Source organism: Pseudoalteromonas sp. SG43-1 (genome assembly GCF_014164415.1).
Taxonomy (GTDB): Bacteria; Pseudomonadota; Gammaproteobacteria; order Enterobacterales; family Alteromonadaceae; genus Pseudoalteromonas; species Pseudoalteromonas distincta.
The window spans coordinates 57,672-109,378 of sequence record NZ_JACJFD010000011.1; the positions used below are offsets into that span (position 1 = coordinate 57,672).

Below are 51,707 nucleotides of genomic sequence, written 5' to 3' on the forward strand. Positions count from 1 at the left end.
ACCCTAAAGGACTTTCGACATTGTTCTTCACTGAAATGTGGGAACGAATGAGTTATTACGGTATGCGAGCTATGCTCGTATTATTCATGACAGCAAGCTTACAAGAAGAAGGCCTTGCCTTTACTGTTGCATCAGCTGCTGCAATCTATGGTTTGTACACAGGCGCAGTATACTTTTTAGGCTTACCGGGTGGGTGGCTAGCTGATAGATTGTTTGGTGGTCAAAAAGCAGTTTGGTATGGCGGCATAATTATTATGATTGGCCATATTATTTTGGCTATTCCACATGATTATTCTTTCTTCGTTGGCTTAATATTTGTAGCAACAGGTACTGGTTTACTAAAACCAAATATCAGTGCAATGGTAGGCCAATTATATAGCGATGCTGATGAGCGTCGTGATGGCGGTTACGCTATTTATTACATGGGTATTAACATGGGTTCTTTAATAGGTTACTACGTATGTGGTTACTTTATGGAGAACGTAGGCTGGCACTGGGCATTTGGTGCGGCAGCTGTAGGTATGGCCATTGGTTTAGTACAGTACAAACTCACACTTAATAACTTACCAAAGCACAGTGCTTTACCGGCTAATCCATTAGGCTCTAAAGGTACTTCACGTGCATGGGGCGGTATTGCTGCATTTGTAATTGCAGCTGCTGCAGTTACTACGGCTGCAATGACCGGCGCTATTGTTATTAATCCAACTGTAGTTGCAGGTTACACAGCCATTGTATTTACTATTATCTTTTTTGTTTATTTTGGAGTTATTTACTTTACAGGTAATTTAACAGATGCAGAAAAACAAAGAATGTGGGCACTATTTTTAGTATGTATTGCATCTGCATGTTTTTGGTCTGGCTTTGAACAAGCTGGTTCATCATTAAACTTATTTGCTCGCGACTATACTGACCGTCTTATTGGTACTTTTGAAATCCCTACAACGTGGTTTCAATCATTAAACTCACTGTTTATTATTGCTTTATCGCCATTTTTTGCAGCGCTTTGGATTAACTTATCTAAAAGCTTAGTATCACCTAGCTACAGCGTTAAATGTGCAATTGGCTTAATTATCATGGCATCAGGCTTTTTAGTTATGTTTATGGCGGCTCATTACGCAGCTGAAGGCTTAAAAGTTGCGCCTTACTGGCTTGTTACTACGTACTTTTTACATACAGTGGGTGAGCTTTGTTTAAGCCCTGTAGCATTAAGTGCTGTAAGTAAGTTATCGCCTAAACGTTACACTGGCCAAATGATGGGTGTGTTTGTATTAACTTACTCAATCGGTAACATCATCGCAGGTTTACTTGCTGGTAATTTCGATCCGAATAATGTTGATGAAATTCCTAACTTATACTTACAAATTGCATTATTTAGCATTGGTGTTGGTGTTGTTTTAGTACTAATGACTTTTAAAGCTAAAGTATGGGAAAAACAAGGTTTAGAAGAGAAAGTCTCTTAATTATTGTTTATTTCAAATGTAGCAATATAACCTAAGACAATTCCTCCATAGCTTCTATGGGGGAATTTTTTATTCAACTTTGCCCTTCCCCCGTTAACTGATATTATATCCTGATTGGTTATTGAATAGACTCAGGGACATCCGTAGATGCAATCGTTAACGATATCACGTGTTATTATATTTATATTTCTTAGCTTTATTCTAACTGCCTGTGGTAGCGGTGATGAAGTGACGGTTAATCCAAACGATCCTGTTGAGCCTGAACCTAGCAAATTAACACTATCAAGCGCTAATGGTTTAGAGGCTACATTAGACGAAGGCAATTTTATATTTAATGCACCTTCCAGTGCTATTTCTAGTGATGTAGAGCTTACCTACGAGAAAACATTATTAGATGAGACGAATATACAACAAAATATAATTTCTGATTTACATGCGCTTACGCCCTCCACGCTTACTCTTGAAAAACCTATTACCATTACAATAAAAATCCCTGATGACTATGCATTAGGCGGACAACTGTTTATCGCAAAACTATCGGGCGCTAATTGGGATACTGTTACAAATTCAATAGTTTTAGATGGGTTTGTTAGCGCTCAAGTAACAACACTGGGCACATATGCAATACAAATGCAGCGCAATGAAGCTTTCGCAAATATCGGCCCAACTTGCGACGCTAATGCAACAGAGCAATCGGTAAGGTTTGTTCACGTTGCAGATTTACATGCTCGCTTTGGCTATGAAGAGCAATATTTCAGCCGGATCAAAGCCTACTACAACCAAGTAGCAAGCCAAACCCCGCACACCTTATTTACAAACGGTGGTGACGACTATGAAAAAGGCACCGTTGCTGAGCAATTATCACAAGGTACCGCGACAGAAGAAGCTATAAAAGCAATGCAGTTTGACCTGCGAGTCGTTGGAAATCATGATTATGCTTGGGGCCCTGAAAAATTACTAAGTTATTCCCAAGACGAGAATGCAATTGTACTTGCTAGTAATACTCGTTATGAAGCAGAGCAACTACAAGATTTTGCAGGCGTAGGATTTGCAAAAGTACAAGTAGGGTGTATTACACTTGGTGTCTTTGGCATGACCTCAGTGCCATGGAATGAGCTAGATGAACCAATTCAAGATGATCCGATCCCTGATTTTATTAAACAGTTTAAAATGAGCTGGGAGTGGCAACAAGTCGCACAAAGCATTGTAAACCAATACCGTGATGATGTTGATTACATGGTAATGCTAAGCCATCTAGGAGTAGGCCTAGACACAGATATGGCAACTGACGTTGCAGGTATTGATTTAGTATTAGGGGGCCATACCCATGGCGGCGAAAGCTTTGATACACTAGAAAATGGCGCCATTGTTATTCAACCTGACTTTTATGCAAAAGGGATAACCGACTTAACACTTGAGTTTAATTTAGCTGATAAAACATCACCTGTTGTGAACTATCAAACGATTGCCACTGAAACCATCACTGAACGTGATGAACCGACAAAGCAAGCCATAGATGAAATTATGGGCCGTTACGCGCCTGATGCACAAACCGAAATAGCTATTTCAGAAAACTACCCTAGTGCAATTGAGTTAGCTGAAATAACAGCATTAGCCGCGCAACACGAAAGTTCAATCACAGCTGCACTTTTAAACCCCGAACTGGTTCAAAAGCGTTGGACACCCGGCACGCTCACACAAGAAGATTTTCACGAAGCATTTTACGTAGAAAGACAGCCTTCAAATACACCCGGTTTTAACGCAATATATAAAGTAACAGTAACAGGTACAGACTTAACATCTATGTATGCAAGCCAACCTGACTGGTTTTTACTCACACCCGAAAACATTCAAGCAACCAGCAATTATGATGTCGCTTTATTTAAAGGCGCAGCGCTTAACCCTGAATTATTTTTTAATGGTGTCACATTTTCAAACGTAGAACCCATTGCCGAAGCATGGTGGTTACTAGATCAGTACGCCCGATTTAGAACAAGCCAGTGCTTATACCTAGATACCAACAATCAACTGTTTTCATGTACAAACGAAGAAAACATAACGGTATGGAATTTTGATAATACAGCAAGCCCACTTACAGCAGATTTTGGACCTTCAGTACTCAGTTACTTCGATCCTGAAGAAAAAGACTGGGGCCCAGAAGAAACTCAATATAAAACTACTGCCGAACTGGGCATTAGTGATTTGAGTGATGGGCCGTCAGGTGTAATGGCATTTTCAAGGCATGCACCAACCGAAGGCCTACATATTAACTTAAACACAGCCGCTAACGGCGATTATGCCGCTGATGGCATGGTTTCAGACTACACACTTGTAATGGATTTATACTGGCCAGCAGAAGGCCAAGATATTTACCGTGCGGTTGTTCAAGCGGATACCGTTAACTACTTAACCGACGATGCCGACATATTTATTGACCCAAGTGGTGGTTATGGTAAATCAACCAGCGACAGCGGCTATTTTGGCAATACACAATCCGACTCTTGGCATCGTGTCGCTTTAGTATTTTATACTGCACCTACCAATGGCGTATTTGAAGTGTACATAGATGGCGAACTAGTGGGTGTAAAGGAAGATGGAGAAATAAACAACCGCTGGGCACTCAAAGACGCAGTGCTGCTGTTTAATGATGACAACTTTGAAACCGAGCCAGGCTACTTAAATGCCATGCTTTATGCCGGCCGTGCAATGAGCCGCGACGAAATAAAAAGCTTAGGTAATGCGCAGCAAAAACTCACTTACGAGCAAGCAACACGCGTACTTAATCAAACCATTGAACGCCATTACCAAGCTGCGCCTGAAATAAAACCAAACTTGTGGTTACAACAGCGTAGCAAGTTTTTTGGTGAACGCGCCAAAAATGTAAATAATTAATTACACTTAACCCTATTTCATACCACTTCAAAAAAGAGAGTTTAGCTACTTAAACTCTCTTTTTTATTACTATAATTCATAAACTTAATCAAAAAACCGCCACTAAAACTGTTTACTTTTACAGCGTGAAAATTTTCTACTGTATTGACTCAAAACAACTTGGACACAAGCGTCCTATAAAATTTACACACCACTCAATTACTAAATACCCGGCTGCTCTTCCCCTAAATCTAATTCTGGTTAATTATCTTGCCATTAACACAACAACACATAATCGCAGTGCTTAATTGCGGGAGTAATAATAATGAGTGAAGTAAATAACTATTTGGGTTTAGTCGGTATTGAGTTTACCGAGTACGCAACACCTGATGCTGATTATATGGATAAAGTATTTACTGATTTTGGCTTCTCTAAGCTTAAAAAATTCAAAGGTAAAGACATTGTTTATTACAACCAAAACGATATTCACTTTTTACTGAATAACGAGCGTGAAGGTTTTTCTGCAGAATTTGCTAAAAGCCATGGCCCTGCTATTTGTTCAATGGGTTGGCGTGTTGAGAATGCGCAAAAAGCATTTGAAACAGCTGTAGAACGTGGTGCAAAACCAGCGACCGACTCAACGCATAAAAATATGCCTTACCCTGCGATCTATGGTATTGGCGACAGCCTAATTTACTTTATTGAACAATTTGGCGACAAAGGCACTATTTACGAAAGTGATTTTGAAGACTTAGAAACGCAAAATGTTGTAGAAGATAAAGGCTTTATCCGAATCGATCATTTAACCAATAACGTTTATAAAGGCACCATGGAAAAATGGGCTAACTTTTATAAAGACGTATTTGGTTTTACTGAAGTACGCTACTTTGACATTAAAGGTCAAAAAACAGCGCTTATTTCGTATGCACTTAAATCGCCATGCGGCACCTTCTCTATTCCAATAAACGAAGGTAAAGGTAACGATAACAACCAAATTGATGAATACCTTGGTGAGTACAACGGCCCAGGCGTTCAACATTTAGCGTTTTTAACAGATGACTTAGTAAGCTCTCTTGATAAGCTTGATAAATCAACAATTGCCACTTTAGATATTATCCCAGAGTACTACGATACTATTTTTGACCGTGTACCTTGGGTTGCTGAAGATAAAGAAAAAATTCGTGAGCATCAGATACTCGTAGATAGCCAAAGTGAAAATTGTTATTTATTACAAATTTTCTCTAAAAACTTATTTGGTCCAATTTTTATAGAGATGATCCAACGCGTTGATGATGGTGGCTTTGGTGAAGGTAACTTCCAAGCATTATTTGAATCAATCGAACGTGACCAAGAGCGTCGCGGCGTTTTATAAAATATTTGAGTAAATTGAAAGCAGCGACCTTCGCTGCTTTTTGTCGTTTTAATATTTAAAATGTATGGCTCAAAGTGCAAGTATGCTTAAATAAATACTCCATTGTTGCCATACAGTTAAACCAAAGGAAATGTAATGAGCCTAATTAACGAAACCCATGATATTAATTTAACAAGCTGGGTAGAGTCAGCTAATGTTGCCAATTGCGACTTCCCTATTCAAAACTTACCATTTGCCGAGTTTCGTCGCAAAGGCACTAACGAAGTATTTCGTGGCGGTGTTGCGATAGGTGATCAGGTTATCGACCTTGCAAAACTAAATGAGCTAAATGTATTTACAGGCGACGCTAAAACAGCACTCGATGCAGCGAGCGAGTCAACGCTAAATACATTTATGGGTTTAGGGCAGCAATATTGGTCAGCACTTCGTTTGGCCCTTTCAAAAGCATTACGCGAAGGCGCTGATTGTCAAAAAGATATTGCGAGCGTATTAATATCGCAAGCTGATATTGAATTTTCATTACCATGTCGTATTGGTGACTACACCGATTTTTACACTTCTATTTATCATGCAACAGCAGTAGGTAGTTTATTTCGCCCTGATAACCCATTACTACCTAACTATAAATGGGTACCAATTGGTTATCATGGTCGTTCTTCATCTATTGATGTGTCTGGGCAAACATTTCACCGTCCTAAAGGACAAACTAAAGCACCTGATGCTGATGTACCCTCATTCGGCCCATGTAAACGCCTTGATTACGAGCTAGAGCTTGGCATTTACTTAGGTAAAGGCAATGCGCTTGGCGATGCAATTGCAATCGAAAATGCAGAAAATCATGTATTTGGCTTTTGTGTGTTTAACGACTGGTCGGCCCGTGACTTACAAGCTTGGGAATACCAACCATTAGGTCCGTTTTTAGCGAAAAACTTTGCATCAACAGTGTCTCCTTGGATTGTTACAACAGAAGCACTCGCACCGTACAGAACAAGTTGGACCCGTGATGAAAACGATCCACAGCCAATGGACTATTTAGAATCAAAAGCGAATCGCGACCAAGGTGCTTTTGATATTCAAATGGATGTTAGAATTCAAACGCAAAAAATGCGTAGCGAAGGCCATAACCCAACGCGCGTATCAACATCTAGCTTTAAGCACTCTTACTGGACTGTGGCACAAATGGTTACTCATCACACAGTAAATGGCTGTAACTTTATGCCAGGTGACATGCTAGGTTCGGGCACTCAGTCGGGTCCAACGCACGAAGAAGCAGGTTCATTACTTGAGCTTTCTCGTGGCGGTAAAGAAAAAATCACGCTAAGTAATGGCGAACAACGTAGCTTTTTAGAAGATGGCGATAACGTTATTATGCGTGGCTGGTGTGAAAAAGAAGGCTATGCACGTATAGGTTTTGGCTCTGTAGAGAGTACTGTAATACCGGCAAAATAATACGCATATTAAAAAATTTATTAAAAGGGCTGCTTACTAAAAGCAGCCCTTTTTTATTAATTTTTGAACAGTTACAATTTTTTTCTAGCTTTTTCAACTCAAATTGCTATCTTAATTCGGTTAATAGCCAGTGTTTATATGCCATGTCAGTATTTATAAAGTCTTTTTATCATAAATTTTTCCCTGCTCGTCAGCTACTTATTCGTCAAAATGGCGAAGTTAAGCATGTTGTTTTAGCCTCTTGGTTTCAACTTCTTGTAGCGTTGCTTATTTTAGTCACTTTTACTTGGCTGAGTATTTCAAGCTTTCGTGTTTATACACAAACAAATAAAATCTCTGACATAAAACAAAATCAAATAACCGAGCAAACGCTGTGGCAACAAAAAGTCAGTGAGCAACAAGCCCTTCAAGCAACGCAGTTAGAGCAACTTGCAATTCTTGAGCAAAAGCAGGCGCTACTGCAAAGCATGATAGAATCCCTTCCTGCTTCAATTAGCAAAGACGTTATTAAGCTTGATACAGAACTTGATGTACCTATTAATGAAAATGGCAATGAATTTCATGAGCCATTAGTCGATGAAAATCAAAAAGGTAAACAAGCACAGTTAATCGCTCCAATTACATTCGCAACAAGAGTGGCCAACTTAAATAATCAGTATGAGCAAAGCTTTACCTATTTAGATAACCAAATTAGTGAACGTCACCAAGCCATTTTAGCTATGGTTAAAGGCGCAGGAATTGAGTCTGCGCTTGAGCAACACCTAATATTAAGCGCCCAGACAACTGCACAAGGTGGGCCACTTGATATATTTAACGAAACAAAAATTCCGAGCCACTTTTTAGCCATCGTTGATAAGCTATTAATATTAAATAATTTAGAAAACTTTTTAACTGAGCTACCAAATACCCTGCCTTTAGCTAAAGCTAAATACTATATTTCGAGTAATTTTGGCCTTAGAAAAGATCCCATGAATAGTAATCATGCCTTTCATAAAGGAATTGATTTAGCCGGTTGGCATAAAACCGAAATATTCGCTCCAGCAGACGCTGTAGTGCTTCGTGCCGGTCGTAATGGTGGTTATGGTAACTTTATTGAGCTTGAACATAAAAATGGCTTAGTGACTCGATTTGGACACTTAAATAAAATTAAAGTAAAGAAAGGTCAATCAATCACTAAACATGATGTAATCGGCCTAATGGGCAGCACCGGCCGAAGCACAGGCACGCATTTACACTACGAAGTATTACTTAATGGTAAACAAGTCAATCCTCTAAAAATAACAAAGGCGCTTTCTCGTGTTTGGTAGAAAAAAACAAAAAACAGTTAGCTCTAATTTAAAAAGAGTGAATCACACACCGTCTATTATTTCTGAAGACGTACGCCTTACAGGCACTTTAGTTAGCCAAGGTGAAGTACAGCTTGATGGCCGTATTGATGGTGACATAAAAGTGGAGCATTTAGTTATTGGCTCAGCGGGAGTTGTTGAAGGTATTGTTGAAGCTAAAAGCGTTATTGTTAAAGGTAAAGTTATTGGGTCAATTAATGCCAGTGAAGTAAAAGTACAAAGTGGCGCTCATGTTCATGGCGATGTATTTCACGATACATTGAGTATTGATGCAGGCGCAGTAATTGAAGGCAGTTTAAAGCAACGCTTTGAAAAAGAAGAGCCGGAACTAATTTCGAAAGAACTAAAACCCGCAAAAGAAGTTAAAGCATTATTGAAAGAAGATGGCAGCGACTTATCATTTGTAAATAAACAAGCCGCTGATAAAAGCTAAGTCAAATTAGCTTTACGTAAATTAATTTTTCTCAGTAATGTACATAGTAATATCTGCAGTGAAAACAAGCTCATTGCGGGTATTATACAGTTTAACCGGTACTACTAAGTCTTCTTTATCAATCCACTTATGTGGTAAATCAATTTCAGCGACTGCTCGTACATCTGTATCTACTTTAGCCAAATACCTAACTGTCATCCCTTTTGGGATCCAACGATGCGTTTTAACTGGCACTGTTGCATCAACCATTACACCTGCACACAATTCAGCTAAGTTACACTGCGCAATAGCATGAATAGTTCCAATATGATTATGAACGCTTCGGCGGTTTTTAACCACCGCACTACAATGGCCCTCTCTCAAATCGAGTACGTAAGGTTTCATCGAACCAAAATATGGCGCTTTAAAGCAAACAGCTTTAGTAAAAAGCCAATTCCCAAAAGGTAGGCGCTTAAATTTATGCCATGTTTGTACAAGTGCAGATTTATTACTCATTATTATTTTCCATCAACAGTTACTTTTTTAAAATTAACACATCAGACCAGTTTTAAAAAGTGCATTTATGCTGGCTTTTTCGCTTAATCCAATCAAAAAGTAAGAATGACGACCTATGCAGGGGTCATAAGCCCTTTCTTTTTTATGAGTGCCCACCTAAAATACTCGACAAAAGGAGACTCAATGCAAACACAGCCCGCTAAACCTAATATGACTCTGTTACTTATCTTAGCGTTACTCGTTATATTTTGCCCTATGGCAATCGATATTTACCTACCTGCTTTCCCTACTATTGCAGAACAATTTGCAGTTACTGAACAACAAGTACAGCAAACCGTTGCTATTTTTATGCTTACAGTGGGTTTAGGCCAATTAATTGCGGGCCCTTTGGCTGATAGATTTGGCCGAAAACCAGTGGCAGTAGTGGGCATTAGTTTATATGCAAGCTCTGCATTACTCGCATACTACTCGCCTTCTTTTGAGATATTACTAATAGCACGTGCTTTTCAGGGATTTGGAGCCTGTGCCACATTTGTTGTCGCATTTGCGATAGTGCGTGATAAATATGGTAGTGAACGAAGCGGACAAATGATTACCTACCTTAACGGGATTGTGTGCTTTATTCCGGCAATGGCACCTATTTTAGGGGCTTGGCTTACCGTACAGTTTGGCTGGCGTATGAACTTTATGTTTTTAACCGCGTTTGCTATTTTGGGCCTTATTGTTACCCTATTCTTTTTTAGAGAAACTCGTCCTGCTGATAGCCATTATCAGGGCCATATTTTAGATTTACGTCGCTTTACACCGATTATTAAAACACCGGTATTTTTGTTTAATAGCCTAATTTGTATGGTCTCAATGTCGGCCATATTAGTGTATGTAACGCTCGCACCAGGCTGGCTTATTACACATTTAGGGGGTGCCGTAGCCGACTTTACTTTTTGGTTTACGTTAAATGCCGTAATAAGTATTGTCGCAAGTTTTATTTTACCTACCTACATTAAACGAAATAGCCAACGTGCTTTGCGTGTCGGTGTGAGTGTACTGGTTTTCTCAGGCATTTTAATGCTAGCCTTGAGTCATATAGAAACGGCATTTGCGCTTATGCTACCTATCTTAATTGCTGCATTAGGGTTTGCTTTAAGTTTAGGCTCTGCTGCAGGAATGTCTCTGTCTAGCTTTCCTAAACAAGCAGGCACAGCTTCTGCATTACTCGGTGCTATGCAAATGAGTGGCGCGAGTATACTTGTTGTTTTAACCCAATATTTAGGGCTAAGCACACCGTGGTTGATTGCTTTTCACTTATTATTGCTAGTTCCGCTTTGGCTTATTTTAATGAGCAAAAAAGCACATAGTTTACACCCGGCTAAAAGTACTCAATGATCAATCCTGACTTTCTAGTCTCATTTTTATTAGCCAGTTTTTTAATGGCAGTAGCGCCTGGGCCATCAAATGCATTTTTGATGGCGCAAACATTTGCTAATGGTCGAAGTGCTGGTATGCAAAGTGCTTTTGGTTTTGCATTAGGTGGGGTTGTTCATACGCTATTTGCTGTTGTAGGCCTAAGCGCAGTACTGAAAGCTTCCCCTAGTGCCTATGCCGCAGTGCAATATGCAGGCGCAGCATACTTATGCTATTTAGGGTTTATGATGATTAAAGGCACGCTAAAGCAGCCAGAGCCGACATCTGATGACAAGCAAACCGATAAACCGCATATAAGTACCAGTAAAAAAAGTAATGTCATGTTTCAGGCCATGATGACTGAAGTACTAAACCCTAAAGTAGCATTATTCTTTATTGCATTTATTCCACAATTTGTAGATCCAACGCTTTCATCGGCTACTTTTCAGCTCGCATTTTTTGGCTTACTTTACCCTCTTTTTGCTTTTCCGATTGACTGCACGTATATTTATTTTGGCGACAAAATTGCACAGTTTTTTAGACGTAACCCAAATAGCCAACTTTGGATTGATAGGATCACTGGCATTGTATTTATTGCCCTTGCTATCAATCTATTATTTTAACTAACCTGCACTTTGGTTAAGAGATTTATTCTTCCGAGTTTAGGTTCATCAATAAAAAGAATTAGCATGGAACAAAAAACACAATCTCTTCCCGCACAAAAAAATATTGCTTTAGTGGCACACGATGGTAAAAAAGCAGCACTAAAATTATGGTGTGAAAAGCACAAAGAAATACTAAGTAAGCACACTTTATATGGCACAGGTACTACGGGGCATTTAATTCAAAAAACTACGGGGCTTGATGTAGTTCAGCTTTTAAGTGGTCCTATGGGCGGCGATCAACAACTTGGCGCTAAAATAGCAGAACATGAGATACATGTTTTAATATTTTTTTGGGACCCATTAGCATCACAGCCTCATGACCCTGATGTTAAAGCGCTGCTGCGTTTAGCCGCTGTTTGGAATATTCCGGTGGCGTGTAATGAAGTGAGTGCAGATATGTTATTAAGCTCACCGCTTATGGACGTAGAGCTTGAACGCACATTGCCAGATTACGAAAAATACCTCGCAACCCGACAAATAGATCTTTAAACCTCAATTGTAATCTAGGTTATTTATAAAGCATGCTGGCCCATTTAGTCAGGCCAGCGGTTACACTACCAAAGTGATCCCCGTTAACCATCTTTATATCGCCTAAGTGCTCACTTAAAGCCGCTTTAATCAATGGTGACTGTGCACTACCGCCTGTTAAGTAAATAATGTCTGGCGTGGTCGCAGCGTCGCTGATTGCTTGTTTTGCTAAAGTAACTATTTGGCTAATACTACTCTCAACGGCAACAGCTAAATCTCTTACAGATACATTTTTATTCAGCCCACTATCTAAAAAACTTAAATCACAATCAAACACACTAGCAGACGAAAGTGCTATTTTAGCCGCTTCACCTTGTTGCACTAACTGATGGCCTTGCTTGTTTTGCTGTAAATGTATTAAACGTTTATAAAGCTCAGGTGCACTTACATCACGTAATTGTGCGTTTAGCTCTCGGGTATGGCTTTCACTATAAAATTGGCTTTGTAAGTTTACATCGTTAATTTTACACGCTTGCCAAAACGCTTGATTAGGCAAAGGCAAACCCGATTTAAACGTACTACCTAAACCCAATAACGGCATTAAACCATGAAAGCTCAAAGCAATATCTAAATCGTTTCCGCCAACACGTTTACCACTGTGAGATAAAAAATCGCTATCGCGCTGGCTATTTCCTCTAAAGCTTGGGCCCATTTGTACAAATGAGCAGTCACTTGTACCACCACCAATATCAATAACGAGTACTTTTTGATCCTGAGTTAAATCACTCTCGTAATCGATACCCGCAGCAAGTGGCTCATATAAAAACTCTACGTCTTTAAAACCAGCACGTTTAGCAGCACGCTCTAAAATACCGACCGCTTGTTGATTTGATTGCTCACCACCCACAGCTTGAAAGTTTACTGGGCGACCAATCACTGTTTGTGTAAGTGTTTTACCTAAAGAGAGCTCAGCACGTTGCTTAATTTTTAAGATCATCGCGGTTGCGATATCTTCAAAAAAGTTAATTTGACCTTGCTTTAAACCTGTTGCACCAAAAAATGATTTAGGAGACTTAACAAAATAGCCTTCTTCAGGAAACTGCACGTACTCGCTAATCGCTTCACGACCAATAAATAGGGTTTCATCTGAAGGTTGTAAATCAAGGTCTGACTTAATACGAGGTAAGGTATTTAATAATGCTTGGCGCTGCGTTAAAAAGTCATGCTCATGGGCTGTGCCATGTAAATGCTTAGCAACAAAATCAACAACCAACGCGCTGTGATGAGTGTAAAGTGTAGACGGTAAGTAATGTTTTCCTTGCTCTAGCGGTACTAATTGAACATTACCCTCGCTCATTACACCCATAGCACAATTAGAACTACCGTAATCAAAACCTACAAACATACTTCACCACACATTACCAAAAAGGCCGCGCAATTTAGCACACTTTGTAAAATTTATAAATGTTATAAACTATCTCTGACCCGTAAAAAACTGGCAAAACGCGGTAACCCATTTTTTGTTAAGCCATGAAATCGGTACGTTACAGTACTACCAATCTCCGGTGGTATGGAGCGCTGTGCATCATTAAACCCAGTACCAATAGAAAATACCTGCCCCTGCGCTGTTTTTACCCTTAATGCCCCTAACATACCTTGATATTTACCTTTGCCTGGTAAGTGCGCAATTACAACCGCTTCTGCATCTAAATAAGGTTTTAATTTTAGTAATGCATTACTTCTTCCATTGCTGTGCTTAGCGCTGGCCAAATGAAGCATTACTCCCTCGCCGCCCTGCTTAGTTATGTTGTCAAAATACTCTGTAAGTTGCTCATTATTTGTAAAGCTATATTGAACTACAGCACTAATGTGCGGCGAGTTTAGGCTAGTAATAAGCTCATTATAGTTTTTATAGCGAGTGCTAAAAGGCAGATTTTTATCTGGCATATCAAATACTTTATAAGTAATAGTTTGCCAATCATGATTATTAGGTTTTTTAGTTCTGACTATGCCACTAAGCGCAGAAAAGTGCTCACGTTTAGTCCACAGCTCACCATCAAGCCATACATTTGGCAATGGCACTGTAAACCAACTTGGCGCATTGATAGTATTACCCTTACGAGTGACAAACTGCGTGCCGGTCCAGATAGCTCTTACGCCATCATATTTTTCACTGACTAAATATTTACTTACATCATAATGCTTCGTTTCGTCATATACTTTAGCCAGTAAAACAGACGGTTGTGCTGCACTTATGCATTGCGTAAAAAGTACAATAACAATTAAAAGCAGGTGTTTAATAGTAAACATTGGCGCATCCAAGCACGTAAAAGTTGGCTTAAACTATAGTTGAGATTGCGCCCATTGCCAAAACTCATCTAAGTTGCTCATTTGATAGGTAGCTTGGCTAAAGTCGTGATCTTTAGTATGGCTATTGGCAATGGCTACAACACGTAACAAAGCATTATTAGCAGCTGTTACCCCTGTGTAAGTATCCTCAACAGCAATTGCATTGCCAGGTTGTATATTTATCTGCTCAAGTGCCAGTAAATACGGATCCCCTGCAGGTTTAGGATTAGTTACATCATCTTTTGTAACCACCGTATCAAACAGCTCATAAAACCCTAAGCCTTTCAGTATTGGCATAGCTTCACTTTTAGCACTGCCTGTTACTAGCGCCATTTTTAAGCCACTCGCTTTTACAGCTTTCAATGTTTGCTCTGTAAATGGCATCAGTGGCGGTAAATGTGTTACTACATATTCACCAAATAAACGGTATTTTTCATCTGCTAAAAACTGTGCACTTACCGATAAGTTATGCTCTTGCTTAATTTCAATTGCGGCTTCTAAAGTGGGCCGTCCCGAAAAGCGCTGACAAAAATCATTTTCTAAATAACTAACACCGTAGGGTTTAAGTAATTTACTCCAGCATACAAAGTGCATGCTTTCTGAATCAACTAATGTGCCATCCATATCAAATAATATTGCTTTTAAAGTCATCCTCATTCCTTATTTAACTTGTGCTAAATTTTGACAATAAAAAAGGCGCCTTAAGCACCTTTTATATAAATACAGTTATTGCGTTAAGCCTGCTGGCGGCTCACCCGTTGCTTCCTCACCCGTTTCAACATCAACAAGCTCGTAGCCACGCGTTTTACGTACAACTTTAAGTACTGGTTTATCAAATGCAGTTTTTAAACGCTCAGAGTCATCTTTCAACTCATCTAAGGTTGTTCCAAAAGGGGCTGCGCCAGTTTCTGACCAGTTAGTTACTTTACCATTTAGGTTATATTCTACTTCATGTATTTGATATTGCGCTGCTTCGTCTTTCGTTGCTTCACAAAAAATTACACGGTAATTCCAAAATCCAGCCATCTTTTTATCTCTTTAAATTAATTAACGCTACTTTACCAGCTTTATAAAAACATAAAAGCCTGCACAAGGCAGGCTTTTAAAAATTAATATAATTTAAGGTTATCTCTAGAAGAAGTTAACTTTAAATTCAGCACCAACATAACGCTCTTCGTTAACAATACCTGTATTGTTATTGAAATCTACAGCACCAATAACTTGTTGCTCGTCAAATAAGTTACGAACAAACGCAGCAACTTCGTATTCGTAATCGCCTTCAGACCATGTGTAACCTGTACGAAGACCTGTTTCAATAAGCTCTTTACCTTCAAACTCTACTGATTCGTAAAGGAACATATTGATTTTACTGCGATAAGAAATATCACCGCTTGCGAAGAAGTTACCATCGGCAAGTTCTTTAGTGTAGCGAAGCGTAAAATTAGAGATCCACTCAGGAGCATGCGGTAAGCTATTACCATCAAGTATTGCACGATCTTCAGGACCAAACGCACCTGCTACTTGGAAAGTCGGGTCTGTTACCGTACATTGTGCACAAACAGCCACAGCTAAATCGTTATCTTTAATTTCTGTTTTATTGTAGCTTAAGTTAAACGTTGCATTAAACTCATCGCTTAATACCCACTGCGTATCTAACTCAAAACCATAGCCAGTTGTTTTATCAGCATTAACTAAACGGTTAAAGTTAGCACCACCGCCTACAGCAGTAAGCTGTTGGTCGTCCATCGTATAATAAAACACAGTTGCATTTACACGACCTTGGCCGTCTAGCACGTCTGATTTAATACCTGTCTCGTACGATGTTACCGTTTCTGATTCAGCTGTTGTTACGTCATCACCAAATAAAATACGACCTTGTAAACTAGGTGCGCGGAAGCTATTTGCTACACGGCCGTACCAGTTAACATCATCGTTTAATTTGTAATTTGCAGATAAATCCCAGCTAACATGGTCGTCACTAACATCACGCTCTACAAGTAATGCACCGCCGCCAATTGGGCTAAGTGTACGATCAGCTACAAAATCCTTATCATCATCAGAGTAACGAAGGCCCGCTGTTACTTTTAAATCATCTGAAAAAGTATAATCTACAGAACCAAATACAGCCCATGCAGTTGTGTCTTGTTGTTGGCGAACATAACCATTTAAAACACCATTATTTGAAGTGTCATAACTAAAGTTTTCAATCGTTAGTTCTTCATCAAAGTAAAATACACCTACTTGATAATTTAAGTCACCATCAAAGTTACTAGATAAACGTAGTTCTTGCGTCAACTGGTCGTGATCTGGAATGCCATCAGCACTTTCTGAAGAGAAAGGAATAAAACCAGGTCCCATAGCAACTGGAACGTCATCTATTGAGAAGCCGCCGTAACCGCCGTCAATATCAGCGCGCGAATATATTTCAGCACTTTCCCATGCAGAAATTGAAGTGATTGTGTGGTTTTTAAGTTCCCACTCAAGCTTTAAGCTTGCACCTTCCGATTCTACTTGTTGAGTAGAGCGAGATGCCGCATCTTGATAAACAACATCATTTTCGTAGTTATCTACTAGCTCATTAGTACCCGCTTTAATTACATTTGCACGAAAGGCAATTGGTGAGCCATCTAAGTCACGTGTGTGATAGTTTAATAAAGCAGTAAAATCATCGCCTTCATATAAAAACTGAACGCGTGCCGCTTTTTCAGTGTAACCACCTTGCTCATCTTTAGCTTCAAAGCCTGGAGCTTGGTTATCAATGTAATCGTCTTTGTCTTGCCATAATAATGAAACACGAGCAGATAAACGGTCAGTTAAAGCACCACCTACAGCACCACTTGTATCTACAGCACCACGGCTACCGTATGAAACAGAGCCATAACCATCAAATTCTTGACTTGGTTTAACAGTATCAAACTTAACAAGGCCAGCTGGCGTGTTACGGCCAAATAGCGTTCCTTGAGGACCACGTAATACTTCTACGCGTTCAACATCAAATACTGGGAAACCTTTTAAAATTGCATTTTCTTGAACTACTTCATCAACAACAAGTGATACTGGTTGTGATGCATTCAAATCAAAATCGGTATTACCTAAACCACGAACGTAAAAGCGTGGGAATGAACGACCAAATGAAGACTCAATAGATAAACTTGGAATTTTCGCATTTAAAAAGCGAATATCCATACCTGCAGAGCTATATGCATCAAGGTTATCACCTTGTAATGCAGATACTGCTACAGGTACTTCTTGTGCATTTTCTACGCGTTTACGGGCGGTAACTTGAATAACTTCTAGTTGATTGCTTTTTTTAGCCGTTTCTTCTTCAGCGGCGAATGCTGAAATAGATGTGCCAGCAGCAGATAGTAGTGCAGCGTTAATAATTGTCGCTATTGCAGATTTCTTTAATGATTTCATGTCGGGTATTAACCTTTAGTATGCACTCTTGTTCAACGGTTTTTTGTGTTGCGCAATGTATTCATTGCGGGCTCGTACAATTTTTCGCGACTTGCTATATGGCGCGCGGACCTCATCACCGAGAGTACAAAACGGAGTAACAAGGCTGAACGAACGATTAAGATTATACCATTGTGTAATAATTTTACTGCATAAATATGAACATAAATGGAAACTTTTTTGCAACATTTAACTACAAGATTACGTGTTTTTATCAATATTTAGATGCAAAAACCTAATAATGAGGACATATGTCCTTTATTGAAGATCGCGAAGTGAAGTAGGAAAAATGGATTACCTTCCATATTAACCCAAAATAGAAACGTTGTGATTACTCATAAAAAAAGTCACCCGCAAGCGACTTTTTTTATTAGAACTACGACCTTTTAAAAGCAATTTCACCATCTATATGAATATCGCGCTGTGGAAACGCAATCACTACATCATGCTCTTCAAATACAGCATAAATACTAAAACGAATATCACTGCGCACTTTTCTAAGCATGGTTTCAGACTCGGCGCATACCCAAAAAATAGCATTAAATACAAGCGAGCTATCTGCAAAGTCATCAAATAACACTGATGACTTTGGATTAACCAATATTGCATCATGATCATCAAGCACTTGCTGGATAAGCTTTTTAACCAGTATAACGTCTGAACCATACGCAACGCCGACACTGACCGATGAGCGTGCATTGCCATCTATCAGCGTCCAGTTTGTTACTGTATTTTCGAGCAATTGAGAATTAGGTATAAGCATATGTACGCCGTCATTTCGGCGAATACGTGTAGAACGCGTATTAATAGTTTCAACTACGCCCTTTGCGTTACCTACCTCTAAAAAGTCACCAATGCGAATTGGACGTTCCCACATCAAAATCCAACCGCTGATAAAGTTATTAATAATGTTTTGTGCACCAAAACCTACACCAATAGCAATCGCACCGGATACAAAAGCAAATGCCGTAAGCGGGATACTGAGCACTTCAAGCGATGTAAAAATTAAAATTGCGATACTTAAAATAAAGTAAATGCGAGTAAACAAATGCACTGCATCTTGGCTTATTTTTTTAGCGAGTAATGTTTTTTTAATAAGCTTGCCAATGCGTGTGACTACAAACCACATAGCAAACAATATAAGTGGCACTTGAATTACTTTTGCTACCGTAATATTCACATCGTTATAAGTGAATATTACAAAGGCTAAGTATTGATTAATTTGTTCGAGGGTCATAAGTGTTCCCAATATCTTTTTTGATTGTTATTTGTTCACTAAAAATAAGTGTGGTTCAGTTTTCGCTAAGCTTAGCACGTCATAATATAACTAAAACGCCAAGTTAATAAGTTCAATATGAATTTTATAAACAATTTATTAACTCTTTATTGCACCGAGTGCTATATAAATAGTGTACAAGCACTGGAGATCACATATGACACAACTTACTCTAAATCAAAGACTCGCTACTTTGCAGCCGCAGGTAGATTTTAAATTGTTTGAAAGCAGCCTAGATTACCGAAATAAAGTTTTGTGCTTGCTGGCCGAACAAGAGCAAACTCTAGCAACTATTAATAAAGAGTTTGGGCAGCAATCTAATAGCTTTGGCTCAGAGAAAAAATTTGTTTTAGGTTATAACTAACCCCCTCTCAAGCACACAATCGTATAATTAAGTAGCTTTAACGTTTGATTTTAGAGCTACTTTTACCCACCTTAATACTAATTATTAGCTAATTTGCGTTCAAATCCCCCTTAATACCGATAAACTTTATTGTATAAACCCACAAATTTGATAAGTTAACTAGGTTTTTCGACTCGCAAAGCCTATTTCGGCTAATCTTTTTATGGAGTTATTATGCGTAAAACCCTGATCGCCACTACTATTGCTAGTGCCCTAATCCTATCGGCTTGTTCTTCTAACGAACCTCAAGACATGGCAAAAGAGAGCGCAGCACAAGTGCAAGACATGAACGCAAACAATGTTTTATTCAAACCAAGCCCATTACAATACATGGCACCTGAGTTTGATAAGTTTGGTACAAAAGACTACGAAGCCGGCTTTGATGCTGGTATTGCTCAGCATACTGCGCAAATACAAGCTATTGCTAACAACCCAGCTCCTGCAACTTTTAAAAATACATTAGTTGAAATGGAAATGTCTGGCGAGCTACTAAACCGTGTATCAGCTGCTTTTTATAACCTTTCAGGTTTGATTTCTGATGACGAATACCAACGTATAAGTAAAAAAATGGCGCCGGTATTATCTGCTCACTCTGACGACATTTACTTAAATGGTGCATTATTCAAGCGCGTACAAACTATTTACGACAACAAAGACTCGCTTAATGCTGAAGATCAACGCCTTGTGGATTTTTACTATAAGCAATTTGTAAAAGCAGGCGCTAAATTAAATGACGCTGAAAAAGCAAAAATGCGTGAAATCAACTCACAACTTGCAGAGCTTTCTACTGCGTTTTCTCAAAACATTTTAAAATCGTTTAAAGAAGATGTCATTGTAGTTACCGATAAATCTAAACTTGCTGGCCTTTCTGAAGGTGAAATTGCAGGTCTTGCGGCCGCTGCTAAAAAAGCAGGTAAAGACGGCTACATGATCACGCTGGTAAATACGACTCAACAGCCAATTTTATCAAGCCTTGAAAACCGCGACCTTCGTGAGCAAATATTTAAAGCCTCTGCTAACCGTGCAGCAAAAACTAACGGCCCAATTATTATTGAAGAAACAAACCTCCGCGCTCAAAAAGCAGAGCTACTAGGGTTTAAAGATTGGGCATCGTATGTAATGACTTCGCGTATGGCACAAACAACTGACAACGTGTACGGCATTTTAGATGACCTAGCACCAAAAGCAGTTGAAAAAGCTAAAATTGAAGCAGCTGCTATTCAAAAAGTAATTAACGATTCAGGTGAAAGCTTTGAGCTTAAACCATGGGATTGGGCTTTTTACGCAGAAAAAGTACGTGCTGAAAAGTACGACTTAGATCCTGCCCTTGTTAAGCCTTACTTTGAAATGGATTCTGTAATTCACGATGGTTTATTCTTTGCAATGAACAAGCTATACGGTATTACATTTAAAGAGCGTAAAGATTTACCGGTTTATCATGAAGATGTTACAGCCTACGAAGTATTCAACGCTGACGGCAGCGCCATCGGTTTATTTTACCTAGACCCATACGCACGTGAAGGTAAGCGTGGCGGTGCATGGATGAGCGCTTACGTAAGTCAAAGCGGCTTAAAAGGCACTAAACCTGTAATTTACAATGCCCAAAACATTCCAAAACCTGCTGCAGGCGAGCCAACGTTAATGACGTTTGACGAAGTGTCAACTATGTTCCATGAGTTTGGTCATGCGGCGCACGGTTTATTCTCTGACGTTAAATACCCAAGCTTAGCAGGTACTGCTACAGCGCGTGACTTTGTTGAGTTTCCGTCGCAAGCGAATGAAGATTGGATGATTGAACCTACGGTACTTGCTAACTACGCCAAACACTACAAAACAGGTGAGCCAATTCCACAAGCTTTACTTGATAAAGTACTTGCATCGCAAAAATTCAACCAAGGTTTTGGTACCACTGAATATTTAGCAGCTGCTTTACTTGATATGGAATGGCACTCGTTTGGCTCAGATAAAAAAATTACTGATGTTCAAAAGTTTGAAAGCGATGCGCTAAAAGCACACGGTATTGATTACTACCCTGTACCACCGCGCTATAAATCAAACTACTTTAGCCATACATTTGCCGGTGGTTACTCTGCGGGTTACTACGCATACCTTTGGACTGAAGTATTTGCAGCCGATGCCTTTGCACACATGGAAAACAACGGCGGCTTAACACGTAAAAATGGTGATAAGTTCCGTAAAGAAATCCTATCTAAAGGTAACAGCCGCGACTTAATGCAAAGCTACATTGAGTTTAGAGGTCAAAAACCAACTACAGACGCATTACTTAAGCGCCGTGGTTTAGTTGAGTAAATAACTTAATTTATTAAGCTCACTTTTATAAAAGCCCGCTTGCGGGCTTTTATTGTTTATACCCTCACATATAACAGATAAACTTAGCTCAATATTTATTAAAAGATGATGGTTATGCAGTACTTATTTGCAGTCACTTTGCTTTGGGCGTTTTCGTTTAGTTTAATTGGTGTGTATTTAGCAGGCCAAGTTGACGCTTGGTTTAGCGTATTAATACGCATAGCACTGGCAACACTGATTTTTTTACCTTTTTTAAAGCTCAAACAAACGCCTAAACCTTTAGCCTTAAAGCTTATGCTGATTGGCGCTATACAACTTGGTGTTATGTATAGTTTTTACTACCACTCATTTTTATTTTTAACCGTTCCCGAAGTGCTGCTATTTACTGTAATGACTCCTTTGTACATTACCCTGCTAAATGATGGATTGAACAGACGCTTTAACCCACGCTTTTTTATAGTCGCACTTATTGCTGTAATCGGTGCAATTACTATTCGTTACGAAAACCTAAATAGCGATTTCATAATCGGCTTATTAATCGTTCAAGGGGCGAATATAAGTTTTGCTGTAGGCCAAGTTACCTACAAACGATTAATGAATAACAATCAGCTTGATGATAAAGCCGTATTTGGATGGTTTTTTATAGGCGCACTTATTATTGCCACAATTTGCTATGCATTATTTGGTAACTCAAACAAATTACCAACCACTTTCACACAGTGGGGCATACTAATTTATTTAGGGTTGGTTGCATCAGGACTTGGTTACTTTATGTGGAATAAAGGCGCAACCCTTGTCAACGTAGGTGCTTTGGCAGTTATGAATAACTTGCTTGTTCCAGCTGGGATTATAATTAACGTGCTGATCTGGAACAGAGATGCCGATATAGTTCGGTTAAGTATTGGGGCTGCTATAATGTTAGGTGCATTATTGGTCAATCAAATGCTTAATAAAAAAGTAAATTAATAAGCTTGTAGCAAAATTGTCATTAATAATCATTAAGGTAGTACAAATTTTACTTTTTAAGGATAAACAATGAAACGTATTACCTTACTTACAAGCTGTATATTGTTAGCCACACTTGCAGGCTGCGACGATGATGTAGAAATAGTAGAAAAAGAAGTGGTTGTTACCAACACCGAAGTGGAAATTGTTGAAGTACCTACGCCCATTGTTGTAGAGGTTGCTGAAGGAGTAAATATTCAGCTAGGGACTCGCCCTGACTATTTAATTAACGATATGGCGCAAAGCACACTAAAAACAAAATTAGAGTCATGCAGCGAAGGTCCTTTTTACCGCACCGATTTTTCTATTGGTCATCGCGGTGCATCAATGCAATACCCCGAACACACTAAAGAAGCCTACATTGCGGCAGCGAGAATGGGCGCTGGTATTGTTGAATGCGATGTTACATTTACAAACGACAAAGAGCTTGTTTGTCGCCACTCTCAATGCGATTTGCATACCACAACTAATATTTTAGCCATTCCTGAACTTGCAGCTAAATGCAGTGTGCCATTTACACCAGCCGACCCTGCTAATGGTATTGCCGCTTCTGCAAAATGTTGTACCAGCGATATAAGCTTAGCGGAGTTTTTAACCCTTGAAGGTAAAATGGATGGTGCAAACACTAATGCAACGACCGTAGCCGATTACATGGATGGCACACCAAGTTGGCGCACTGATTTATATGCCACCAACGGCACATTGATGACCCATAAACAAAGCATTGCACTGTTTAATGAGCTAGGTGTAAAAATGACACCAGAGCTAAAATCGCCACAAGTAAGTATGCCATTTGATGGAATGACACAAGAACAATATGCGCAAAAAATGCTAGACGAGTACACGCAAATGGGTGTGCCAGCCTCAAAAGTTTATCCGCAATCATTTAACCTTGAAGACGTAAAATACTGGATTAACAATAACCCTGACTTTGCAGATAAAAGCGTATACCTAGATGGACGTGACAGTGAAGCCGGATTTGATCCAAGTAACCCACAAACATGGCAACCGAGTATGGATGAGTTAGTGGCTGATGGGGTGAAGATTTTAGCTCCTCCAATTTGGATGATGCTAACAATAGATAACGAAAGTAATATTGTGCCATCGCAATACGCTATTGACGCAAAAGCAGCTGGTTTAAAGCTTATTGCATGGAGCCTTGAGCGCTCGGGCCCGCTTAATGAAGGTGGAGGTTATTACTATCAATCAATTGCTGATGTTATAGATAACGATGGCGACATGATGACAGTAGTCGACGTACTCGCAAAGGACGTGGGGGTAATGGGTATTTTTTCAGATTGGCCTGCCACGGTAAGTTACTACGCCAGTTGTAATAAAATGCCTGCAAGTATTTAATACCAATCTGCTTATATATGGGGTCTATTTAACGTTAAGAAAATTACGCTAGGGCCTGTTTATCTTTCGAGGTTAAATTTGCATCAGACTGTTTGGTATTTAGGCAAGGCAGAGCCTATGTAGTGTGGTTATTCCCCATAAATAGGCGATAACGTAGCATAAATGCCAAACAGGCGCTGCCCAAAGGGTTCTGCCTAGGGGCTATTTACTCTTTGTTACTCGGTTTTTACTTAGCCCACTAGGTTACAAACCTCGCGCCGCGATTAAATGCCCCCTAGATTGAACAAATTTTAATCCTGAAAGGTCAATAGGCCCTAGAACTAGGCAAAAATTTTTTTATCTAGTTGTTCTAAATAAAAAATTTTTAACGACGTTGTAGTGAAATTTAATTCGTTAAATTGATCAAAGATTTATGCAGGTTGGTATAAATACTCAACGACAAAAGTCGTATATTTTATCGCGCTCAGTTACCATATCAGCATATATAATTTTATTTTACTGAGCGCTTTTATGATAATTCAACAACATAATGCTGACTTGCCAACACCGACAGGTTTAATGCGAACAACTGTATATCGCCCTCAAGCGCAAGGACAGTTCCCTGCTATCATTTTTTATTCTGAAATATTTCAGCAAACTGCCCCCATCGCACGCAGCGCAGCTATTTTAGCAAGCCATGGCTTTGTAGTGTTAGTGCCTGAAGTGTTTCATGAGTTAAACCCTATAGGCACTGTGCTTGCTTATGATGATACAGGTAAAGACAAAGGCAATGCCGACAAGTGGGCAAAGCCACTTGAGCACCACGACAGTGACACACAAACTATGATCGACTTCATTAGATTACAAAGCTATTGCACAGGCTCCGTCGGCGCAATGGGCGTATGTATTGGCGGTCACTTAGCTTACAGAGCGGCACTAAATCCTGAAATTAATGCGGCTTTTTGTTTATACGCAACTGATATTCACAGCAATACATTACCTGCGCAACCTGGAAATAACTCATTCGAGCGTATGGCTGATATACAAGGCGAAATTCACTTTATATGGGGCAAACAAGACCCGCATGTGCCAAAAGAAGGCCGCGCTAAAATATACCAGCAATGCGTAAGCACAGGCATCAATTACCAGTGGCAGGAAGTTAACGCACAGCATGCCTTTATGCGTGATGAAGGTGAGCGATACGATGCAGCCCTTGCGATAAATATGTATCAACAAGCGGTGGCATTATTTAGCCGAACTTTATAAATGCTGTAAAAACTACTCATTAAGTACTTTTCAGCATACCTAAAGCGGTATGCTGTTTTACAAAGTATGCTTTTAAGTAATCAATAAACAATCGTAGCTTTTTAGAGCCCGCAGCCCCTGGCGGAAATACCCCGTAAAGCTCAATATCTTTGCTTTTATAATCATCTAATATTATTTCAAGCAGTCCAGCTTGCACTTTTGGCCACGCATCGTAAAGCGGAATACGCCCAATGCCATGCCCTGCTTCAACAAAAGCAGTACGAGCAGCGGCATTATTGGTGCTTAAGGCGCCTTGCATTGTAATATCGTGTTTTTTGCCATCTTTTTGAAGTGTTAATGTTTTACTGCCCAATTGATAAACGACCCATTGTTGCTCTGCTAGCTCTAAAGGCGTTTTAGGTTTACCAAAATGTGCAAAGTATTCCGGCGCGCCACAAATACAAGTGCTCATTGTAGTCAGCTTGGTTGCCTGCAAGTTGGAGTCACTCAGTGCCACGCCCCTAATTGCAAAATCAAACCCATTTTTAATAATATCAACCACATCGTCAGTAAGCTGTAAGTCTATTTGAATTTTAGGGTATTGGCGCTTAAACGTATTTATTGCAGGCACAATTAACTGCATTCCCACATTTACTGGGCAACTAATTTTAAGTAAACCTTGTGGCTCGCTCTTTATATTTTCTATTTGCTGATTAGCCGCATTAGCTTGTTCGGTAATTATTCTACAACGCTCATAATAAGCGATGCCTGCTTCAGTGAGCGCCATGGTACGGGTTGAGCGATTTAGTAAAGTAACTTCAAGCTGCGTTTCTAATTTTTTTAAATGATAACTTGCAACTGCTCGCGTAAGCCCTAGCTGTTTGGCAGCAGCGGTTAAGCTGCCCTGCTCTACAATTTGTGCAAATACAACCATGCTCTTTAACTGCTCAAACGACACTTTCATAAATGCTCCGTAGTGTGTTTTAAATTCAACCTTTTTATTGTATCAATTATTAAACCAATAAAGTTAAATTTATCATCGTTGTTTAAAGCAGTGTTAGTGCATATAGTAATTGGTAAGCAAGATAAACTAATTCAAATCATCAGAAGGAATATATTCAATGTCTAAAAAAGTACTTATGGTTCTTACATCTCACGCAGAACTTGGTAACACTGGCGAAAAAACAGGTTTTTGGGTAGAAGAATTTGCAGCCCCTTATTACGCCTTCGTTGATGCAGGCGTTGAAGTAACATTAGCGTCTCCAGCTGGCGGCCAACCACCCATTGATCCGACAAGTACACTTGCCGATTTTCAAACAGATGCAACAAAACGTTACGACGCCGATAGCGCGGCGCAAACATTAATGGCAAACACTAAAGTGTTGAGTGAAGTAAAATCTAGCGATTTTGACGCTGTATTTTACCCAGGCGGCCACGGCCCATTATGGGACTTGGTTGACAACACAGATTCAATCTCTCTTATCGAAAGCTTTGTAAAAGAGCAAAAACCTGTTGCTGCGGTATGTCATGCAAGTGCTGCATTTTTAAATGTTAAAGATGCCGATGGCAATGCACTAGTAGCGGGTAAAAAAGTAACTGGTTTTACTAACTCTGAAGAAGCTGCAGTGCAACTTACCGATATCGTGCCATTTTTAGTTGAAGACGAGCTAATTAAAAAAGGTGGCGATTATCAAAAAACTGACGACTGGGGTGTATTAGCACTAGAAGACGGTTTAGTAATTACCGGCCAAAACCCAGCAAGCTCTGAACTAGCTGCAAAAAAACTATTAACTAAATTAGGTTAATAGTGAGTAATAATTAAAATTAAGCACAGCATTTTATGCTGTGCTTTTTTAATTGCTTTTCATTAGCAAATACAATTCCTATACTGGCAACTCTTAAAGTCAATTAGGGCGATTATATGGCAACCAAGCCAACCACACTGTCATTACTAACTAGTACCCGTTTCGCAATATTTAGTATTGTTGTTATTTGCTTCGTACTACAAGTGATCAATAGTCTACCTGGCATAAATCTTAATGGTTTAGGCATATATCCACGCAGTATCCAAGGATTAATTGGCATACTATGCGCACCTTTTTTACATGGTAGCTGGTGGCACTTTGCCAGTAATATGATCCCATTTGTAGTATTAAGTTGGCTAATTTGCCAGTACAGCGTAAAACGTTTTTATAACGTATTTATTTTTACCGCTCTAGTCGGTGGACTGTTAGTTTGGGCATTTGGGCGCAGTAACATACATGTTGGTTTAAGCGGTGTTATATATGGTTTATGGGGCTTTATTCTATGCTACGGATTAGTAAGACGCTCATTAAAATCAATTATAATTGCAGTTGTAGTGGCTATACTTTATAGCGGTTTTATATGGGGTGTTTTACCTCAGCGCTATCATGTATCGTTTGAAAGCCATTTATTTGGAGCGCTAAGCGGGTTGTTTTTAGGTTATAGATTAGCAAAAGCCGATAAATTAAAAGGTCGGTAAATTAAATATTTAGGGCCTTTAATTAATTTTTTATGGCCACATTTATGAGTAAGTATTAAACATTTCCATTTAACATTGAGGTTATTTATGAGCGATCAAAACGAATACACGCCACCAAAAGTATGGACGTGGGAAAGTGAAAGTGGCGGTAAATTTGCCAGCATTAACCGCCCAATTGCAGGCGCGACTCATGACAAAACTCTACCTATTGGCGAGCACGCATTTCAGCTTTATTCTCTTGCTACGCCAAATGGCCAAAAAGCTACAATCATGTTTGAAGAGCTTTTACAGCTTGGTTGCACCGATGCAGACTATGACGCATATTTAATAAACATAGGTGATGGCGATCAGTTTGGATCTGACTTTGTTGATATTAATCCAAACTCAAAAATCCCAGCGCTAATGGATCATTCAACTACCCCACCTACTCGCATCTTTGAATCAGGTTCTATTTTACAGTATTTGGCTGAAAAATTTGATGTACTCATCCCTAAGGATTTGAAAGCTAAAACGCAGTGTCGTAACTGGCTATTTTGGCAAATGGGCTCAGCGCCATATTTAGGTGGTGGGTTTGGTCACTTTTATAGCTACGCACCAAGTAAAATGCAATACCCTATTGATCGTTTTACCATGGAAACTAAACGCCAACTTGACGTTTTAAATCGTCATTTAAGCGAAAATGAATATATGGCGGGTGATGAATACTCAATTGCCGATATTGCAATTTGGCCTTGGTATGGCTCGCTTGTTTTAGGCGACTTATATGACGCAGCTGAATTTTTAGATGTTGCCTCATACACTCATGTTGTTCGTTGGGCAAAACAAGTTGCTGATCGCCCTGCTGTAAAGCGCGGTCGTCGCGTAAATCGCACATGGGGCCCTGAAGAAGATCAAATGGCAGAGCGCCATAACGATAGTGATTTCGAAGGTTAAATCTACTAAACAGCAAGTAAAGTCGTTAACACTTTAACCTGCTTAATAATTTTAAGGCTCATAATAATTATTTATTATGGGCCTTTTTACTGCGCTAACTTTTTTTTTTGCTTTCATAAACTATATTTATTCCTATACTCAGGATTAGAGCCTAACTAATCGATGTTTAATACGCTTTTGTTCATCTGGAATATTTGCAGTATTTCTTGAACGTTTCTCCATCGCTAGTTGGAGTGACTTTTGTATAAGGTTTTACTTAGTGCCATATAAAAATCTAAATAGTGAAGAACGCAGAGAAACCGTTAAAATTTTATACTCCAATGCCATCTCTGGCATTGCCATTTCGATTGTAGTCAGTTTTATATTAGTGTTTGCTTTTGATTTAAATAACCAGAAAATATCCTACGAAAAAAGTATCTGGCTAAGCATTATGGTTGTCTTATTAGCAGCTCGCGCTATTGATGTAATGTGGTTTTATAAAACCAAAAAGGATAGCCCGTTATTTAATGCTGACACATACTCAAAAAGATTTTCAACCGGGTGTATTTTAACTGCGCTATCGTGGTGTGGGTATGCACTTTGGTTTCATAGCACCTCATCAGCAATAGAGACGACGACCACGATTGCTATTTTATCTGCCTTCGCAGGAGGCTCTGCAAATCTGCTTTCAGGAAGCCGAGTAACCGCTGTACTCTATAGCATTATTTTATTGGCGCCTTACTCTTTTTTATTAACCTTTTCTAACGAAAACTACAACTCTGTCCTCGGTATTTTAGGCCTAGCATTTACTGCTATTATGGTGGCTTCATCGTACAAATCAGCCACATTTACACACAGCGCAATCAAGCTCAAAAACCAAAACAGAGAGCTGCTTAACGAAATGGAAAACAAGGTTGAGCAACGCACAGAAGAAATTTACCGTTTATCGAATACCGATCCACTTACAAATCTATTAAACCGAACCGCATTTTTAAAAAATGCAAACAGACAACTAGCAGACAACCCTCAAGAACCCTTTGCTTTATTATTTGTAGATTTAGATGGGTTTAAACAAATAAATGATTCGTTGGGTCATAAAGTAGGCGATAAAGTATTAAAAGAAATAGCACGAAGAATTAGTAATGTATGCAATCAACAGCTATTTAAATGCCGATGGGGCGGGGATGAGTTTTTAATTTTAGCAACGTATCAAAAACAAGCTGAGCTTATCGAGTTTGCAGATAAAGTACTTCAAAGCATTGGTGCCGAGCATGAAACATATAAATATCAAAAATGGGTATCTGCAACTATTGGTATTGCCATGTATCCTGAGCACGGGAGTGATTTTAATACTTTAATTCGCTCTGCTGATACTGCAATGTATCACCAAAAACGCATCGCGAAAGGTAATATCAATATTTATAACGATTCACTCAAATTAATACAAGAAAGGGAGTATCTTTTGAGTCAACGCCTAGCCAGTGCCATAGAAGAAAATAGTTTAAGGCTAGTATTTCAACCAATTGTTGATAGCAAAACCTCAAAAGTAACCTCTTTTGAATCATTATTACGCTGGCAACTAGATGGTGAAAATATTTTCCCTGATGAATTTATAGCTATTGCCGAGCAATACGGTTTAATAACCGAGTTAGGTATTTGGGTAATAGAACAGGCATGTATACAAGCAACAAAATTAAGTCACTTACAACCACAAATTGCTATAAGCGTAAACGTATCGGTTATTCAGCTACAAGATCCTGATTTTGTATCTAAGGTATTAAAAATAGTAAATCGCCACCTGGTAGAACCTAAAAACCTACACATAGAAATTACTGAGTCAGTATTTGCCGAGGATAAACTCACATTTTTGACAGCCGTTAAAGCACTACAAAAACAAGGCTTTTGTATTTCAATTGATGATTTTGGTACAGGCTACTCATCACTATCAAGCATGCTTGATATTGGTGTCGATATAGTAAAAATAGACAGAAGCTTTATTCAAAATATGGATAAAAGAGGGTTAAGTATTATTCATGCAATTGTACAAATGGCCTCTACTTTAGATTTTACTGTTGTTGCAGAAGGCGTTGAAACTATTGAGCAAGCAAACACACTCACTAAAATTGGTGTATCTCACCTACAAGGTTATTACTTTTCAAAACCGATGGAAGTAGGTTTTGTAGATGCTTATTTAAATGAGCAAAATAAGCGATGTAGTTAATAACCAAACACTTCTAAAAGCGCTTAGCTACCATATGAGTTATGCGCTACCTTTCTTATTAGGGCCGGTATATTTTTCGAGGTTGAATTTGCAGCAGACTGTTTGATATTAAGCAAGGCAGAGCCTATGAAGTGTGGTTAGCCCCCATAACCAGTTGATAACGTAGCATAAATGCCAAACATGCGCTGTCCGAAGGGTTCTGCCTAGGGAGATTGACTCTTTGTTACTAGGTTACAAACCTCGCGCCGCGATTAAATCGTCCTTGGATTGAACAAATTTCAATCCTTAAAGGTCAACAGCCCCTCCCTAAAACATAATCTTACAATTGCTTACACCCAGTACATAGTAATTAGCGTAGGCTAAATATAATCCAACTTACATATGTATATTACGTTTAAACGAAAAAGTACCAGCGCTGGATAGTAGGTAAAATTATGCGCTGACGCTGCTTAAATAATAAAAACTTTAACGATACAACTAAATATAAAAAAGGAATTTGCATGATAAAACCACTTTGCTATTCACTCATCACTTTACTTACCCCCATAAGCGTTATAGCTCAAACAATGGCAATAAAAACAACGGATGAATTAGTATCAACCGATTCAGAGATTTTATTTGCATATAATAAAGAATTAAAACAATTAGAAGCCATCAATTTACTTACATCACTTAGTAGTGAACTTGCTTTACCAAAAAACGCCATCGGGTTTGATGTGGCAACACTTGCTAACATCACCGATAAACAAGCACTCGTACTAACAAGTGATGGCGTATATAAAGCCCAAGCAGGTAAACCAACATTGTTGTTTAATTATGAGTCGGTTCTTAATCAATTAAAAATAGATAAATTTGAAAAAGTAGACTTTGTTTTCGATGCTAACAACGATGGTCTAAGCGATATTTTCATTCCTGGGTTAGCAAGCAGTACTTTATACATTCAAAATAAAGATGGCAGCTTTAAGCCTAACCAATTTAAGCAAATACCTAAATATGAAGGCCGCTTTTCAGGAAAAGGGCTTTCTTTAGAAGTTAATATTAACAATAAACCTGTGGTTATCGATTTTAACCACGACGGATTAAACGACCTGGTTTTTTCAAATGACTTTGGAGCAGATGTACTACTTGCTAATTCAGAGGGCTTTGAGCAAAAGCTTACCTCAATTGATTTTAGCATTGAGCTAGGCGAGCTAAGCAATGGCGAGACTCGCAAAATAAAGCAAATTATTGATATTAATAACGACGGATTTCTAGATTTTACAACCAGACAGTTTAAGCCTACACAAGGTATGGACTCGCTAGATATAAAAATAGCACATACTTTGTACCTAGGGAGTGCTAAAGGTTTTACTAATACGCCCATTACCTTATTTGAAACACAGGGCCCTAGTGAGTTATTGCTCAAAACTGACTTTAATAATGATGGCTTAATTGATTTACAAAAAATGGACTTAGATATTGGCTTAGGTACTATCGCCTCTATGGCATTAGGCGGTGGCAGTACTGATGTAGATGTAGAAATGAATCTTTATAAGCAGCAACCCGACGGCTCATTTGCCAATAAATCGAGTATTGAACTTGATTTAGAAATGGAAGTGGGGATGAATGGCGATGAATCAGAACCGGCTCTCTATTTAGGTGACATTAACGGCGATAGCTATATTGATGCGGTATACAAATACAGTAAAAAAACGCTGTATATTTATTATGGAGAGCAAGACTCACTGCTAAATGATAAACGCAAAAAATTAAAGCTAACGCTGCCTAAAAATAATAAAGATATTCTTCTGGTAGATATAAACCAAGACGGTAAAAAAGATTTTGTATTTAAATTTACCGAAGAAGATGGCACCAGCAAAATAGAAACACGATTAAATTAAGCCAATAAAAAAGCCCAACAGAATTAACCGTTGGGCTTTGGACTTAAGACTTTCGAGTAACAGTCAGCTTTACTCTAAGTAATAACACCTAAGCAGTTACATTTAGCAGTGAATCGCCTTCACTTAAACCAAGCTTCTCTTGCACTGATGCAAGGATTGATTCTTTATCTTCATCAGACAACTGGTTTGAATACTCAGTTAAGAGCTCATCTAAGTAGCTCACTACCTCGTCTGTATCGACTGATTCTAATGAGTTTTGTGGCGGTGGCGGCGGTCTTTGACCTTCTGCTCTTCCTGCATCACCAATGCTTTTAGCATCAAACTCGAGTTCGCCCATTAAATCAGCAAGCTCTTTTGTTGGTTCAATACCTTGTTCTTTAAATGCAGCTTGAATACTTTGCGCATCGTCGCTAGTTAAGTTTTCTGCATCAAACTGTGCAAGCGTTTCTTTAACAAAATCACTTTGCTCTGTTGTTAATTTTGCAGCTTGACTACTTTGTTGCGGCACAAAACTCACAGAGCTGCTGCCAATATTATTAATCATTTTAGTATCCTTTCAACGTTCACGACGAGGTGGTTTATGATCGCTAAGCTCTTGTTCAGTAATTTCGCCATTACCATCGGCATCTATAGAATCAAAAATTGTTTGTGCATCACCGTGCGGCGGTTTTTTAGCACTAAACTCTTCAAAGCTAATTACGCCATCACCATCAGTATCAATAGTTGAAAAGTCAGGTTTTTCAGGAGGATTGTCACCGCCTCGAGCAGCTACATTAGCTGAAAAAGCAATAGATAATATTGCCACAGTGGCAAGAGTTGAAAAATGCTTCATAGTAATAACCTCGTATTTAAGAATTAAACTAAGATTACGCTTTAAAAACGCAAACAATGTGCAAATAATGAGGAAGTAATAAATTATTTTTAATAAAAACTGATGATTCAAAAAAAGTTCTGGTTGATTGCTTTGCAATCAATATATAAGCTAATAAAATAATACGATTAATTACTCTCTGGCAGTAGTGTTACTGCCCTTAATTCTCAAAGCTGATATACTGCTTGAGCCAATTAAACAAACAAATACAGAGCACTTTCATAAATAATGATTAATAACCAACCCTACTTAGCAGGCAATCTGTGAAAATACCTAAACGCCTACAACCTCTTGTTGATGATGGCCTTATTGACGAAGTAATAAGCCGACTAATGAGCGGTAAAGAAGCCGATGTATTTATTGTGCGTTGTGGTGAACATATTCGCTGTGCGAAAGTGTATAAAGATGCGGTTAAACGTAGTTTTAAAAAAGCGGCACAATATCAAGAAGGCCGAAAAGTACGTGGTGGACGCCAAGCGCGTGCAATGGGTAAACGCTCTAGCTATGGCCGCCAATTAGAAGAAGAAATTTGGCAAAATGCCGAAGTTGATGCGTTATCTCGTTTAGCTAGCGTGGGTGTACGCGTTCCTGATACTTACTTTTGTATTGATGGCGTGCTGCTTATGGAGCTCGTCTCTGATGAAGATGGTAACGTAGCCCCTCAACTAGGACATGTCGTTTTTAGTGAAGAGCAAGCGATTGAGCAGTATAAACTCATGATACATTACATTAAGTTAATGCTTTGCGCTGGTATAATACACGGTGATTTATCTGAGTTTAATGTACTTGTAGATAATAACGGCCCTGTAATTATAGATTTACCGCAAGCCGTTAACGCTTCAGCAAATAACAGTGCACAAGCTATGTTTGCACGCGATGTAAATAACATACGCCGCTACTATGGTGAATTTGCGCCAAGCATACTAAAAACTCAATACGCTAAAGAAATGTGGGCACTATTTGAAGAGGCCAATTTAACGCCTAATTCAACGCTTACAGGTGAATTTGAAGACAGCGACGAACTTGCTGATGTAGATTCTATTCTTGATGAAATTCAAGCTGCCGAATACGAAGAGTTTGACCGTTTAGAGCGAATTAAAAATGCTGACGACGATGAGTAACTCATCGTCATAGCTCATTCCACCTTACTGTGGATGCACAAACCGGTAGCCAACCCCATAAACAGACTGGATAACACTTTCAGTTTGTGTCACTTCATCTAGTTTTTTACGCAACTTTTTAATATGGCTATCAATAGTACGGTGGCTCACAATACGCTGATCGGCATACATAGTATCCATCAAACTATCACGCGAATAAATACGATTTGGGTTGTTAAACAAAGGTTTAAATAGCTGAAATTCAAAGTTTGTCAGCTCTATACTGCTTGATTTGTATTTTACGCTGTAGCTGCTCTCGTCAAGCTTCATTGTTGACTCTGTAACATCACTTGCGTTATTTAATCGCCTTAAAATAGCTTTTACGCGTGCCACCAGCTCAGCATAACTAAACGGCTTACAAATATAATCATCTGCACCTAATTCAAGCCCAAGTAATCTATCTATTTCTTCTACTTTTGCCGATACCATAATAATAGACACGTTTGAAAAGCGCCTGATTGCTTTACACAGTTCAATACCACTTTGACCTGGTAACATTATGTCTAGCAAAATTACACTCGGCCTGTTAATTTCAAGCCAAGGTAATACGTCATTCCCGTGATGTATTTGATGAGTAATAAAGTGATGGCTACTTAAGAAGTCACTCATTAAGTTAGCTAGCTTTACTTCATCTTCCACAATTAGTATTTGTTCACTCATAGGCATCTCTGTAAGTAACCTCAACTTTATTTTTATAAACTAAATAGTTGGCAATCTAATAATAATAGCTAGGCCGCCTAAACTGGCTTTTTCTGCAGCGATTTCACCTTTATGACCTTTAACTATATGCTGGCAAATAGATAAACCTAAGCCAGAACCGCCCTCTTGGCGATTACGCGAACTATCTACTCGGTATAAATACTCAAATAAATGCGATAAATGCGACTGCTCTACACCGACACCATTATCTTCGATTATAAGCTCTAAATAAGTTTGCCCTTTAATGCTTATATTGCTAGCCGTTAATGAAATAGTTGTACATTGTGCATAGTGTACTGCGTTCATTAAAATATTATCGAGTAGCTGCAAAAGGCGTGTTTTGTCTGCTTGTACAGTTATGTGTTTAGCGCTATTTAATAGATAAAGTTTTATACCATGTTGTTCAAGCACAACCTGATATTTCTGCTCAATAGTATTTAGTAATAACGCCATGTCAGTAGGTTGCATAGTGTAGTGCATACCTCCTAACTCTGCGCTATTGAGCATATGCAAGTCGTCTATTAAGCGTTTTAAATGCAGGGCTTCATCGTTAGCCGAACTTATATTTTTTGCGTTCGGTTCTCGTATACCAACTAGCATAGCTTCAAGTTCACCGAGTAAAATACTCATTGGCGTCCTAAGCTCATGAGAAATATTAGCAAGCCAACGCTTACGTACTTGCTCATCTTTAGCGAGTGTAAATGCAAGCGTATTAAAATCTTCGCTCAACTGTCCTAGCTCGTCTTTTCGCTCAAGTTTGAGTTTGGTCTCGTAATTACCTTGCGTTAAGCGATGCATACCGTTAGCAATTTGCTTTACAGGGCTTACTAGGTGACGAGACAATAAAAAAGTAACCATTAATGTTAGCAATACCGCAGCTAAAGCAATAAACCATAAGTAGTTAGTTTGCTGCTGTAAAAAATCAAGCTCATAGCCATCAACCAAGCTATCTCTTTTAGAAACTGCTAAGTAACCCACTATTTTATCGTTAACAATAATTGGGGTTGTTATATATTTTAAATCGCTGAGGTATCTACCCACTACTCGCTGTTTATTTTCGTCAAGCAAAGCGTAGTGAGCAATATTTTCTGGCGGTGGGCGGCGATCTTCCTCTAAACGAATATGATCTGGCGGCGGTGGTCGCATCATTCGCCCACGCGGACCTGGGCCTTCTTGTGGCCTAGGCAAAAACTGGCTATTTTCTAATTGCGATTCAACACGTTTTCTAAAGCTTTCGCCATTGCCGACAACATGCTCCCATGAGGGTGTTTGTTCGTATTGCTTTGCAAATTGCACAACAAGTGGTTCAAGCGCTTTCACCTCTTTTGCATTAACAAAATCAATTACGCCTTGCCCTATGCTCCACTGTATAAGAACCACAAGCCCTGCAATAACACTAAAGGTAAAACTAAATAGTATTAAAAAAAGTTTATTATGAATTTTCATTAATGCGTGTTTTCAACCTTGCTAGGAAAGCTCTCAAATCGGTATGTTATAAACTCTTTGGTTTGGTCGTTAACATACAGCGTAGCAACTATTTTTTTACCTTGAGCGGTCCAATACATATGACCATGATTATTTAAAGTAACCGATACAGTATTTATACCAGTTTTAAATAAGTTAGCAGGTAAATGCAACGCTTGTCCGTAAATTCGCTGTATTTTAACCCCATTAATGTATAAATGAGCATGACCTTGTAAAAAACCGGTGTCTTGGTTTGTTGTCACGCCCATCATTTGTTGCATGTTCATCGTGCCCTCTGGCGGCACAGACAAATCATAACGCTGTGTATCTAAAATTAAGTTATAACCCGACATACTATCTTTTAATAACTTAAGGCTTAATGCCGGGATTGGCGTGTCATTTGGCACAGCTATAGGTATATGGCTATGATCCATCATTTCCTGCTGCGCAAAGAGCTTAAAACTCAATAGCACAGCAGTAGTTAGGATCAATGCGTATTTAAAATAACGCATAGTTACTCCTTACATTCCCGGTGGTGGACCCATTGTTTCGCCAGTATCACAGCGACCAATTGAATTATCGGCTAATTGACCTTTAAAACGAGGCCCTATTTGATAAGGAAAAGAAGGCTGTAATTTACCATCACTGTCTAACATTAGTGTTATATGGTAGTGATAACCCTTACCATCATTAGCATCGTGGCCGTTATGCTCATCTAATTGAGCACCGGTTACTGTTTTTTGTGCATAGTAATAATCTTCAAAGTAATACCCATCGTCGGCATTTAATGTATTACCAGAGAGCGTCGTTACTTCTGCGCCAATAGCAGGACCTGCATCACTTGTTTGTGTACCTTGGCTAACATCGTATTGATCAACTAAGGTACAGCTTCGCTCACCCTCAGTACCACAACCCCCTTCACTTGTAGGTGCACCGTAATCTCGCATTTCCCAGCCACTTAATGCTAGTTGTCCGTTACTTTCATAAGGACCATAAAGCGGATAGCCATCAGCTGCAAACCCATAAATAGGTGAATGCGCATCGCCATCATCTTCGAGTAAATCAGCTAAGCAACTCGTATAAAAATGGTGATGATATTCACCGTTAGCAGCATGTCCGCCACACACATCAACATCGTATTGCTCAGCAATGGGCGCTAATGTATACCAAATATTATTTCCGTAGCTCATACCATCGCCCCAGTTAAATATACTGGTGCCATTAACCATTAAGCCAACGGTACCTAAACCTGTTTCGCAAGTTTCAGCGTCAGATAAATCGGTAGGTGTTAGCGGAAAATACGCTTCAACCGCTTGTTCTGTTGGGCAACCCGGTCCTGGAGGCCAATAACCTGCACCGCCTGTGTCATCACAGTTTTCAGTGCTGCTGTTATAGCCAATATCTTCACCAAAGGAAATGGTTTGCCCTACTGCTGCAGAAGTTACACCGTTATAAAAATCGGTAGCTGCACGCGGGCGGTTATTTAACGCGTCTACTTGGTCTTGTGTAAGCGTTACATCATATTTAGGAATGTCAGTAGTTTGCACATACATGTATTCAACGTCAGCATCTTCCTCAGTAACGTTAACAACCTCAACTGATTGAACATCTTCAACCACTGCACCATTATTTTGTATGTATGTAGAAGTTGTATCGTTGTTAATTAACCAGCTGGTAAGTTTTGCACTATTATCAACTGTATCTGAGTCTGATGAAGCAATAACATTAACTATAACTGTATCTACAACGACATCGTTTGTGCCATCATCTGCACTAATTTCAAATACAAGTGCTTCATCGGTTAAAACTTCAGGTGCAACAAACTCTGTAGACGTTGCAGTACTTGAAGATAAACTAACGGTAGTGCCTGATGTTTGCGACCAACTAACCGATACTTCACCGTCATCTTCAACCATTGAACTTAAATAAACGGTATCGCCCGCATTAACAGTTTGGTCAATACCAGCATCAACCGTTGGAGCACTATTACTGACTGTATCGCCGTCTGTTGCAGTACTTGTTGAATCGCTATTACATGCGCTTAAAGCGATACAAAGCGCACTTAACGCAAATAACTTAGTTGCATTAGCGGCTTTTGTTTTAAGAAGTGTTTTCAATGCTTGAACCTTTACTTTAACGTTTAATAAAACAAAGTTAACAAGTAAAAGTGCAAACAATGTGCACAAACAAAGGAAGATTGTGATCAAAAAAGACAACCTAAGTTGTCTTTTTGCTATTTAACTGGAGTCTGGCTATTTATTTTTTTCAAATGTTTATCAAAAAAGTCTAAAAATGCCTGAAGAGTTTTAACTCTGTGTTCTTGATAAGATAAGTAATGATCGCCATCCTCAAGCTCAATATAAGTAACATCTTTTGCTTCATCATCAAGTTCATCCTGCATTTCTCTACTATGATAAACAGGTACCACACTGTCGTCAGTTCCATGTACAAGCAATATTGGTCTTGTTATTTTTTTAGCAAAATTCACTGGAGAATTAGCTTCTAGTAAATCATCATCAGTTCCAAACTGCTTTCTAACGATATTTTTGTTTGTAAAGTGTCGTGCTTTACTCACTAAATACTGTAAATCACTTACCCCAGCAAAACTAGCTGCACATTTAAACGTTTCTGGGTGCTTAATTACAGCCATTAACGCTGCATAGCCACCATAGCTAGCACCACCAATACAAATGCTATCTGCTTGTGCTATTCCTTGGTCAATTAACCAGTTTGCACCGTCTTGCAAGTCATCTTGCATAGCCAAACCAAAACCTTGAATTGACTGCATTAAAAAGTCGTGCCCATAGCCACTCGAACCACGGAAATTAGGCTGTAAAACAGCATATCCGTTATAGGCTAATAAAGCTGTCCAGTAATCAAAATTAGCATAATCCCTTGCCATGGGGCCGCCATGTGGAAATATAATTGTTGGTAACTTATCACCTTCTTTATATTCTACTGGTAGAGTTAGATAGCCTTCTATTTTCAAGCCATCTCTTGCCTTGTAGCTAATGCGCTTTTTGCCTCTGTATACAGAGGCATCTATTTGCGGATAAACATCAGCAATTGCACTCACCTGCTTTTTTACTCTATCCCCAAATAAATAACTACCCGACGTTTTGTCTGAGCTGATATAGAGTATATATTTTTGCTGATCTTTACTGGTACTTACAATGTCTAATTTATATTCATCTTTAGGGAGCGATACGCGCAAAGAACGATGTAATTTATCTAAGTCTTTATCCCAATATTTAATACCATCATCTAAATGTGAATCAGTAAAGCCTGCAACTTCGCCAGTTTGTTGTGAATAAAAAATAGACCCATCAAAATCATATTTACTATTACTATAAATTAGCTCGCGAGCTTTAGTCGTTAAATTGAGTTTAAATAATGCATCGCGCCCTTCATGTAACGCAGTGATGTATAAAAAATTAGAGTCTTTATCAAACCCTAATATAGAAATACTTTGCTTACTAAAAACCTCATAATCAAATAAAGTTTCCCACGACTGTTTATTCTCATCAAAATAATCGTAAGTAAATTGCGTATCGTCCATTTTTTTTGCAATACGAACTTTACCTTGCCTGTCGGCAAACCAAGTAACAACATTACTGCGTGGCCTTTGGATTTGTGTCTTACGTAATGTGGTTAAATCTAACTCATAAACTGCTGGGGTATTTGCTATTTTAAAATCCCCTTGAACTAAAATTTTATTTTCTTTTTCAGGTAAAAAACTAACAATTCGGTCTGAAAATTGTGGCTGGATTTCATCTCTTACTGTGTTGGCTTTAAACGCTAATTTAAGACCTTTATCATTTTTAAAGTTATACGCATACATAAGCGTTGATGTATATTTGACTCCGCCAAACTGATATTTTATATAGCGAGCACCCAGTAATAGTACGTCATCATTTGCCCAGTTATACCAATCAAAAAACACTGTATGGTTATTTGAGTTTATAATTGGTGTAGTAACCCCCGTCTCCAAGTTTTTAACCATTAAGATTAAAGTCCCTTGATGGTTTCTTACAAAAGCGAGGTTCTTACCATTGGGAGATAGCTTCACTTGGCTAAAATCTTTTAAGCCTGCAAAAACTTCTATAGGTAGTTTTTTATCTTGTGTGGCAAAAGAGCCAAAACTTTGCAAAGCAATTAACAAAGTGAAAATGAACTTAAACATTCGTAAATCCTTTTATTATTGTACTCCTAAGTAAACGATTATTTCACAACTGTGGCCTTTTAAGCAAAAACTTATCTTTGGTTGTACTAAAGTAATCGCCGCCCATTTTGCCCACTGCATTTAATAATTCAGGGTCAATATAGCCACCACTCATCACTTCATCGTCTATACAAATACCCACTACATCCAGCAACATCATTTTTCCGCCGCCAGGCTCATTTGAAATACTAATAACTTCGCGTAATTTACATTCAAACCGTACTTTTGAATCGGCAACGCTTGGTGCATTTACTAACTTACTTGGAGCTTGGGCAATGTTAGCTGCATCAAATTCGCTTATATCACTAGGATAATTTGCACAACTTTGATTCATTTTTTCAACTAGCTCTTGGCTGACAATATTAACCACACATTCTTTAGTTGCCATTAGATTACTGAGCGTATCTTTATTCGTTTTATCACTAGGGTTTACTTGCGTAACACTTAAAACAGCTGGCTTGCAACTAGCCACAGTAAAAAATGAATAAGGCGCAATATTTGCAATACCTTCGCTATTTAATGTACTTATCCATGCGATAGGCCGTGGGCTGATACCGCCTACTAAGTAAGAGTAAACATTTTGGTTGGTATTTTCGGTGAGATCTAAAAACATATTTTTTCAACTAAATAAGAATATCAACATGCCTAATATCTTAATCCGATGAAGGTTGGGGTTAAAGAAGATTTACAAATGAGAAAAGTTAAAAAGTAAAACCGAGCCTTCAGGCTCGGTTTTCAATCCATTTAGCAAGGCGCTACATTATTGAATACTCTGACTTTTGTTTTTAAATCAAATGCAGCATAAGCTGCAACAATAATAAAACACCCCGCAGGCACAACATAAGAAAACGCGACACTGTATGTATCAATAAACACAGCTTGGAATACAGGAACTATCGCTCCACCTAAAATAGCCATTACTAAACCAGCAGCACCTAGTTTTGCATCATCGCCTAACCCATGTAGTGAAATCGCGTAAATAGTTGGAAACATTAACGACAAGCAAGCCGATATACTTACCAGCGCCCATACGCCACTTATATTTGGCATTTTCACCATATAAAAACACAGCAGCATTGCAATAATAGAGGTTGCCATTAACAGTTTGGCAGGACGAATAAATCCCATAAGCCAGGTCATTACAAATCGAGAAACTAAAAAGGTGATCATACTGTATTGTAAAATACTTCCCCCGGTAACTTCATTTGTATCGAGTGCCTCCATTACGTACTGGATGGTAAATGTCCATACACAAGTTTGCGCCGCAACATTAAAAAACTGGGCGATAACACCAAAGCGGTAATGGGTATTTTTAAACAAACGCTTAAACGTTGCACTAAATTCTACATGCTTAGAGACTTTTTTTTGCTTACAAAAATTAGGTGTTTTAGTAAACGCAATTGCCAACCAAATAAAAACCAACACACAAGCCATACCAACATAAGGCACCATAACTGCATCAAGTTCTGCGCTTATAATGCTAGTTAATTGCTCACTATTCATATTTGTGCGCTCACCAGAGGTTGCGGTATTGAGCTTTGGTAAAATAAGGGTGGCGGCTAAAAAAACACCAATGTTAGTACCGACAGGGTTAAATGATTGCGCCAAATTCAACCTGCGAGTTGCACCTTGTTGGGTGCCCATTCCCATTACATAAGGGTTTGCTGATGTCTCTAAAATAGATAAGCCTCCAGCTAACACAAACAAAGCCACTAAAAAAAACCCATAAGTCATTGCTTGGCTGGCGGGATAAAACAAAAATGCTCCGATTGCAGCCATCCCTAAACCGGTTAACACACCTGTTTTATACGAAAAGCGTTTATTGATATATGCCGCCGGAATAGCTAGGCAAAAGTAAGCTCCATAGTAGCTAAATTGTACCAATGCAGACTGCACTGACGACATAGTAAAAATTTTACTAAACACTTTTACTAGCGGATCAGTCATGTTTGCCGCAGCTCCCCATGCAGCAAAGCACAGAACAAGTAAAATAAAGGGAACCACCATCTCCTTGGAGACAAGAGGTGTTTGTGTGTGTGTGTGTGTGGTCATTGCCGTGTCTCAGTTGTTAATGTTAAGTAAAGCATTTAACCAGTTAAATATCATTCCGTCAATAAATCAACTATAGTTATTTATTGACCTCCTGTGACTTATTTATACTCTGTCGTAAATTTAATAATAAGAAATGAACCCGGCAATAAAGCTAATATAGTCGCCAATTACACACACTCGGTGTACAATTAATCAGGTTATTCAAGATAATAACAACTAGGTAGGAATAATTATCAAATCTAAAAACCCTCGACTCTCTTTACAAGAAGGCCGAAGCCAATCTGGCCTGCGTGCTCATAATGAACGCCGAATTATGTCATTAATTCGCCAACACGGTAGTGCTCCAAAAGCTGAAATTGCACAAAAAACAGGGCTTTCAGCACAGGCCGTCACAGTAATTATCAATAGTTTAGAAGCCGAATCGTTATTAATACGGAAAGACCCTCAGCGTGGTAAGGTTGGCCAACCAACCATCCCATTTGCGTTAAATCCAGATGGTGCATTTGGAATTGGCTTAAAAGTAGGTCGTCGCAGTTTTGATTTAACCTTGATTGACTTAGTAGGAAATATACGCGCAACTTTGCACGAAAACTGCGCTTACCCCACAGTACAGAGCTTGCTAACCTTTTTAGAGAAAGGGATCAGCGTACTTAAAATGAGCTTAAGTGACGAATTAGCCAAGCGTATCTTAGGTGTGGGTGTTGCAACCCCTTACGAAATTTGGAACTGGACAGAAGAAGCCGGCGCTCCAAAAACAGTATTGAATGAATGGAAGTCTTTTGATTTTAAAGAAAAAATAAATCAAATTGTACATCTTCCCGTGTATGTATGTAATGATGATACCGCTGCTTGTTCAGCTGAATTAAGCTTTGGTAATCCTGCTCGTTTTAGCGATTTTTTATATATTTTTATTGGTACTTTTATTGGTGGTGGAGTTGTTATAAACGAAACCTTATTTACTGGTAAAAAAGGTAATGCCGGCGCTATAGGTTCATTACCTAGGCCTATGCTTAATAGTGAAGGACAACTAACCTCCCAACAACTTATTATGCAATCATCACTGTATATTCTCGAAAAAATGCTCAAAGGTGATGGCTACAATACTGACATACTATGGAGTTCAAAAGAGTATTGGGGAGACTTAGGCCCCGTACTCGATAAGTGGATAGACCAAGTTGCAGATGGCCTCGCCTACGCGGCATTGTGTTCTTTAGCTATTTTTGATTTTGAGGCAATTGTCATTGATGGCGCCATTCCTATCAATGTCAGAGAAAAAATAGTTTTGGCAACAAAGTTAAAATTGAGCCAGGCTGATCATCGCGGTATTAATCGCTGTGAAGTACAAAGTGGCTCTATTGGCGCCAAGGCTCAATCAGTAGGCTGCGCTAACCTTCCGTTACTTATCAACTTTTCTCAAGATCACGCAAGCCTTTCACACCACTAATATACTTTAAAGTTAAAAAGCAGCCATCGGTAACGTTGGCTGCTTATTTATTTTTTATCAGAGGTAAAAAATTCACTTAAACAATCAAAAAGCTGTACAAAAAATAATAAGTAATAATAGTTGATTTATTATTTTAAGTTCTCTACATTCTATTTACAAATTTGATAACACTGACATGTTTGATTAATAAAACCGCAAATTTGTATACACACACAACAAAGAGAGAACAGAAAAATGAAAGTATCAGCAAAAATGACTCTAATTGCAGTCGCTGTAGGTCTATCCATATCCCCTAGCGTCTTGTCACAAGAGCAACAAGTAGCAAAAAGTGATTTAGGGTTTGAGCGCATCATTGTAACGGGAACATCTCGGCCAAAAGAGAAAATCGAATCAACTAATGCAATAACTACCTTTAACGAAGCAAAGTTAGAGCAATTGGCTCCGCACAGTGTTGCTGAATTAGTGCGAAGTATTCCTGGTTTTCATGCCGAAGACACCGGTGGAGAAACCGGTAACAACGTAGCCCCACGAGGCTTTCCGTTATCAACGCAAACAGAGTTTACAGCACTACTTCGTGATGGTATGACCGTGTTTTATAATCAAGATATTTTATTTACTCAAAATGATCGCTTTACCCGTTTGTCTAATTTTGTTGGCAGCGTTGAAGCTATTCGTGGTGGTGCCTCGTCAATTTTTGTTGGTAGCGCGCCAGCTGGGTTTATTAATTTTATTTCTCGTGAAGGCTCCGATGATACCCAAGGTGATGTGTTTTTTGAAACCAACAGCAACAACCGCCTAGGTGGACAAGGTTGGGTTAGCGGATCAATAGACGATCAGACAACCTATGCTGTTGGCGCTTGGTATCGCAAGGATGACTCCGCACGCGATCCGGGGTATACAGCTAACCAAGGTGGTGAGCTTAATGGTAATATTAAGCACTTTTTTAAAGATGGCAGCGGTTTTACCCGCTTTGAGTTTAATAAACAAAACGATAGATCATTCTTTTTTATTCCTCAGCCATTAATAGGCTCAACCACCAATGCTAAAACAATCCCAGGCGGGATGGATATCAGAGATGGCACCACCGGTAACTCAGCAGGTGCGCGTTTATTAACTCTTAATAACACCCCAAGCGGCGACATTGATTTGGATATTGCAGATGGTAACTACGCTAATGTGACCTACTTTGGCAATACAACCGAAATTGAAATCAACGAAAACTTAGTCTTTTCAAATCAAATGCGTTATACCGATATGCTAACAACCTTTACCGGCATCATTAACGTAGGTAACGCCGAATCGTTAGCTAGTAAAGCACAAGCTATATATGCTGCAAATACTGATGTCCTTGCAGGTGCCATGGTTGATGGTAACCTAAGTTACGATATACGCGATGCAGGAAACGGCTTTGTATTGGCTGATTCAAGCAACGTAAATACCTACAACACCAATGGATACGGAATAAACGCAGGCTTTTGGCATAGACGTTTTGAAGGCGATAACTTTCAAAACGAAACCAGATTCAACTACACCTTTGATGATGTAGGCGAAGGGACTCTTTATGCTAATTTTGGCTTATTCTTCTCTAATATTAATGGCCATGTTACCGACTATCGAATTAATACACTGCAATCAGTAGAGCCCCTGCCGCAGCGCTTAGATGTTGTATTTACAGATGCACAAGGTCTTGACATTGCCAGCGGTACTTACAAAGGTATTCAGGCTGGATCACATGGTTTTGCCGATATTGTTTATAGTGAAAATACCCTTGCGCCCTTTGCTGACTTTGAATACGAGCTTGAAGATGTGTCGTTTAATCTGGGCCTAAGGTACGAAACCCTCAAAGCAGATGGGGAAGCGCAAAACCAAGCTAATTACACAATTGACAGTTTTGCCAGCGATACTGATACCGTCAATGGGAATATTACCCTGCCCTTTGGTGATGGGACTTACCGAAACTTTGATGTTGAATACAACGAAATGGCATGGACAATTGCAGCTAACTACAAATTTAACGACGACTTAGCGGTATTCACTCGATATGCAGATGGTTTTCGTATGCCTGATGTAGATAAATACATGGCGATTACCAACCTAACTAGTCAAGAGGAAATTAATCAATTTAATAACTCTGAGAGACGCGAAACACAACCAGCTTCAACGGTAATGGCCGAGGTGGGCATTAAATATAACGAAGGTGATGTCGCAGCATTTGTAACCGGTTACTTCGCCGCTGCGGATGATTTATTCTTTAATGTACCTACTGTTGAAAATGGTCAAGTAGTGCAACGTCAAGCCTTTAGAAACACAGAAACCTTAGGTGTAGAAGCCGAATTTAACCTGCAAATCACCCAAGACTGGCGCATTGGTGTATCTGCAACGTACCAATCACCCGAATTTGTAAACACACCAGCGGCGCAATACTTGGATGCTAATGGAAGCTCTGCCTCTATTGATATAAACGGCAACTTACCTGTACGTGTGCCTAAGCACTTTGGCCAATTAACTAGTAGCTATCAGTTTGAAGATTTTTCGTGGGGTATGGCAGCTATTCATGGTAGCTACTCTTGGAGCGGTAAACGTTATGCCGACGACGCCAACACAGCAGAACTGCCTATGTATGGCATGTTAAACCTTGGTTTATCCCTTGAAAACGAAGACGGTTATTACCTTCGTGCCGATGTTAAAAACCTAAATAACTCAGAAGGCTTATCAGAGGGGGATCCTCGCGCAGGTGAAACGGTAGCAGGTCAAGCAACTACATTTAATGCGCGCGTTGTCTTACCTCGTACCTTTAGCCTTACTATTGGTAAGCGTTTTTAATTTTACTCTAATCTAGGGTATCGTCATGCAAAGCGATACCCTCGCAATTTTTAGGAAAATATAATGGAAGTAGTTGCAATTGGTGAAGCTTTAATAGATATACTCTCACATGACTGCATGCACAATAAGGCATCAAATAGCGAACTAGACTTCACACAGTTTGCCGGAGGCGCACCCGCTAATGTTGCTGTAGCCGTAGCAAAGCTTGGTGGTTCAAGTTATTTGCTTGGTAAAGTAGGCAATGATAAATTTGGTCGCTTTTTAATAAATGCACTCAAAATGTATAATGTAAACACATCTTATGTTGGCTTTTCAAAAAAAGGGAAGACGGCACTAGCGTTCGTATCGTTGGATGAAAACGGTGAACGTACATTTGAATTTTACGATAAATATGCTGCACATTACGATTTACAAATAACCGATTTAGAGCCCTCTTTATTTTCAACACCTAAAATTGTGAGTTTTTGTTCAGGCTCTTTTGCAAAACCTTTAGTATTAAATACAACCTTACATGCGCTAAAACACTTTAAAGAATCAGGCTCGGTTACATGCTTTGACATTAACTTTCGTTCAGCCTTCTGGGATGAACCACTCACAGCTAAATCTGTTATTGAGGATGTTGCTAAAACAGTTGATGTTATTAAAGCGAGTAAAGATGAGCTGATCTCGCTTTATGGAATAGAGCATATTGATACCACTATTAGAAGTTGGGTAGATAGTGGCGTAGCTTTAGTTTTAATGACCGATGGTGGCGAGCCTATTACTTTTTCATCTAGCTCATTTAGTGGTACTTATCCTTGCCCTAAGGCATATGTTGTGGATACCACAGCTGCAGGCGATGCGTTTGTAGGTGGTTTTTTATATCAAATATCTTCGCTAGTGAGTAATAAAACAGAATTTACTGACTGGGCAAATAACTTTACTAACGTTTCAAAGGCTATCGACTTTGCTACTAAATGCGGAGCCAAAACAGTAGCAACGTTTGGAGCCTTTGATGCCCTACCTACATACCATGATATCTCGGCGAGTACCCTTAAATCTTCGTGTCGATGTTAAAAACCTAAATAACTCAGGAAACTTATCAGAGGGAAGTTTCACTCAGGTGAAACGGTAGCAGATCAATCAATTATATTTAATGCGCGCGTTGTCATATCTCGTGTCTTTAGCTTTACTATCGGTAAGCGTTTTTAATTTTACCCTAACTGAGGGTATCGTCATACAAAGCGATACCCTCGCAAGTTTTAGGAAAAGATAATGGAAGTAGTTGCAATTGGTGAAGCTTTAATAGGTGTACTCTCACATGACTGCAAGTGCCAAAATTGCTTAACTATCACGGTAATTCTCCCTATTTATAATACTTCTTTTATTGGCGACTCATTTTAGTATCACCTTAACATGAGTTGCCTATATCAAAATCGTTTTTACACTAGTCTTCTTTTACATTTAATACGTATTGGTTTTGTCCTATTATTTATAATGCCACGGTTTTAATATTGCCAGTATGAAAGAAAAAATAAACATCGTGTGGTTTAAACGTGATTTACGTCTTAGCGATCATCAACCATTAAAAAATGCATTTAGTAATGGCTTACCGACCCTGTTATTTTATAACTTTGAGCCATTACTGCTCGAAGATGCACACTACAATGAGCGGCACTGGCGCTTTGTGTATCAATCGATAGTTGAGTTAAATAATCAGCTAGCGCGTTTTAACGCCTGTGTTTATATATTTAATTTAAATATGAACGATTTACTTGAGTCGATAAAGACGCAGTTTGAAATAGTTAATATTTTTAGCCATCAAGAAATAGGCTTAAACAACACCTTTGAGCGCGATAAGGCAATAAAAGCATGGTGCCAGCATAACCACATTAATTGGCAAGAGTCGCAAACAGGCGCGGTAATTCGCGGCAAAAAAAATCGTAATAATTGGAACGAACGCTGGCAGCAAACAATGCAAGCACCTATTGCTGTTCCTAATTGGAAGAGTATAAAAACAATTACCCTTAATAACTATCAAGCGCCTGAGCTGCCAAGCGCTTACACTCAAGATCACGACAGCTTTCAACAAGGTGGCCCACTGCATGCGCGAACTGTAATGCAGAGTTTTTTTGCCGAGCGCGGTAAAGGTTATCAAAAGGGAATATCGAGCCCAAGTTTAAGCCAAACCCACTGCTCTCGGCTTTCGCCCTATCTAGCATGGGGGAACATTAGCCTTAGGCAAGTGTATCAAATGACCATTGATGAATATCATTCAAAACACCCTGACAAAAGAGGTTGGAAACGCCCACTAGCAGCGTTTGTATCGCGCTTGCATTGGCACTGCCACTTTATGCAAAAGTTTGAAAGCGAGTGCTCTATGGAGTTTTTAGCTCTTAATCCGGGTTATCACGTATTTCCGTATCGTGATGATGAACGTGTGAAAAACGATATTGAACGCTGGGCGCAAGGTCAAACAGGTATTCCAATTATTGACGCTTGCATGCGCTGCTTAAAAGCCACCGGTTATATAAACTTTAGAATGCGCGCCATGCTTGTAAGCTTTGTAACGCATCATTTAAATATAAGTTGGCAGCAAGCAAGCTTTCCGCTCGCTAATTACTTTTTAGATTTTGAGCCAGGGATTCATTATCCGCAAATTCAAATGCAGGCCTCGGTCACAGGTATTAATACCATTAGGCACTACAACCCAATTAAGCAATCAGAAGATCAAGACCCAACAGGTTCGTTTATTAAAAAGTGGTGCCCCGAGCTTGAAAAACTCCCTATTGAATATTTACATCAGCCTTGGGAGCAAACTCCAATGGAAGCACTCTTTAACGACTTTAAGTTAGGGGAGGATTACCCTGAACCCATGCTTGATTTAACAGCGGCCTCAAAAGAAGCACGCGAACGCTTATGGCAATACCGTGAGCGAGCCGATGTTAAACGTGCCATAGGGAAAATTCTTAAAAAGCACGTTGGGGGGACTCAAAAAGTTACTCGAACAAAAAGTAAAACGGATACTAAAAATAACAGTAAGGCTAATTAAGCATGGCGCACAAAAAACTAAACTTACCTCAAAAAATATGCCCTATTTGTAATAAACCTTTTACGTGGCGTAAAAAATGGCAGCGCGACTGGGATAACGTTATTTACTGTTCAGAGCGCTGTAAGCGAAATAAACAGGGGTAACAATTAACTGGCGCCTATTTTGCAACATCATCAGTAATTAGTGCTTTTAAGGCTTTATATAAGTTTATTTTGTAAATAACGCTTAGATAACCTGAAAAGCTTACACTCTAGCAAGGAGAAGATGATGACGATTAAAAAAACGGCAAGTTCAACATGGTCTGGCGACATTAAAACAGGCAAAGGTAGCATATCAACTCAAAGTGGCGCGCTTAATAAACAACCTTATGGTTTTAATACCCGCTTTGAAGATGAGGCGGGCTCAAACCCTGAAGAATTAGTAGGTGCAGCGCACAGTGCATGTTTTAGTATGGCGCTTTCACTTGCATTAGGTGATGCAGGCTTTACCGCAGATAAAATTGATACTAAAGCCACTGTAAGCCTTGATGAAGTAGATGATGGTTTTTCGGTGACGCATATTGCCCTTGAGGTAAAAGCGCGTATTGATGATATTCAAAACGAGCAGTTTCAAGCTTTATGTGAGCAAACCAAAAAGAGCTGCCCTATTTCAAAACTCTTAAATACCGAAATATCACTAGATGCGACACTTCAATCAGCATTTTAACTATTTAGACTTAACTATTTAGACAGTCCCTTACTAAACAAGCCAAGTAAATATTTACTTGGCTTTTTTATTATAAAGAAGTATCTCTAGGGCGTGTTGTTCTTTGGTGGTTGAATTTACAGCAGTGTGCTTGGTATTTAGGCTAGGCAGAGCCTATGTTGTGTGGTTATTCCCCATTAATAGGTGATAACGCAGCATAGATGCCAAACATGCGCTGCCCTTTGGGTTCTTTCTAGGGACGATTGACTCTTTGTTGCCTACATGGATGTAGGTAAGGGGCGTGAGCAGGACGCGGAAGCTTTGCTCGGTTTTTACTTATTCTTACATGGATGTAAGCCAGTAGAATAACGCAGGAGCAGTTATCGAGCCCACTAGGTTACA

At 39.1% G+C, this 51,707-nt stretch carries 43 protein-coding genes (1 of these 43 only partly in view); 26 read left to right on the top strand and 17 right to left on the bottom strand.

The window, feature by feature from the left end:
* From H5159_RS09885 to H5159_RS09910, 6 genes are all read left to right on the top strand, one after another.
* Window positions 1-1,460 carry the 3' portion of a peptide MFS transporter gene (locus H5159_RS09885; RefSeq protein WP_024598453.1) on the top strand. The gene continues 34 nt to the left of window position 1, outside the view, so only the last 1,460 of its 1,494 coding nucleotides appear in the window; its start codon lies off the left edge, out of view; it ends in the stop codon at window positions 1,458-1,460.
* Window positions 1,461-1,607: 147 nt separating this feature from the next.
* Window positions 1,608-4,352, top strand: a complete 2,745-nt coding sequence (locus H5159_RS09890) for a metallophosphoesterase (protein WP_182780217.1) — start codon at window positions 1,608-1,610, stop codon at window positions 4,350-4,352.
* A gap of 304 nt (window positions 4,353-4,656) precedes the next feature.
* Complete coding sequence (gene hppD / locus H5159_RS09895; protein WP_002958202.1) at window positions 4,657-5,703, top strand: 4-hydroxyphenylpyruvate dioxygenase; 1,047 nt, start codon at window positions 4,657-4,659, stop codon at window positions 5,701-5,703.
* A gap of 135 nt (window positions 5,704-5,838) precedes the next feature.
* Window positions 5,839-7,152: a fumarylacetoacetase gene (gene fahA, locus H5159_RS09900; protein WP_182721535.1), complete on the top strand. Its 1,314-nt coding sequence runs from the start codon at window positions 5,839-5,841 to the stop codon at window positions 7,150-7,152.
* Between the two features lie 143 nt (window positions 7,153-7,295).
* Window positions 7,296-8,459 (top strand): M23 family metallopeptidase, encoded by a 1,164-nt coding sequence (locus H5159_RS09905; protein WP_024605844.1) that lies wholly within the window; start codon window positions 7,296-7,298, stop codon window positions 8,457-8,459.
* The gene (locus H5159_RS09910; protein WP_002958196.1) at window positions 8,449-8,931 is read left to right on the top strand and encodes a polymer-forming cytoskeletal protein; all 483 of its coding nucleotides are present in this window, start codon (window positions 8,449-8,451) and stop codon (window positions 8,929-8,931) included. The genes H5159_RS09905 and H5159_RS09910 overlap by 11 nt, the downstream gene beginning before the upstream one ends.
* Window positions 8,932-8,952: 21 nt before the next feature.
* Here H5159_RS09910 and H5159_RS09915 read toward each other — a convergent pair whose 3' ends face one another.
* Entirely contained in the window at window positions 8,953-9,426 is a 474-nt protein-coding gene (locus tag H5159_RS09915; RefSeq protein ID WP_024595671.1) for a hotdog fold domain-containing protein, read from the bottom strand.
* A 183-nt stretch (window positions 9,427-9,609) separates the two neighbouring features.
* Between H5159_RS09915 and H5159_RS09920 the strand changes: the two genes are divergently transcribed.
* From H5159_RS09920 to H5159_RS09930, 3 genes are all read left to right on the top strand, one after another.
* Window positions 9,610-10,809, top strand: coding sequence for a multidrug effflux MFS transporter (locus H5159_RS09920; RefSeq protein WP_182780218.1), 1,200 nt, complete (start codon window positions 9,610-9,612; stop codon window positions 10,807-10,809).
* Entirely contained in the window at window positions 10,806-11,450 is a 645-nt protein-coding gene (locus tag H5159_RS09925) for a LysE family translocator (RefSeq protein WP_024595670.1), read from the top strand. Before H5159_RS09920 ends, H5159_RS09925 begins: the two co-directional genes overlap by 4 nt.
* Before the next feature lie 66 nt (window positions 11,451-11,516).
* Window positions 11,517-11,981 carry a methylglyoxal synthase gene (locus H5159_RS09930; protein WP_002958191.1) on the top strand — a complete coding sequence of 155 codons (465 nt, stop codon included), beginning with the start codon at window positions 11,517-11,519 and terminating at the stop codon, window positions 11,979-11,981.
* 19 nt (window positions 11,982-12,000) lie between these two features.
* Here the strand turns inward: H5159_RS09930 and yegD are convergent, their stop codons facing one another.
* The 6 genes from yegD to H5159_RS09960 all read right to left on the bottom strand — a co-directional run bounded on the left by yegD (window position 12,001) and on the right by H5159_RS09960 (window position 19,002).
* Window positions 12,001-13,365, bottom strand: a complete 1,365-nt coding sequence (gene yegD, locus H5159_RS09935; RefSeq protein ID WP_024595669.1) for a molecular chaperone — start codon at window positions 13,363-13,365, stop codon at window positions 12,001-12,003.
* Between the two features lie 62 nt (window positions 13,366-13,427).
* Entirely contained in the window at window positions 13,428-14,270 is an 843-nt protein-coding gene (locus tag H5159_RS09940) for a DNA ligase (protein WP_182780219.1), read from the bottom strand.
* 33 nt (window positions 14,271-14,303) lie between these two features.
* Complete coding sequence (locus tag H5159_RS09945; RefSeq protein ID WP_024595667.1) at window positions 14,304-14,960, bottom strand: HAD family phosphatase; 657 nt, start codon at window positions 14,958-14,960, stop codon at window positions 14,304-14,306.
* Between the two features lie 75 nt (window positions 14,961-15,035).
* Window positions 15,036-15,335: a hypothetical protein gene (locus H5159_RS09950; RefSeq protein ID WP_002958185.1), complete on the bottom strand. Its 300-nt coding sequence runs from the start codon at window positions 15,333-15,335 to the stop codon at window positions 15,036-15,038.
* 105 nt (window positions 15,336-15,440) lie between these two features.
* Window positions 15,441-17,726, bottom strand: a complete 2,286-nt coding sequence (locus H5159_RS09955) for a TonB-dependent receptor (protein WP_182780220.1) — start codon at window positions 17,724-17,726, stop codon at window positions 15,441-15,443.
* A 415-nt stretch (window positions 17,727-18,141) separates the two neighbouring features.
* Window positions 18,142-19,002, bottom strand: a complete 861-nt coding sequence (locus H5159_RS09960) for a mechanosensitive ion channel family protein (RefSeq protein WP_002958183.1) — start codon at window positions 19,000-19,002, stop codon at window positions 18,142-18,144.
* 196 nt (window positions 19,003-19,198) lie between these two features.
* On the opposite strand from H5159_RS09960, the gene H5159_RS09965 reads away from it, so the two are divergent.
* The 5 genes from H5159_RS09965 (at window position 19,199) to H5159_RS09985 (ending at window position 25,360) form a co-directional block, all read left to right on the top strand.
* A complete protein-coding gene (locus tag H5159_RS09965; protein ID WP_182780221.1) occupies window positions 19,199-19,405 on the top strand; it encodes a hypothetical protein in 207 nt (68 codons plus the stop codon).
* 213 nt (window positions 19,406-19,618) lie between these two features.
* Window positions 19,619-21,754, top strand: coding sequence for a M3 family metallopeptidase (locus tag H5159_RS09970; protein WP_024598247.1), 2,136 nt, complete (start codon window positions 19,619-19,621; stop codon window positions 21,752-21,754).
* A gap of 114 nt (window positions 21,755-21,868) precedes the next feature.
* The gene (locus H5159_RS09975) at window positions 21,869-22,720 is read left to right on the top strand and encodes a carboxylate/amino acid/amine transporter (RefSeq protein ID WP_182780222.1); all 852 of its coding nucleotides are present in this window, start codon (window positions 21,869-21,871) and stop codon (window positions 22,718-22,720) included.
* Window positions 22,721-22,789: 69 nt separating this feature from the next.
* Window positions 22,790-24,115, top strand: coding sequence for a glycerophosphodiester phosphodiesterase family protein (locus tag H5159_RS09980; RefSeq protein ID WP_182712570.1), 1,326 nt, complete (start codon window positions 22,790-22,792; stop codon window positions 24,113-24,115).
* A 510-nt stretch (window positions 24,116-24,625) separates the two neighbouring features.
* Window positions 24,626-25,360 (top strand): dienelactone hydrolase family protein, encoded by a 735-nt coding sequence (locus H5159_RS09985; RefSeq protein WP_024597042.1) that lies wholly within the window; start codon window positions 24,626-24,628, stop codon window positions 25,358-25,360.
* Between the two features lie 19 nt (window positions 25,361-25,379).
* On the opposite strand, the gene H5159_RS09990 is transcribed toward H5159_RS09985, so the two are convergent.
* A complete protein-coding gene (locus tag H5159_RS09990; protein ID WP_182733496.1) occupies window positions 25,380-26,303 on the bottom strand; it encodes a LysR family transcriptional regulator in 924 nt (307 codons plus the stop codon).
* A 157-nt stretch (window positions 26,304-26,460) separates the two neighbouring features.
* On the opposite strand from H5159_RS09990, the gene H5159_RS09995 reads away from it, so the two are divergent.
* The 5 genes from H5159_RS09995 to H5159_RS10015 all read left to right on the top strand — a co-directional run bounded on the left by H5159_RS09995 (window position 26,461) and on the right by H5159_RS10015 (window position 32,855).
* On the top strand, window positions 26,461-27,144 hold the full coding sequence (locus H5159_RS09995; protein ID WP_024597040.1) for a type 1 glutamine amidotransferase domain-containing protein: 684 nt from the start codon (window positions 26,461-26,463) through the stop codon (window positions 27,142-27,144).
* A gap of 116 nt (window positions 27,145-27,260) precedes the next feature.
* Window positions 27,261-27,842: a rhomboid family intramembrane serine protease gene (locus H5159_RS10000; RefSeq protein WP_010555361.1), complete on the top strand. Its 582-nt coding sequence runs from the start codon at window positions 27,261-27,263 to the stop codon at window positions 27,840-27,842.
* An 87-nt stretch (window positions 27,843-27,929) separates the two neighbouring features.
* A complete protein-coding gene (yghU, locus tag H5159_RS10005) occupies window positions 27,930-28,775 on the top strand; it encodes a glutathione-dependent disulfide-bond oxidoreductase (RefSeq protein WP_002958173.1) in 846 nt (281 codons plus the stop codon).
* 259 nt (window positions 28,776-29,034) lie between these two features.
* Window positions 29,035-30,975: an EAL domain-containing protein gene (locus H5159_RS10010; protein ID WP_182780223.1), complete on the top strand. Its 1,941-nt coding sequence runs from the start codon at window positions 29,035-29,037 to the stop codon at window positions 30,973-30,975.
* Window positions 30,976-31,475: 500 nt separating this feature from the next.
* Complete coding sequence (locus H5159_RS10015; RefSeq protein ID WP_182712568.1) at window positions 31,476-32,855, top strand: VCBS repeat-containing protein; 1,380 nt, start codon at window positions 31,476-31,478, stop codon at window positions 32,853-32,855.
* Between the two features lie 88 nt (window positions 32,856-32,943).
* Here H5159_RS10015 and H5159_RS10020 read toward each other — a convergent pair whose 3' ends face one another.
* Both H5159_RS10020 and H5159_RS10025 read right to left on the bottom strand, forming a co-directional pair.
* Window positions 32,944-33,399, bottom strand: coding sequence for a hypothetical protein (locus H5159_RS10020; protein ID WP_182780224.1), 456 nt, complete (start codon window positions 33,397-33,399; stop codon window positions 32,944-32,946).
* 12 nt (window positions 33,400-33,411) lie between these two features.
* Window positions 33,412-33,687: an EF-hand domain-containing protein gene (locus tag H5159_RS10025; RefSeq protein ID WP_182196862.1), complete on the bottom strand. Its 276-nt coding sequence runs from the start codon at window positions 33,685-33,687 to the stop codon at window positions 33,412-33,414.
* A 302-nt stretch (window positions 33,688-33,989) separates the two neighbouring features.
* Here H5159_RS10025 and H5159_RS10030 point away from each other — a divergent pair, with 302 nt between their 5' ends.
* A complete protein-coding gene (locus tag H5159_RS10030) occupies window positions 33,990-34,847 on the top strand; it encodes a PA4780 family RIO1-like protein kinase (protein ID WP_182196864.1) in 858 nt (285 codons plus the stop codon).
* A gap of 24 nt (window positions 34,848-34,871) precedes the next feature.
* Here the strand turns inward: H5159_RS10030 and H5159_RS10035 are convergent, their stop codons facing one another.
* From H5159_RS10035 to fucP, 7 genes are all read right to left on the bottom strand, one after another.
* A complete protein-coding gene (locus H5159_RS10035) occupies window positions 34,872-35,546 on the bottom strand; it encodes a response regulator (RefSeq protein WP_182780225.1) in 675 nt (224 codons plus the stop codon).
* A 39-nt stretch (window positions 35,547-35,585) separates the two neighbouring features.
* Window positions 35,586-37,031, bottom strand: a complete 1,446-nt coding sequence (locus H5159_RS10040) for an ATP-binding protein (RefSeq protein WP_182780226.1) — start codon at window positions 37,029-37,031, stop codon at window positions 35,586-35,588.
* Window positions 37,031-37,561 carry a hypothetical protein gene (locus H5159_RS10045; RefSeq protein ID WP_182780227.1) on the bottom strand — a complete coding sequence of 177 codons (531 nt, stop codon included), beginning with the start codon at window positions 37,559-37,561 and terminating at the stop codon, window positions 37,031-37,033. The genes H5159_RS10040 and H5159_RS10045 overlap by 1 nt, the downstream gene beginning before the upstream one ends.
* 9 nt (window positions 37,562-37,570) lie before the next feature.
* On the bottom strand, window positions 37,571-39,226 hold the full coding sequence (locus H5159_RS10050) for a YHYH protein (RefSeq protein ID WP_182780231.1): 1,656 nt from the start codon (window positions 39,224-39,226) through the stop codon (window positions 37,571-37,573).
* 56 nt (window positions 39,227-39,282) lie between these two features.
* Window positions 39,283-41,232, bottom strand: coding sequence for a S9 family peptidase (locus H5159_RS10055; RefSeq protein ID WP_182780228.1), 1,950 nt, complete (start codon window positions 41,230-41,232; stop codon window positions 39,283-39,285).
* Between the two features lie 43 nt (window positions 41,233-41,275).
* Window positions 41,276-41,884 carry a flavin reductase family protein gene (locus H5159_RS10060; RefSeq protein WP_182712565.1) on the bottom strand — a complete coding sequence of 203 codons (609 nt, stop codon included), beginning with the start codon at window positions 41,882-41,884 and terminating at the stop codon, window positions 41,276-41,278.
* A 131-nt stretch (window positions 41,885-42,015) separates the two neighbouring features.
* Entirely contained in the window at window positions 42,016-43,323 is a 1,308-nt protein-coding gene (gene fucP, locus H5159_RS10065; RefSeq protein WP_029753314.1) for an L-fucose:H+ symporter permease, read from the bottom strand.
* A gap of 286 nt (window positions 43,324-43,609) precedes the next feature.
* Between fucP and H5159_RS10070 the strand changes: the two genes are divergently transcribed.
* From H5159_RS10070 to H5159_RS10095, 6 genes are all read left to right on the top strand, one after another.
* Window positions 43,610-44,767 (top strand): ROK family transcriptional regulator, encoded by a 1,158-nt coding sequence (locus H5159_RS10070; protein WP_220486982.1) that lies wholly within the window; start codon window positions 43,610-43,612, stop codon window positions 44,765-44,767.
* A 234-nt stretch (window positions 44,768-45,001) separates the two neighbouring features.
* The gene (locus H5159_RS10075) at window positions 45,002-47,590 is read left to right on the top strand and encodes a TonB-dependent receptor (protein WP_182721450.1); all 2,589 of its coding nucleotides are present in this window, start codon (window positions 45,002-45,004) and stop codon (window positions 47,588-47,590) included.
* A gap of 63 nt (window positions 47,591-47,653) precedes the next feature.
* Complete coding sequence (locus H5159_RS10080; RefSeq protein WP_182780229.1) at window positions 47,654-48,646, top strand: carbohydrate kinase; 993 nt, start codon at window positions 47,654-47,656, stop codon at window positions 48,644-48,646.
* Between the two features lie 445 nt (window positions 48,647-49,091).
* Entirely contained in the window at window positions 49,092-50,621 is a 1,530-nt protein-coding gene (locus tag H5159_RS10085; RefSeq protein ID WP_182780230.1) for a cryptochrome/deoxyribodipyrimidine photo-lyase family protein, read from the top strand.
* 2 nt (window positions 50,622-50,623) lie between these two features.
* Window positions 50,624-50,764 (top strand): DUF2256 domain-containing protein, encoded by a 141-nt coding sequence (locus H5159_RS10090; protein ID WP_002958154.1) that lies wholly within the window; start codon window positions 50,624-50,626, stop codon window positions 50,762-50,764.
* A 124-nt stretch (window positions 50,765-50,888) separates the two neighbouring features.
* Window positions 50,889-51,326, top strand: a complete 438-nt coding sequence (locus H5159_RS10095) for an OsmC family protein (RefSeq protein WP_024593544.1) — start codon at window positions 50,889-50,891, stop codon at window positions 51,324-51,326.
* Window positions 51,327-51,707 lie beyond the last annotated feature (381 nt).

Excerpts from the sequence above, each read along its gene's own strand:
- H5159_RS09890 (WP_182780217.1), top strand. The coding sequence starts at position 1,608 with ATGCAATCGTTAACGATATCACGTGTTATTATATTTATATTTCTTAGC.
- hppD (WP_002958202.1), top strand. The coding sequence starts at position 4,657 with ATGAGTGAAGTAAATAACTATTTGGGTTTAGTCGGTATTGAGTTTACC.
- fahA (WP_182721535.1), top strand. The coding sequence starts at position 5,839 with ATGAGCCTAATTAACGAAACCCATGATATTAATTTAACAAGCTGGGTA.
- H5159_RS09905 (WP_024605844.1), top strand. The coding sequence starts at position 7,296 with ATGTCAGTATTTATAAAGTCTTTTTATCATAAATTTTTCCCTGCTCGT.
- H5159_RS09915 (WP_024595671.1), bottom strand. The coding sequence starts at position 9,426 with ATGAGTAATAAATCTGCACTTGTACAAACATGGCATAAATTTAAGCGC.
- H5159_RS09920 (WP_182780218.1), top strand. The coding sequence starts at position 9,610 with ATGCAAACACAGCCCGCTAAACCTAATATGACTCTGTTACTTATCTTA.
- H5159_RS09925 (WP_024595670.1), top strand. The coding sequence starts at position 10,806 with ATGATCAATCCTGACTTTCTAGTCTCATTTTTATTAGCCAGTTTTTTA.
- H5159_RS09930 (WP_002958191.1), top strand. The coding sequence starts at position 11,517 with ATGGAACAAAAAACACAATCTCTTCCCGCACAAAAAAATATTGCTTTA.
- yegD (WP_024595669.1), bottom strand. The coding sequence starts at position 13,365 with ATGTTTGTAGGTTTTGATTACGGTAGTTCTAATTGTGCTATGGGTGTA.
- H5159_RS09940 (WP_182780219.1), bottom strand. The coding sequence starts at position 14,270 with ATGTTTACTATTAAACACCTGCTTTTAATTGTTATTGTACTTTTTACG.
- H5159_RS09945 (WP_024595667.1), bottom strand. The coding sequence starts at position 14,960 with ATGACTTTAAAAGCAATATTATTTGATATGGATGGCACATTAGTTGAT.
- H5159_RS09950 (WP_002958185.1), bottom strand. The coding sequence starts at position 15,335 with ATGGCTGGATTTTGGAATTACCGTGTAATTTTTTGTGAAGCAACGAAA.
- H5159_RS09955 (WP_182780220.1), bottom strand. The coding sequence starts at position 17,726 with ATGAAATCATTAAAGAAATCTGCAATAGCGACAATTATTAACGCTGCA.
- H5159_RS09960 (WP_002958183.1), bottom strand. The coding sequence starts at position 19,002 with ATGACCCTCGAACAAATTAATCAATACTTAGCCTTTGTAATATTCACT.
- H5159_RS09965 (WP_182780221.1), top strand. The coding sequence starts at position 19,199 with ATGACACAACTTACTCTAAATCAAAGACTCGCTACTTTGCAGCCGCAG.
- H5159_RS09970 (WP_024598247.1), top strand. The coding sequence starts at position 19,619 with ATGCGTAAAACCCTGATCGCCACTACTATTGCTAGTGCCCTAATCCTA.
- H5159_RS09975 (WP_182780222.1), top strand. The coding sequence starts at position 21,869 with ATGCAGTACTTATTTGCAGTCACTTTGCTTTGGGCGTTTTCGTTTAGT.
- H5159_RS09980 (WP_182712570.1), top strand. The coding sequence starts at position 22,790 with ATGAAACGTATTACCTTACTTACAAGCTGTATATTGTTAGCCACACTT.
- H5159_RS09985 (WP_024597042.1), top strand. The coding sequence starts at position 24,626 with ATGATAATTCAACAACATAATGCTGACTTGCCAACACCGACAGGTTTA.
- H5159_RS09990 (WP_182733496.1), bottom strand. The coding sequence starts at position 26,303 with ATGAAAGTGTCGTTTGAGCAGTTAAAGAGCATGGTTGTATTTGCACAA.
- H5159_RS09995 (WP_024597040.1), top strand. The coding sequence starts at position 26,461 with ATGTCTAAAAAAGTACTTATGGTTCTTACATCTCACGCAGAACTTGGT.
- H5159_RS10000 (WP_010555361.1), top strand. The coding sequence starts at position 27,261 with ATGGCAACCAAGCCAACCACACTGTCATTACTAACTAGTACCCGTTTC.
- yghU (WP_002958173.1), top strand. The coding sequence starts at position 27,930 with ATGAGCGATCAAAACGAATACACGCCACCAAAAGTATGGACGTGGGAA.
- H5159_RS10015 (WP_182712568.1), top strand. The coding sequence starts at position 31,476 with ATGATAAAACCACTTTGCTATTCACTCATCACTTTACTTACCCCCATA.
- H5159_RS10020 (WP_182780224.1), bottom strand. The coding sequence starts at position 33,399 with ATGATTAATAATATTGGCAGCAGCTCTGTGAGTTTTGTGCCGCAACAA.
- H5159_RS10025 (WP_182196862.1), bottom strand. The coding sequence starts at position 33,687 with ATGAAGCATTTTTCAACTCTTGCCACTGTGGCAATATTATCTATTGCT.
- H5159_RS10035 (WP_182780225.1), bottom strand. The coding sequence starts at position 35,546 with ATGAGTGAACAAATACTAATTGTGGAAGATGAAGTAAAGCTAGCTAAC.
- H5159_RS10040 (WP_182780226.1), bottom strand. The coding sequence starts at position 37,031 with ATGAAAATTCATAATAAACTTTTTTTAATACTATTTAGTTTTACCTTT.
- H5159_RS10045 (WP_182780227.1), bottom strand. The coding sequence starts at position 37,561 with ATGCGTTATTTTAAATACGCATTGATCCTAACTACTGCTGTGCTATTG.
- H5159_RS10055 (WP_182780228.1), bottom strand. The coding sequence starts at position 41,232 with ATGTTTAAGTTCATTTTCACTTTGTTAATTGCTTTGCAAAGTTTTGGC.
- H5159_RS10060 (WP_182712565.1), bottom strand. The coding sequence starts at position 41,884 with ATGTTTTTAGATCTCACCGAAAATACCAACCAAAATGTTTACTCTTAC.
- fucP (WP_029753314.1), bottom strand. The coding sequence starts at position 43,323 with ATGACCACACACACACACACACAAACACCTCTTGTCTCCAAGGAGATG.
- H5159_RS10075 (WP_182721450.1), top strand. The coding sequence starts at position 45,002 with ATGAAAGTATCAGCAAAAATGACTCTAATTGCAGTCGCTGTAGGTCTA.
- H5159_RS10080 (WP_182780229.1), top strand. The coding sequence starts at position 47,654 with ATGGAAGTAGTTGCAATTGGTGAAGCTTTAATAGATATACTCTCACAT.
- H5159_RS10085 (WP_182780230.1), top strand. The coding sequence starts at position 49,092 with ATGAAAGAAAAAATAAACATCGTGTGGTTTAAACGTGATTTACGTCTT.
- H5159_RS10090 (WP_002958154.1), top strand. The coding sequence starts at position 50,624 with ATGGCGCACAAAAAACTAAACTTACCTCAAAAAATATGCCCTATTTGT.
- H5159_RS10095 (WP_024593544.1), top strand. The coding sequence starts at position 50,889 with ATGACGATTAAAAAAACGGCAAGTTCAACATGGTCTGGCGACATTAAA.